Source organism: Lutibacter sp., assembly GCF_016342705.1.
Classification (GTDB): domain Bacteria; phylum Bacteroidota; class Bacteroidia; order Flavobacteriales; family Flavobacteriaceae; genus Lutibacter.
Genome location: NZ_JAEINV010000008.1, coordinates 57,672 through 115,342, shown reverse-complemented (window position 1 = coordinate 115,342; position 57,671 = coordinate 57,672). Strand labels below are relative to the sequence as shown.

The 57,671-nt window shown below is 31.7% G+C and carries 55 protein-coding genes (1 of these 55 only partly in view); 20 read left to right on the top strand and 35 right to left on the bottom strand.

Going from position 1 to position 57,671, the window contains the following annotated elements; translation table 11 throughout:
- The 4 genes in view from JEY78_RS09485 to JEY78_RS09470 are tightly spaced (at most 1 nt apart) and all read right to left on the bottom strand, a layout consistent with a single transcriptional unit that may run on beyond the window.
- Window positions 1–854: the beginning of a penicillin-binding protein gene (locus JEY78_RS09485; RefSeq protein ID WP_291850101.1), read on the bottom strand. Its footprint begins 1,135 nt before the window's first position; the window shows 854 of its 1,989 coding nt (coding positions 1–854); it begins with the start codon at window positions 852–854; its stop codon lies beyond the left edge, outside the window.
- The gene (locus tag JEY78_RS09480; RefSeq protein ID WP_291850098.1) at window positions 855–1,199 is read right to left on the bottom strand and encodes an FtsL-like putative cell division protein; all 345 of its coding nucleotides are present in this window, start codon (window positions 1,197–1,199) and stop codon (window positions 855–857) included. It abuts the gene before it with no gap.
- Window positions 1,200–2,096 (bottom strand): 16S rRNA (cytosine(1402)-N(4))-methyltransferase RsmH, encoded by an 897-nt coding sequence (rsmH, locus tag JEY78_RS09475; protein ID WP_291850096.1) that lies wholly within the window; start codon window positions 2,094–2,096, stop codon window positions 1,200–1,202.
- 1 nt (window position 2,097) lies between these two features.
- On the bottom strand, window positions 2,098–2,559 hold the full coding sequence (locus tag JEY78_RS09470; protein ID WP_291850093.1) for a division/cell wall cluster transcriptional repressor MraZ: 462 nt from the start codon (window positions 2,557–2,559) through the stop codon (window positions 2,098–2,100).
- Window positions 2,560–2,766: 207 nt separating this feature from the next.
- Here JEY78_RS09470 and JEY78_RS09465 point away from each other — a divergent pair, with 207 nt between their 5' ends.
- The 7 genes from JEY78_RS09465 (at window position 2,767) to JEY78_RS09435 (ending at window position 8,039) form a co-directional block, all read left to right on the top strand.
- Window positions 2,767–3,531, top strand: a complete 765-nt coding sequence (locus tag JEY78_RS09465; RefSeq protein WP_291850090.1) for an alpha/beta hydrolase — start codon at window positions 2,767–2,769, stop codon at window positions 3,529–3,531.
- A 3-nt stretch (window positions 3,532–3,534) separates the two neighbouring features.
- Window positions 3,535–4,146, top strand: coding sequence for a ribosome biogenesis GTP-binding protein YihA/YsxC (yihA, locus tag JEY78_RS09460; protein WP_291850087.1), 612 nt, complete (start codon window positions 3,535–3,537; stop codon window positions 4,144–4,146).
- 6 nt (window positions 4,147–4,152) lie between these two features.
- The gene (locus JEY78_RS09455; RefSeq protein WP_291850084.1) at window positions 4,153–4,839 is read left to right on the top strand and encodes an RluA family pseudouridine synthase; all 687 of its coding nucleotides are present in this window, start codon (window positions 4,153–4,155) and stop codon (window positions 4,837–4,839) included.
- A 112-nt stretch (window positions 4,840–4,951) separates the two neighbouring features.
- Window positions 4,952–5,386: a thioredoxin family protein gene (locus JEY78_RS09450; protein WP_291850081.1), complete on the top strand. Its 435-nt coding sequence runs from the start codon at window positions 4,952–4,954 to the stop codon at window positions 5,384–5,386.
- Window positions 5,386–6,369 (top strand): FAD:protein FMN transferase, encoded by a 984-nt coding sequence (locus JEY78_RS09445; protein ID WP_291850078.1) that lies wholly within the window; start codon window positions 5,386–5,388, stop codon window positions 6,367–6,369. Before JEY78_RS09450 ends, JEY78_RS09445 begins: the two co-directional genes overlap by 1 nt.
- Window positions 6,366–6,578 carry a DUF4266 domain-containing protein gene (locus JEY78_RS09440; protein ID WP_291850075.1) on the top strand — a complete coding sequence of 71 codons (213 nt, stop codon included), beginning with the start codon at window positions 6,366–6,368 and terminating at the stop codon, window positions 6,576–6,578. The genes JEY78_RS09445 and JEY78_RS09440 overlap by 4 nt, the downstream gene beginning before the upstream one ends.
- 9 nt (window positions 6,579–6,587) lie before the next feature.
- Window positions 6,588–8,039 carry a DUF3570 domain-containing protein gene (locus JEY78_RS09435; RefSeq protein WP_291850072.1) on the top strand — a complete coding sequence of 484 codons (1,452 nt, stop codon included), beginning with the start codon at window positions 6,588–6,590 and terminating at the stop codon, window positions 8,037–8,039.
- Between the two features lie 161 nt (window positions 8,040–8,200).
- Here the strand turns inward: JEY78_RS09435 and argH are convergent, their stop codons facing one another.
- The 17 genes from argH to JEY78_RS09350 all read right to left on the bottom strand — a co-directional run bounded on the left by argH (window position 8,201) and on the right by JEY78_RS09350 (window position 28,467).
- Entirely contained in the window at window positions 8,201–9,478 is a 1,278-nt protein-coding gene (argH, locus tag JEY78_RS09430; RefSeq protein WP_291850069.1) for an argininosuccinate lyase, read from the bottom strand.
- A 69-nt stretch (window positions 9,479–9,547) separates the two neighbouring features.
- Entirely contained in the window at window positions 9,548–10,606 is a 1,059-nt protein-coding gene (locus tag JEY78_RS09425; protein ID WP_291850066.1) for a M20 family metallo-hydrolase, read from the bottom strand.
- Between the two features lie 114 nt (window positions 10,607–10,720).
- Window positions 10,721–11,503 (bottom strand): acetylglutamate kinase, encoded by a 783-nt coding sequence (gene argB, locus JEY78_RS09420; protein ID WP_291850063.1) that lies wholly within the window; start codon window positions 11,501–11,503, stop codon window positions 10,721–10,723.
- Window positions 11,504–11,618: 115 nt separating this feature from the next.
- The gene (locus tag JEY78_RS09415; protein WP_291850060.1) at window positions 11,619–12,566 is read right to left on the bottom strand and encodes an N-acetylornithine carbamoyltransferase; all 948 of its coding nucleotides are present in this window, start codon (window positions 12,564–12,566) and stop codon (window positions 11,619–11,621) included.
- A 1-nt stretch (window position 12,567) separates the two neighbouring features.
- Complete coding sequence (gene proB, locus JEY78_RS09410) at window positions 12,568–13,344, bottom strand: glutamate 5-kinase (protein ID WP_291850058.1); 777 nt, start codon at window positions 13,342–13,344, stop codon at window positions 12,568–12,570.
- The gene (locus tag JEY78_RS09405; RefSeq protein ID WP_291850055.1) at window positions 13,328–14,521 is read right to left on the bottom strand and encodes a glutamate-5-semialdehyde dehydrogenase; all 1,194 of its coding nucleotides are present in this window, start codon (window positions 14,519–14,521) and stop codon (window positions 13,328–13,330) included. The genes proB and JEY78_RS09405 overlap by 17 nt, the downstream gene beginning before the upstream one ends.
- Window positions 14,518–15,648 (bottom strand): aminotransferase class III-fold pyridoxal phosphate-dependent enzyme, encoded by a 1,131-nt coding sequence (locus JEY78_RS09400; RefSeq protein ID WP_291850052.1) that lies wholly within the window; start codon window positions 15,646–15,648, stop codon window positions 14,518–14,520. The genes JEY78_RS09405 and JEY78_RS09400 overlap by 4 nt, the downstream gene beginning before the upstream one ends.
- 10 nt (window positions 15,649–15,658) lie before the next feature.
- Window positions 15,659–16,453: a pyrroline-5-carboxylate reductase gene (proC, locus tag JEY78_RS09395; protein WP_291850049.1), complete on the bottom strand. Its 795-nt coding sequence runs from the start codon at window positions 16,451–16,453 to the stop codon at window positions 15,659–15,661.
- A gap of 11 nt (window positions 16,454–16,464) precedes the next feature.
- Window positions 16,465–17,442, bottom strand: a complete 978-nt coding sequence (gene argC, locus JEY78_RS09390; RefSeq protein ID WP_291850046.1) for an N-acetyl-gamma-glutamyl-phosphate reductase — start codon at window positions 17,440–17,442, stop codon at window positions 16,465–16,467.
- Window positions 17,439–18,626, bottom strand: a complete 1,188-nt coding sequence (locus JEY78_RS09385; RefSeq protein WP_291850043.1) for an argininosuccinate synthase domain-containing protein — start codon at window positions 18,624–18,626, stop codon at window positions 17,439–17,441. Before JEY78_RS09385 ends, argC begins: the two co-directional genes overlap by 4 nt.
- 5 nt (window positions 18,627–18,631) lie before the next feature.
- Complete coding sequence (locus JEY78_RS09380; RefSeq protein ID WP_291850040.1) at window positions 18,632–19,249, bottom strand: GNAT family N-acetyltransferase; 618 nt, start codon at window positions 19,247–19,249, stop codon at window positions 18,632–18,634.
- 419 nt (window positions 19,250–19,668) lie between these two features.
- A complete protein-coding gene (ilvA, locus tag JEY78_RS09375) occupies window positions 19,669–20,931 on the bottom strand; it encodes a threonine ammonia-lyase IlvA (RefSeq protein ID WP_291850037.1) in 1,263 nt (420 codons plus the stop codon).
- Window positions 20,932–20,954: 23 nt separating this feature from the next.
- Entirely contained in the window at window positions 20,955–22,430 is a 1,476-nt protein-coding gene (gene ilvC, locus JEY78_RS09370; protein WP_291850034.1) for a ketol-acid reductoisomerase, read from the bottom strand.
- Between the two features lie 20 nt (window positions 22,431–22,450).
- Window positions 22,451–22,972 carry an acetolactate synthase small subunit gene (ilvN, locus tag JEY78_RS09365; RefSeq protein WP_291850032.1) on the bottom strand — a complete coding sequence of 174 codons (522 nt, stop codon included), beginning with the start codon at window positions 22,970–22,972 and terminating at the stop codon, window positions 22,451–22,453.
- A 1-nt stretch (window position 22,973) separates the two neighbouring features.
- The gene (gene ilvB / locus JEY78_RS09360) at window positions 22,974–24,707 is read right to left on the bottom strand and encodes a biosynthetic-type acetolactate synthase large subunit (RefSeq protein WP_291850029.1); all 1,734 of its coding nucleotides are present in this window, start codon (window positions 24,705–24,707) and stop codon (window positions 22,974–22,976) included.
- Between the two features lie 4 nt (window positions 24,708–24,711).
- Window positions 24,712–26,394, bottom strand: coding sequence for a dihydroxy-acid dehydratase (ilvD, locus tag JEY78_RS09355; RefSeq protein WP_291850026.1), 1,683 nt, complete (start codon window positions 26,392–26,394; stop codon window positions 24,712–24,714).
- A gap of 528 nt (window positions 26,395–26,922) precedes the next feature.
- The gene (locus JEY78_RS09350) at window positions 26,923–28,467 is read right to left on the bottom strand and encodes a hypothetical protein (RefSeq protein WP_291850023.1); all 1,545 of its coding nucleotides are present in this window, start codon (window positions 28,465–28,467) and stop codon (window positions 26,923–26,925) included.
- 151 nt (window positions 28,468–28,618) lie between these two features.
- Here JEY78_RS09350 and JEY78_RS09345 point away from each other — a divergent pair, with 151 nt between their 5' ends.
- The 7 genes from JEY78_RS09345 to galE all read left to right on the top strand — a co-directional run bounded on the left by JEY78_RS09345 (window position 28,619) and on the right by galE (window position 35,896).
- Window positions 28,619–29,794: a 2-isopropylmalate synthase gene (locus JEY78_RS09345; RefSeq protein WP_291850020.1), complete on the top strand. Its 1,176-nt coding sequence runs from the start codon at window positions 28,619–28,621 to the stop codon at window positions 29,792–29,794.
- A gap of 235 nt (window positions 29,795–30,029) precedes the next feature.
- Window positions 30,030–31,145 (top strand): 3-isopropylmalate dehydrogenase, encoded by a 1,116-nt coding sequence (leuB, locus tag JEY78_RS09340; protein ID WP_291850018.1) that lies wholly within the window; start codon window positions 30,030–30,032, stop codon window positions 31,143–31,145.
- Window positions 31,146–31,219: 74 nt separating this feature from the next.
- Window positions 31,220–31,954 (top strand): nitroreductase family protein, encoded by a 735-nt coding sequence (locus tag JEY78_RS09335; RefSeq protein WP_291850015.1) that lies wholly within the window; start codon window positions 31,220–31,222, stop codon window positions 31,952–31,954.
- A 27-nt stretch (window positions 31,955–31,981) separates the two neighbouring features.
- Window positions 31,982–32,767: a serine acetyltransferase gene (locus JEY78_RS09330; RefSeq protein ID WP_291850012.1), complete on the top strand. Its 786-nt coding sequence runs from the start codon at window positions 31,982–31,984 to the stop codon at window positions 32,765–32,767.
- Window positions 32,768–32,769: 2 nt separating this feature from the next.
- Window positions 32,770–33,657 (top strand): cysteine synthase CysM, encoded by an 888-nt coding sequence (cysM, locus tag JEY78_RS09325; protein WP_291850008.1) that lies wholly within the window; start codon window positions 32,770–32,772, stop codon window positions 33,655–33,657.
- A gap of 86 nt (window positions 33,658–33,743) precedes the next feature.
- The gene (locus JEY78_RS09320) at window positions 33,744–34,877 is read left to right on the top strand and encodes a DegT/DnrJ/EryC1/StrS aminotransferase family protein (protein ID WP_291850005.1); all 1,134 of its coding nucleotides are present in this window, start codon (window positions 33,744–33,746) and stop codon (window positions 34,875–34,877) included.
- 11 nt (window positions 34,878–34,888) lie between these two features.
- Window positions 34,889–35,896 (top strand): UDP-glucose 4-epimerase GalE, encoded by a 1,008-nt coding sequence (gene galE / locus JEY78_RS09315; RefSeq protein WP_291850002.1) that lies wholly within the window; start codon window positions 34,889–34,891, stop codon window positions 35,894–35,896.
- A gap of 61 nt (window positions 35,897–35,957) precedes the next feature.
- Here galE and fabD read toward each other — a convergent pair whose 3' ends face one another.
- Window positions 35,958–36,842, bottom strand: a complete 885-nt coding sequence (fabD, locus tag JEY78_RS09310) for an ACP S-malonyltransferase (RefSeq protein ID WP_291849999.1) — start codon at window positions 36,840–36,842, stop codon at window positions 35,958–35,960.
- 75 nt (window positions 36,843–36,917) lie between these two features.
- Here fabD and JEY78_RS09305 point away from each other — a divergent pair, with 75 nt between their 5' ends.
- Window positions 36,918–37,610, top strand: a complete 693-nt coding sequence (locus tag JEY78_RS09305; protein ID WP_291849996.1) for a queuosine precursor transporter — start codon at window positions 36,918–36,920, stop codon at window positions 37,608–37,610.
- A gap of 63 nt (window positions 37,611–37,673) precedes the next feature.
- Window positions 37,674–38,030, top strand: a complete 357-nt coding sequence (locus JEY78_RS09300; protein ID WP_291849993.1) for a hypothetical protein — start codon at window positions 37,674–37,676, stop codon at window positions 38,028–38,030.
- A gap of 3 nt (window positions 38,031–38,033) precedes the next feature.
- Here the strand turns inward: JEY78_RS09300 and JEY78_RS09295 are convergent, their stop codons facing one another.
- On the bottom strand, window positions 38,034–38,831 hold the full coding sequence (locus JEY78_RS09295; protein WP_291849989.1) for a DUF2797 domain-containing protein: 798 nt from the start codon (window positions 38,829–38,831) through the stop codon (window positions 38,034–38,036).
- A gap of 46 nt (window positions 38,832–38,877) precedes the next feature.
- On the opposite strand from JEY78_RS09295, the gene JEY78_RS09290 reads away from it, so the two are divergent.
- A complete protein-coding gene (locus JEY78_RS09290) occupies window positions 38,878–40,389 on the top strand; it encodes a GH3 auxin-responsive promoter family protein (RefSeq protein ID WP_291849987.1) in 1,512 nt (503 codons plus the stop codon).
- Here JEY78_RS09290 and JEY78_RS09285 read toward each other — a convergent pair whose 3' ends face one another.
- Complete coding sequence (locus JEY78_RS09285) at window positions 40,390–41,367, bottom strand: polyprenyl synthetase family protein (RefSeq protein WP_291849984.1); 978 nt, start codon at window positions 41,365–41,367, stop codon at window positions 40,390–40,392.
- 109 nt (window positions 41,368–41,476) lie between these two features.
- Between JEY78_RS09285 and JEY78_RS09280 the strand changes: the two genes are divergently transcribed.
- A complete protein-coding gene (locus JEY78_RS09280; RefSeq protein WP_291849982.1) occupies window positions 41,477–41,932 on the top strand; it encodes a hypothetical protein in 456 nt (151 codons plus the stop codon).
- A gap of 33 nt (window positions 41,933–41,965) precedes the next feature.
- Here the strand turns inward: JEY78_RS09280 and JEY78_RS09275 are convergent, their stop codons facing one another.
- The 4 genes from JEY78_RS09275 to JEY78_RS09260 are packed head-to-tail and all read right to left on the bottom strand — an operon-like array spanning window position 41,966 to window position 45,889.
- Window positions 41,966–43,042 carry a bifunctional 3-deoxy-7-phosphoheptulonate synthase/chorismate mutase type II gene (locus tag JEY78_RS09275; RefSeq protein ID WP_291849979.1) on the bottom strand — a complete coding sequence of 359 codons (1,077 nt, stop codon included), beginning with the start codon at window positions 43,040–43,042 and terminating at the stop codon, window positions 41,966–41,968.
- Window positions 43,043–43,063: 21 nt separating this feature from the next.
- Complete coding sequence (locus JEY78_RS09270; RefSeq protein WP_291849976.1) at window positions 43,064–43,912, bottom strand: prephenate dehydrogenase; 849 nt, start codon at window positions 43,910–43,912, stop codon at window positions 43,064–43,066.
- Window positions 43,913–43,922: 10 nt separating this feature from the next.
- A complete protein-coding gene (locus tag JEY78_RS09265) occupies window positions 43,923–45,071 on the bottom strand; it encodes an aminotransferase class I/II-fold pyridoxal phosphate-dependent enzyme (RefSeq protein WP_291849973.1) in 1,149 nt (382 codons plus the stop codon).
- The gene (locus JEY78_RS09260; protein WP_291849970.1) at window positions 45,071–45,889 is read right to left on the bottom strand and encodes a prephenate dehydratase; all 819 of its coding nucleotides are present in this window, start codon (window positions 45,887–45,889) and stop codon (window positions 45,071–45,073) included. The genes JEY78_RS09265 and JEY78_RS09260 overlap by 1 nt, the downstream gene beginning before the upstream one ends.
- 476 nt (window positions 45,890–46,365) lie before the next feature.
- Between JEY78_RS09260 and JEY78_RS09255 the strand changes: the two genes are divergently transcribed.
- Complete coding sequence (locus tag JEY78_RS09255) at window positions 46,366–47,745, top strand: capsule assembly Wzi family protein (RefSeq protein WP_291849967.1); 1,380 nt, start codon at window positions 46,366–46,368, stop codon at window positions 47,743–47,745.
- Between the two features lie 64 nt (window positions 47,746–47,809).
- A complete protein-coding gene (locus JEY78_RS09250) occupies window positions 47,810–48,556 on the top strand; it encodes a CpsB/CapC family capsule biosynthesis tyrosine phosphatase (RefSeq protein ID WP_291849964.1) in 747 nt (248 codons plus the stop codon).
- Here the strand turns inward: JEY78_RS09250 and JEY78_RS09245 are convergent.
- The 7 genes from JEY78_RS09245 to JEY78_RS09215 form a co-directional block, all read right to left on the bottom strand.
- Window positions 48,553–50,910, bottom strand: coding sequence for a polysaccharide biosynthesis tyrosine autokinase (locus JEY78_RS09245; protein WP_291849961.1), 2,358 nt, complete (start codon window positions 50,908–50,910; stop codon window positions 48,553–48,555). The genes JEY78_RS09250 and JEY78_RS09245 overlap by 4 nt on opposite strands.
- A 10-nt stretch (window positions 50,911–50,920) precedes the next feature.
- Window positions 50,921–51,676 (bottom strand): polysaccharide biosynthesis/export family protein, encoded by a 756-nt coding sequence (locus JEY78_RS09240; RefSeq protein WP_291849958.1) that lies wholly within the window; start codon window positions 51,674–51,676, stop codon window positions 50,921–50,923.
- A 36-nt stretch (window positions 51,677–51,712) separates the two neighbouring features.
- Window positions 51,713–53,599 carry a nucleoside-diphosphate sugar epimerase/dehydratase gene (locus JEY78_RS09235; RefSeq protein WP_291849955.1) on the bottom strand — a complete coding sequence of 629 codons (1,887 nt, stop codon included), beginning with the start codon at window positions 53,597–53,599 and terminating at the stop codon, window positions 51,713–51,715.
- Window position 53,600: 1 nt separating this feature from the next.
- On the bottom strand, window positions 53,601–54,713 hold the full coding sequence (locus JEY78_RS09230; RefSeq protein WP_291849952.1) for an aminotransferase class I/II-fold pyridoxal phosphate-dependent enzyme: 1,113 nt from the start codon (window positions 54,711–54,713) through the stop codon (window positions 53,601–53,603).
- Window positions 54,714–55,352: 639 nt separating this feature from the next.
- Window positions 55,353–55,907 (bottom strand): sugar transferase, encoded by a 555-nt coding sequence (locus JEY78_RS09225; RefSeq protein WP_291849949.1) that lies wholly within the window; start codon window positions 55,905–55,907, stop codon window positions 55,353–55,355.
- A gap of 1 nt (window position 55,908) precedes the next feature.
- The gene (locus JEY78_RS09220) at window positions 55,909–56,511 is read right to left on the bottom strand and encodes an acetyltransferase (RefSeq protein ID WP_291849946.1); all 603 of its coding nucleotides are present in this window, start codon (window positions 56,509–56,511) and stop codon (window positions 55,909–55,911) included.
- A 1-nt stretch (window position 56,512) separates the two neighbouring features.
- Window positions 56,513–57,115: a sugar transferase gene (locus tag JEY78_RS09215; RefSeq protein WP_291849944.1), complete on the bottom strand. Its 603-nt coding sequence runs from the start codon at window positions 57,113–57,115 to the stop codon at window positions 56,513–56,515.
- Window positions 57,116–57,671 lie beyond the last annotated feature (556 nt).

The following is a 57,671-nucleotide window of genomic DNA, read 5'->3' as shown; positions in this document are numbered from 1 at the left end:
TAATATTTACCGTTTGAACTTCTACCCAAATTTGAAATTGCTTTTATTTCGCCTGTTTTAGTCTCCATAACAACCACACAACCGTGATCTGCTTCATAAAATTCTAATTGTCTTAATAATGAATGATGTGCAATATCCTGTATATTTACATTAATTGTAGTAACAATATCATTCCCATTAACAGGTTCAATTTCATTATTATCATTAATTGGTCTCCATTGTCCTTTCGCAATTTTTTGCTTTAATCTATACCCATTTCTACCCACCAAATTAGACCTAAAAGCGCCTTCAATTCCGGGAGCTCCTCTATAGTCATCATAACCAATGGTTCTTTCCGCTACTCTACCAAGTGGATGTGCTCTAACGGTTGTTTGCTCTGCAATAAAACCACCTTTATACATTCCTAAATTGAAGATTGGAAAACTTTTTACCAACATATAATCATTATAACCAAGACCCTTTGTTATAAATAAATACCTATTTTTAGTATTTCTGGCTTTTCTAATTTTAGTTTCCCAATTACTGGCCGTTTTTCCGAATTTTTTAGATAATCTTTCTGATAGTGATCTAATGTTTTTTTCAAAAACTTCTTCTTCAACCGTAAAAGCATCCATTCTAATTTCATAACGAGACATAGATGTTGCTAATAAACTTCCATCATCAGAAAACACACTTCCTTTATTTGCAAAAATGGTATCATTTCTTAGCGTTAATTGCTCTGAAAGCGCTCTATATTTTTCACCATCAGTAAATTGAATATCCGTTAACCTTACCACAATAGCAATTAACAACAACGTGATTATAACAAACACGATGTACAATTTATTTAATATGCCTTTTTGGGTAGCTGCCAATTATTTACTTTTTTTTGATGTTACTTTTTTTGATACTACTTTTATTACTTGAGGTGGATTTTCACTTGGTTTTAAATCAAGACTCACCACTTTATTTCTAATGGTAGATTCTAGTTTCATTTCCATAAAAATTGTTCTAGTATCTACAAATTCTGCTCTTTTCTCGTTAATTTCTTTATTCAATCTTGCAATTTCCATTACTTTTTTATCAGCACTATGAGAACTTGCAATTATCAACAACATTAATCCAACCACAAACAATATAAATCTCCAATTTTTAAAGGAATCATCACTAACTAGAAATTTCCCTTTTAAAACATTATATATATTATCCTTAACTCCCATTTATTTTAAAGTTGCAATTCTTAGTTTCGCACTTCTCGCTCTATTGTTCATTTTCACTTCGTCAAATGATGGAATTATCATTTTACCAACTGTTTTTAAAGGCACCGTAAAATTTCCAAAGAAATCTTTTTCTGGCTCACCTTCAAAAAGGCCAGTTTTCATAAAACGCTTTACAAGTCTATCTTCTAAAGAATGATAGGATATTACACTTAACCTTCCTTCTACATTTAACAATTCAGGAATCTGCAATAAAAATTCTTTTAACACTTCTATCTCCTGATTTACTTCAATTCTAATCCCTTGAAATATTTGCGCTAAAATTTTATGCTCAACTGCTTTTGGAACAAATTCCGAAAGCACTTCTTTTAATTCAAAACTTGTTTTAATTTTATTTTCAATTCTTGCACTTACTATTTTTTTAGCAATAGCTTTTGCGTTTCTTAGCTCACTATACTGAAATAATACATTTGCTAATTTTTCTTCATCATATAAATTCACAACCTCATAGGCAGATAGTTCTCCTGTTTGATTCATTCGCATATCTAAATCTGCATCAAAACGAGTAGAAAATCCTCTTTCCGCTTCATCAAACTGATGTGATGAAACACCTAAATCTGCCAAAACACCATCTACTTTTTTAATATTATAAAAACGTAAATACCTTTTTATATGTCTAAAATTTTGAGGTATCAAAGTAAATCTCGGATCGTCAATCACATTTCTTTGCGCATCTTCATCTTGGTCAAAACCAAACAATTTCCCGTTTTCACTCAATCGATTTAATATCTCTTTTGAATGACCTCCACCTCCAAAAGTTACATCTACGTAAACACCATTAGGTTTAATTGCTAAACCATCTATACTTTCTTTTAATAATACAGGATTATGATATTCCATTTTATAGTTCTTTTTTAATTCCACCCATTACATCTTCAGTTAAAGCCGAAAATTGATCAGGAGCTATATTAATAGAAGCTTCATATTTATCTTTATCCCAAATTTCAATTACATTGCCAGATGCTGCTAACACAATCTCTTTAGTGATTCCAGCATATGCTTGTAAATCTTTTGATATAAGTAATCTGCCCGCGCTATCTAATTCAACAATTTTTATACCTGCTGTAAATATTCTAATAAAATCATTGTTCTTTTTTACAAATCTGTTAATGCTACTAATTTCATTCATTAACAAATTCCACTCATCCATGGCGTATAACTCCAAACATTGTTCATGTACTGAGCGTTTCATAACAAACCCATCTTGCATCACAGAAGCAAGTTGTTTTTTTAAAGGCGCTGGCAATAAAAGCCTTAGCTTTGCATCCGCTTTTCCTTCGTATGTGCCAATTAAATTTATCATGAGTTTGCTGAATTAATTCAAAAATATAAATTTTTTCCCACATTTTACCACTTTATCCCACTTTGTTGATAACTTTTACCACTTACCCCTATTATTACGCTATAATTTTGAATTTCAAACCATTAAATAATTAATTACGTGCATTTATAAAAAAGTCGTATTTTCGAAAAAATAGTTACCTTTGCATTTAGCTTAAAAACAATATTAATGAGCCATAATCTTATAAAAGAAGGGAAATTTAGTTATATCGAAGCTGGTGAAGGACAACCAATAATTGTGCTTCACGGGTTATTAGGGGCCTTAAGCAATTTTGACAGTGTTTATAACTATTTTTCACAAAATGGTTATAAAGTTTTAATTCCTGAACTACCAATATATTCGTTACCTATTTTAAAAACAAATGTTAAAAATCTTTCTAAATTTTTAAAAGATTTTATGAAACATAAGAATATAGATAGCGCTATTTTAGTTGGGAATTCTTTAGGTGGACATATTGCTTTGTATTTTGCAAAATTAAACCTACCAAATGTAAGCGCATTAGTGCTTGCAGGTAGCTCTGGTTTGTATGAAAAATCTTTAGGAGACACTTACCCTAAAAGAGGTGATTATGAATACATTAAGAAAAAAACAGAAGAAGTTTTTTTCGATCCAAAAATTGCAACAAAGGAGTCTGTAGATGAAATTTATGCATCTGTTAATGACCGCACAAAGGTTATTAGAACTTTAGCTATCGCAAAAAGTGCTATTCGTCATAATATGGCTAAAGATTTACCAAAATTAAACACTCCTGCTTGTGTAATTTGGGGAAGAAATGATAATGTTACGCCTCCAGAAGTGGCTGTTGATTTTCAAAGATTATTGCCAGATGCAGATTTATTTTGGATTGATGAATGTGGTCATGCACCAATGATGGAGCATCCCGATAGATTTAATGAAATTTTACATAAATGGCTTAAGGAACGTAAACTATAATAGATGATTATTAAAACAGCTGATTTTATTATTAGCAATACAGACGTAAAAAGATGCCCGAAAGAGCAATTACCCGAATATGCATTTATTGGTCGTTCAAACGTTGGTAAGTCATCTTTAATTAATATGTTAACAGGCCACAGTAAATTGGCTAAAACATCAGGAAAACCTGGAAAAACACAATTAATAAATCATTTTAAAATTAATACCAATTGGTTTTTAGTTGATTTACCTGGGTATGGATATGCCAAAGTTTCTAAATCTTTACGACAAGGTTTTCAAGAATTTATTAAAGATTATTTTCTGCAACGAGAACAGTTAATTTGCACTTTTGTTTTGGTAGATTCTAGATTAGAACCTCAAAAAATTGATCTTGAATTTATGGAGTTTTTAGGTGAAAACGGCATTGCTTTTTGTATTGTTTTTACAAAGTCTGACAAACTTAAACTTTCTCAATTAAATAGAAATGTGCAGATTTATAGCAAAACTATGACTAGTACCATTTGGGAAAGTATGCCTCCTTATTTTACTACTTCCGCTACAGATGCGTCAGGAAAAGAAGAATTACTTACTTTTATTGATGATTTAAATCAAAAAGTTTTAGAAAATTCTTAAAACACCATGGCTTCAACCAAAAGCACTTTAAATATTTTATTTGAAGACAACCACTTAATTATTGTTAATAAACAATCTGGTGATATTGTGCAAGGTGATAAAACCGGTGACACGCCGCTAAGCGAGATTGTTAAGGAATATATAAAAGAAACTTACAACAAACCCGGAAATGTTTTTTTAGGAGTTGTGCACAGATTAGACAGACCTACAACTGGCCTTGTTGTTTTTGCCAAAACTTCCAAAGCACTGGAACGTTTTAATAAAATGTTACGCAATAAAGAAGTGAATAAAACCTATTGGGCTGTTGTAAAAAATTTACCGAACAAATTAGAAGAAACTTTAACTGGGTTTTTAAGAAAAAATCCAAAAAACAATAAATCCACTTCCTATTCTTCTGAAATTGAAGGTAGTAAAAAAGCCATTCTTCATTATAAAGTTATCAAATCTTTAGACAATTATCACTTGCTAGAAGTTGATTTAGAAACTGGTCGCCATCATCAAATTAGGTGTCAACTTGCAGCTATTGGCTCACCAATTAAAGGCGATTTAAAATACGGTTTTGATAGAAGCAATAAAGATGCAAGTATTCATTTACATGCACGTAAAATTGAATTTATTCACCCTGTTACTAAAGAAAATATCTCATTAGTTGCGCAAACTCCAAATGATCCTATTTGGAATGTTTGTATTTGATTTTAAAATAAACCTATACTTAGTTCGTTAACGTTTAGCTAAACTTATAGTAGGGTTTAAACTCTTAAAAGTGTTATTTAATATATTCACCACAAATTTAACAATCAAAAAAATGAAAAAAATAATTTTAAGTGTTTTGCTTTTAATTTTAGTTTTTACAAGTTATGCGCAGGAATGGAATACGGATTTTAGTAAAGCAAAAAAAGAAGCTTCTGAAAAAAATAGAAATATTGTGTTGGTTTTTCAAGGATCAGACTGGTGTGCGCCTTGCATAAAACTAGATAGAGAAATTTGGAGTACACCAGAATTCATAAACTATTCAAAAGAGCATTTTATTATGCTAAAGGCAGATTTTCCAAGAAAAAGTAAAAATAAATTAACTGAAAGTCAGCAAAAACAAAACAACCAACTAATGGAAAAATACAACACACAAGGTTACTTTCCTTTTGTTGCAGTTTTAGATAAAAATGGAAAAATGCTAGGAAATACTGGCTACAAAAAAACAAGTCCATCAGAATACATAAAAACACTTACTTCATTTAAATAATGAAAAAACAACTATTTTTAATTGTAATTTTATTTTGTTCTACACAGCTATTTAGCCAACAAATACATAGAAAAACATTGAAATTAATGGGAAGCCGATTTGATATTTCGGTGGTAGCAAATGATACATTAAAAGCTTCTTATTACATTAACTTAGCTATTGAGGAAATTACCCGAATTGAAAAATTAATTTCATCGTGGGATCCAAATTCACAAACATCAGAAATAATTAGAAATGCAGGAATACAACCTGTAAAAGTTGATAAAGAATTGTTTGATTTAATTGAACGCGCTATAGCAATTTCAAAATTAACCGATGGTGCTTTTGATATTAGCTATGCTTCTATGGATAAAATTTGGAAGTTTGATGGCAGTATGAAAACAATGCCTTCTGAAAAAGAAATTAACGAATCGGTTTCAAAAGTAGGTTTTCAAAATATACTACTTGATAAAGAAAAACAAACCGTATTTCTAAAATTAAAAGGAATGAAAATTGGATTTGGCGCCATAGGAAAAGGGTATGCAGCCGACAAAGCTAAAGCGTTATTAATTTCTGAAGGAGTTGTTGCCGGAATTATAAATGCTTCTGGAGATATGAATACTTGGGGGAAACAACCAAATGGAGATGATTGGAAAGTTGCCATAACCAATCCGTTAAATAAAAATAATGCTTTTGCACTTTTACCAATTTCAAACAGTGCAGTAGTCACATCTGGTGATTATGAAAAATATGTAAGTTTTAATGGCAAACGCTATTCTCATATTATTGATCCAAGAACTGGTTACCCAGCTACCGAAATAATTAGTGTTTCGGTTTTTGCCCCAAAAGCAGAATTAGCCGATGCGTTGGCAACATCTATATTTGTAATGGGAACTGAAATTGGTTTAAACAGAATAAATCAATTAAAAAATATTGAATGTATAATCATCGATTCAAAAGGGGGAATTCACACTTCTAACAATATAAATATTAACAAAATATGATTAAAAAAACTTTTTTAGGGCTAGTAACTCTCGCTTTATGCAGCTCTTGTGTTGTTGTAAAAGAATACGAAAAAGTATACTTAAACGACCCAGATATGGTGTTAGCTGATAGAAAAATAAACAAATTTGAAACTAGTTTTCAAGTGTATAGAGAAGCTGCCTCTGGAGCAAACGGAGGAAAATCAGGCGGTGGTTGCGGATGTAATTAATATATAATTATGAAAAAATATATAAGTTTATTTATTTTATTTATTTCATTTTTTGGCTTTTCTCAAAATGAAACTAATACGTATAAAAAGCGTGTCCTTGAAAATACTGAAGTTGATTTAATTTCTAGTTTTTATGGGCAAGATGGAGATAATGCTGCAGTTACTGGTGGAATTGGAAGTGAAAAATTAACCGATTTAGCAACAACAATTACAGTATCAATTCCTTTAAATGATAATGATATTTTCACCATTGATGCAACAATATCTGCTTACAGTTCAGCTTCTTCTAGTAATTTAAATCCGTTTGATGCTTCTGGAGCATCACGTGGAGGAGATGATGAAGATGATGACAAAAGCGCTAAATTAGTTGCTTCTGGAGCAGTAACTGGAAGTCCTTGGGTAGAATCATCTGGAGCTTCTAAAAGCGATGTTTGGGTTAACGGAGATATTGGTTATAGCCATTCTTCAGAAGATAGAAATTCAATAATTGGAGCAAACCTATCTTTTGCTAAAGAATTTGATTATACTTCTATTGGTGTTGGTGGAAATTTTACCAAACTTTTTAATGAAAAAAATACAGAAATTGGTTTAAAAGCCAATATTTATATGGATAGTTGGCAGCCAGTGTATCCTACAGAAATTAAATCGTACAAAGAAGTAAATAAAAATTTAAACGATGGTTTTTTTGAAGGTGTTGATATTTTAGACCAAAACGGCTCAATTATAAATAAAACAGGCACAACCGTTTGGAGTCCATTTAATACAACGCTGGTTGAAAATAAATCTAGAAATACGTATTCTGCTTCCATCAGTTTTTCACAAATATTGAGCAAAAAGGCACAAATTTCCGTCTTTTTAGATGTTGTTCAACAAAATGGTTGGTTAGCAAACCCAATGCAACGTGTGTATTTTGGAGATAGAGCTAACTATTATATTGGTAATGCTTCCAGTATTGCTAATTATACTTCAAAAGAAAATACCGATGTTTTTCAATTGGCAGATGATATTGAACGTTTGCCCGATACCCGATTTAAACTACCTGTTGGAGCGCGTTTTAATTATTATTTAAATGAAATAATTTCTTTACGAACGTATTATAGGTATTATTATGATGATTGGGGAATTACATCACATACTGCCAACATAGAATTACCAATTAAAATTAGTGATAAGTTTACGTTATACCCAACATATAGATACTATACTCAAACGGCTGCGGATTATTTTGCGCCTTATGAGCAACTTTTATCAACGAATGAATTTTACACCTCAGACTATGATTTATCTGAATTCAACTCCAATCAGTTTGGTTTTGGAATTTCTTATACCGACATATTTACTTCTCGAAGAATCTGGAAACTTGGTTTAAAAAGTGTGGATTTAAAATACAGCAATTACAAAAGGAATACGGGTTTAACTGCCGGAATTATTTCAGCAGGATTTAAATTTGTAATGGATTAAAATCTCTTTTGAAGAAATAAAAAAGAGGCTGTTTTTAAATGCTAAGTGTCCGTCAACCTAAATTTGTTTCAGGTTCTCTAACTATTTTATGGTTACAGGATGAGATTCTGAAATAAATTCAGAATGACGAATAAAAAATTTTAAAACAGCCTCGTTGTATTTTATGCTTTATTTTTCTTGGCTACAATTTCATCTAAACATAAATTACCAACACTTCCTTTGTGCGTGTGATTTACACTTTTATCTGGATTAAAAGTACCATTCTTAATATCTTTTCCTACTTGTTTATAAGCATCTCTAAACGGTGTTCCGTTTTGAACTAGCTTATTAACTTCCTCAACACTAAATAAATACAAATATTTTTCTTCTTCAACAATATCAGTTCTAACTCTAATGTTTTTTAAAGAATAGGTTAACATTTCTAAACAAGCTTTTAACGTTGAAAATGATGGAATTAACCCTTCTTTTAACAATTGCAAATCTCTATGATAACCGCTAGGTAAATTATTTGTTATCAACGTAAACTCGTATGGTAACGCTTGTAATTTGTTGCATTTCCCACGAATCAACTCAAAAACATCTGGATTTTTTTTATGAGGCATAATACTAGAACCTGTAGTTAATTCATCAGGAAATGAGATAAAATTAAAATTCTGACTCATATACAAACAAATATCCATACTCATTTTAGCCAACGTACTTGCAACCGAACTTATGGCAAAAGAAACAGATTTTTCTAACTTTCCACGTCCCATTTGAGCTGCAACAGAGTTGAATTTTAACGTTTCAAAACCTAATAATTTGGTTGTTTCCTCTCTATCAATTGGAAAAGAACTTCCATAACCAGCCGCGGAACCTAACGGATTTTGATCTGCAACTTTATATGCCGCTTTTAAAAAGTAAATGTCATCTATCAATGTTTCAGCATACGCAGAAAACCACATTCCAAAAGAGGAAGGCATTGCCACTTGTAAATGCGTGTAACCAGGTAATAATACATTTTTATATTGTTCTGCCAACGAAATTAATAAATTAAATAAATCATCAACTTCTGCATTAATTTCATTTAAAGCATCTTTTAAATACAAATGTACATCCACTAAAACTTGATCGTTTCTAGAACGTGCTGTATGAATTTTTTTACCAGTATCGCCTAACTTTTCAGTTAACAAATATTCTACCTTAGAATGCACATCTTCAAAAGTATCTTCAATGGTGAAGTTTCCTTCTTCAATAGTTTTTAAAATTGAATTTAATTCAACTTCTATAGCTGCAATTTCTTCCGCCGTTAACAAACCTATTTTATGTAACATTTTAGCATGTGCCAAATTGCCAATCACATCGTATTTTGCTAAAATTAAATCGAGTTCTCTATCATTACCAACTGTAAATAAATCTATTTTTTTATCGGTTGAAAATCCTTTATCCCAAAGTTTCATAGTGTAAATGTTTAATTGTTGAACAGTTTAAAGGTTTAAACTTTTAAACTCATAAACTATTCAACATTTTTAAATAATTTCTTCTAATATTTTAATATACAAATCAATACCTTCTTCAATTTCTTCAACATAAATAAATTCATCGGCAGTATGAGATCGCAAACTTTGTCCAGGCCCTAATTTTAATGAAGGACAACTTAAAACAGCTTGATCTGATAGTGTTGGCGAACCATACGTTTCTCTTCCTAATTTAATTCCTGCTTGCACAATTGCATGCTCTTTAGGAATTGAAGATGAATTTAACCGCAATGATCTTGGACAAACTTCAGATTTTACATTTGCATCAATAATTTCAAACACTTCTTGGTTTGAATATGCATCTGTAACGCGCACATCAACCACATATTTACAATTGGAAGGAATTACATTGTGTTGATTTCCTGCTTCAATTTGTGTAACGGTCATTTTTACTTTCCCTAACGTTTCCGATACTTTTGGAAACTCAAAAGTCTGAAACCAATGAATATCTTCAATGGCATTGTAAATGGCATTATCACCTGTTCCGTGCGCTGCATGACCTGCAGTTCCTTTGGCATCGCAATTTAACACCATTAATCCTTTTTCAGCAATAGCTAATTGCATTAATGTTGGTTCTCCTACAATGGCAAAATCTATTTCAGGAATAATTTTCAACATTGAATTTAATCCGTTTGGACCTGAATTTTCTTCTTCGGCAGAAGCTACAATTACAAAATTGTATTTTAAATCTTCTCTGTTATAAAAATAGGTAAACGTTGCCAATAAAGAAACCAAACAACCTCCAGCATCATTACTCCCCAACCCATATAATTTTCCGTCTTCAATAGCTGGACTTAACGGATTACGTGTATATCCTTTGTTTGGTTTCACCGTATCGTGATGTGAATTTAATAAGATGTTTTTTTTAGAGGGATCAAAATGTTTGTTTTTTGCCCAAACATTATGTTTATCACTTTCAAATTGAATATTATGATGTGAAAACCATTGCATTATTAGTAAAGCAGTTTCGTTTTCTTCACCAGAAAAAGATTGCTTTGAAATTAAATTTTTTAATAACTCAATAGCTTCTTTAGTAAGTTGTTCTATCATTTTTGAATATTAAAATTTGAATTTTTATTCAATTATTATTATTTTCGTCACCCTGAACTTGCTTCAGGGTTTCATCGCATGCGATGCTGAATCAACTTCAGCATGACGTTTCTTTTATAGTGTTAATGTTGTATATAATATAGTATTAGTTTGCACTAACGATGCGTCTCCAATTTTTACTTTTCCAACCCCTTTATCTAACGCATTAAAACAATTATGTATTTTTGGAAGCATTCCATCTGCAATAATTCCTGCGTCAATCAGTTCTTTATAAGTTGCTGGATTAATATGTGAAATCACTGAATTTTTATCTTCAATTTTTTTTAAAACACCTTTTAATTCAAACACAAAATTTAATTCTGTATCGTATAATTTACTCATTCCAATAGCTACTTCTGAAACAATGGTGTCGGCATTTGTGTTTAACAGTTGCCCCTTTTTGTCGTGTGTTATGGCACAAAAAACGGGTGTTATATTATTTTGAAGTAACACATTAATAAAATCAGCATTGATAGCATCAACATCACCTGCAAAACCATAATCTACATCATTTACAATTCGTTTATGCGCTAAAATACAATTCGCATCAGCTCCTGACAATCCCAAAGCATTGCAATTAAATTGTTGTAATTGGGCCACTATTTTTTTATTCAACAAACCAGCATACACCATTGTTACCACCTCAACAGTGGCTTCATCAGTTACTCTTCTTCCATTAATCATTTTTGGTTGTAAACCCATGGCCGACGAAACTTCTGTCGCTTTTTTTCCACCGCCGTGCACTAATATTTTTGGACCTTCTAAAGCTGCAAAATCTTTTAAAAATGAAGTTAAAGCAATTTCATCATTAATTACATTTCCGCCAATTTTTACTATTTTTAAAAGCTCTTTTTTCATTGTTTTAAATTTAAATCGTCATTCTGAACTTATTTCAGAATCTTATCAACTAAAGTACAAATTCGTATGAAAACCTGAAACAAGTTCAGGTTGACGACTTTTAGTTGTATTTAAACTATATATTCTCCAATATTTTCTTCAATACAATTTGTGCTGAATAGGTTCTGTTATTTGCTTGCTGAATTACAATTGAATTTTCCGAATCAATTACTTCATCAGCAACAATTACGTTTCTTCTAACAGGCAAACAGTGCATAAACTTCCCATTATTTGTCAACTTCATTTTCTCAGCAGTTACCATCCAATGTGCATCTTTATTTACTACTTTCCCATAATTTTTAAAGTTACTCCAGTTCTTCACATACACAAAATCAGCATTTTCAAACGCTTTATTTTGATTGTATTCTATTTTAGAATTCTTTGTGATTTTTGGATCTAACTCATAACCTTCTGGATGCGTAATCACAAAATCTGCATCTTGCAATTGCATCATTTCAACAAAAGAATTGGCAACGGCATGCGGCAAGGCTTTTGGATGTGGCGCCCAAGACAATACAACCTTAGGTTTATGAGAAACTTTATATTCTTCCATGGTAATTGCATCTGCCAATGCTTGTAACGGATGCCCTGTAGCGCTTTCCATATTTACAACTGGAATTCTAGCATATTTTTTAAAGCTTTCAATTACAATTTCTGCACTGTCCTTTTCTTTATCAGTTAAAGAGGCAAAAGCTCTAATTGCCACAATATCGCAATATTGCGCAACTACTTGTGCAGCTTCAATAACGTGTTCAGATTTATCCTGATCCATTACAACACCATCTTCAAACTCTAGCTGCCAACCTTCACTACCAAAATTCATTACAACAGTATTCAAACCTAAATTTTGAGCTGCCTTTTGCGTACTTAAACGGGTACGTAAACTATTATTAAAAAACAATAAACAAATGGTTTTTCCTTCACCAAGAAATTTATATTTTAATTCACTTTTTTTTAATTCAATAGCTTCTTTTACTGTTTTTTGCAAGCTATCTAACTCGTTTATTTTGGTATAATGTTGCATGTTACTTTACTGTTATTTTTGTGAATTCACTTTTGTTTTTCATTGCGTTCACAACAAAATTATCTTTTAATCCATTTACTATCCACGTTTCAATATTTGCATTTTGTGCAATTTCTGACGCTTCAATTTTTGTTGACATTCCACCTGTTCCGTGCAAGGAAACCGATGCTTGAATTTGGTCTCTTAACAACTGAATATTATTAGTTTCTTTAATTGTTTTTACGCTATCAGCATCAATGGAGGCTTTGGTGTAAATTCCATTAGTATTGGTGGCAATAATTAACAAATCTACATTTAAAAGTGCTGCTGTTAATGCCGATAATTTATCGTTATCCCCAAATTTAATTTCATCCGTGGCAACCGTATCATTTTCATTAATGATTGGAATATAACTATTTTCAACCAACACATTTATGGTGTTTTTAATGTTGGTTCTAGATTCTTCTTTTTTGAAATCGGAATACGACAATAAACACTGAGAAGTTAATAAACCAAGTTCTCTAAAACTTTCTTGATAAATACGCATTAAATGTGGCTGACCAATGGATGCTAATGCTTGTTTTACATTAATTTCCTTTCCATTACTCTCTAACTGAACAAATTGTTTTGCTACTGCAATAGCGCCTGAAGTTACAATTACAAATTCATAATCGTCTCTTAAATCTGCTATTTGACAGGCAATATCTTCAATTTTTCCACGAGAAATATGATTGGTCTCTTTTGTTAATACATTAGATCCAATTTTTAATAAAATTCTCTTTTTACCTAATTTGCCCATTTCCGTACACGTACCATTTGTTAGTAACTAAATGCTGTAATCCCATTGGTCCTCTATGATGCAATTTATCGGTGCTTATTGCTAATTCTCCACCTAAACCAAACTGACCGCCGTCTGTAAAACGTGTGGATGCATTTTGATAGACAGCAGCAGAATCCACCAATTCCATAAAATATTGAGCCGTTTCCTTATTTTCGGTTAATATCACTGCTGAATGTCCTCCTCCGTAAATATTTATTTTTAAAATAGCTTCATCAATGTTTTTAACACTTCCTAACACAATTTTATAATCTAAAAACTCTTCATACCAAATAGCTTCATCTTCAAATGCAGCAATATTTTCAAATTTAGAGATTTCATCATCACCCAAAATTTCAACTTTATGCTTTAGCAGTTTATGAATCAATGTTTTAACAAAGGATTCTTTATTTATTAAATTTGTATTTACCAACACTTTATCCAACGCATTGCACGCAGATATTTTTGATGCTTTTGCATTTAAAATTACTGATAAAGCCATTTCCACATCGGCTTCCGTATCTACATACACAAAATTATTTCCTCTACCGCTAACAATTACTGGGCAAGTTGCATATTGTTTAACAAAGGCAATTAATTTTTCACCACCACGTGGCACAATTAAATCTACTTTTTGAGTTGGATGTTCTAAAAAAGCCTGTGTTTCAGTTCTGTTATAATTTAAATATTCTACCCAATTTGTTGAAATATTATTTTCAGCCAATGCTTTATGCCACAATTCAACAATTTTTAAATTTGAATTGAGCGACTCTTTTCCGCCTTTTAGCAAAATTTTATTCCCCGATTTAAACGCAATTCCTCCGGCTTCAACTGTGACATCTGGTCTAGATTCATAAATGATTAAAACAGTTCCGAAAGGCGCTGTTTTATTGGTCATTTTCAATCCATTTTCGTGGGTGAAATTGTATAATTCTTTTCCTACTGGATCAATAGCTGCAATTAATTGTTGTAATGAAACAATCATTCCATCAACCTTGGCATCATCAACTTTTAGTCGATCGTACATGGCAATATCTTCACCTGAATAATTTTCAACATCCATTTTATTTGCTTTCAATATTGCACCTCTTTCCGATGCAATTAATTCGGCCATTGATGTTAAAACACTATTTTTTTGGTTTGAAGTTAATCCTTTCATTGTGATAATACTTCTTTCAAAGCTTTTATAAATTCATCTATTTGAGCTTTCGTAATTGTTAAAGGAGGTAAAATTCTTAACAAATTTTTATTGTTAGAACCTCCAGTAAAAATATGTTTATCAAAAATTAATTTTTTTCGAAGTTCACCTACTTCAAAATCAAATTCCACACCCAACATTAAACCTCTTCCTTTCACTTTTTTCACTTCAGGAATCTGCTTAATTTCCTCCATAAAATAGTTTGAAACCTCATTTACATTGGCAATTAACTTTTCTTCTTCAATAATATCTAATACTGAAATTGCAGCAGTACATGCTAAATGATTTCCACCAAAAGTAGTTCCTAAACTACCATATTTAGCTTTAAAAACATCCGAAATTAAAACACCTCCAATTGGAAACCCATTTGCCATTCCCTTAGCTGTTGTTATAATATCTGGTTGAATATGATGGTATTGAAATGCAAAGAATTTTCCGCTTCTTCCATAACCCGATTGTATTTCATCTAAAATTAGCAATACACAATTTTTGTTACACACCTTTTGAACCTCTTGAAAAAACTCAGTAGTTCCTTCGTCCAAACCTCCAACTCCTTGAATTCCTTCAATAATTACAGCGGCAACATCGCCTTTACCTATTTCATGAATAACCAATTCAATATCATTCAACGGTAAAAAAGTCACTTTTTGTTGTAAATTAATAGGCGCGTTAATGCTTTTATTATCAGTTACAGCCACAGCTGCCGATGTTCTTCCGTGAAAGGAATTTGTAAAGGCTAGCACCCTACTTTTTCCAGTAATAAATGAAGCTAATTTTAAGGCATTTTCATTAGCTTCCGCACCAGAATTACATAAAAACAAATTGTAATTTTCGCTACCTGAAAGTTTTCCTAATTTTTCGGCCAACTCCACCTGTAAAGGCATTTGAACTGAATTGGAATAAAATCCTATTTTTTGAAGTTGATTGGTTAAATCAGCAACATATTTTGGATGCGTATGTCCCACAGAAATTACGCCGTGACCACCATATAAATCTAAATATTTTATATTATTCTCATCCCAAACATAACATCCTTCAGCTTTTACTGGAGTTACATTGTATAACGGATAAACATCAAATAATTTCATAATAAAAATGTTAAATCTGATTAATTTTTTCGAAAGAAGTTACCAAACCTTTTATTAAAGAAGAACTTAATCCTTGGTGCTCCATTTCATTTAAACCTTCAATTGTACAACCACTTGGCGTTGTAACTTTATCAATTTCTTGCTCAGGATGACTTCCTGAATGAATTAACAAACTAGCAGCACCCAAACAGGTTTGCATAGATAATTCTTGCGCTTCTTTTGAATCGAATCCTAGTTGAATAGCTCCTTGGGTTGTGGCGCGAATTAAACGCATCCAAAAAGCAATTCCGCTGGCACAAATAACAGTGGCAGCTTGCATTAACTTTTCTTCAATACACATGGTTTTCCCTAAGGAATTGAAAATTGTTTTGGCAAATTCTATATTTTCTTTTCCTCTTTCATTTGCGCTTAAACAAGTCATAGATTGCCCAACAGAAATTGCCGTATTTGGCATACTTCTAATAATTGGAACGTCACTTCCTAATACACTTTCAATTTCATCCGTTTTTCTACCTGTAACTACTGAAATAATCGTATGTTTTTTAGGATTTACCACCTCTTTTATTTCTTCTAAAACGGTATGTAATTGTTTTGGTTGCACGGCAATTATAACAATATCTGAATAACGAACAGCTTTTTTATTGTCGGTTGAAATTTTAACATTGGGCAATTTTTCCCAAGAACTTAAAGATTCCGTATCACGCTTGGTTAAATACAAATTTTTAAATTTAAAATTCTTTTGAGTTAGAATTCCAATGGCTATTGAATACCCTAAATTTCCTACTCCAATAATGGCTATTTTCATATTGTATTTTTTTAAAATAAATTGGCTTTTAACTGCAATCCTTCTTTTTGATTTAATTTAAACATTAAATTCATATTTTGAATGGCTTGTCCCGACGCTCCCTTTAACAAATTATCAATTGCCGATGTAATTAATAACGTGTTTTTATATTTTTCTAAATGAATAAAACAATTGTTTGTATTCACTACTTGCTTTAAATGAATTGGTTTTTTTGACACTTTTGTAAAAACGGCGTCTTTATAAAAATCTTCAAATAATTCATAGGCTTTTTCTATAGCTTCATCAAAACTTAAGTAGATAGATGCAAAAATCCCCCTACTAAAATTCCCTCTATTTGGAATGAAAAATAGTTCTTCGGAAAAATTTGGTTGCAACAATCCTAAACTTTCAGAAATTTCACCTAAATGTTGGTGTGTAAATGCTTTATACACTGAAAAATTATTATCTCTCCAACTAAAATGCGTGGTTTCACTTGGTGAAACGCCTGCTCCTGTAGAACCTGTGGTTGCATTTATATGGACCGAATTATTTAATAAATTAGCTTTTGCTAATGGTAATAATGCCAATTGAATGGCTGTTGCAAAGCAACCTGGATTGGCTATATAATTCGCTTTTTCAATTTTTTGTTGTTGTAATTCTGGCAAACCATATACATATTCGTTTCCTTGAAAAACAGCGTCTTTTATCAATCTAAAATCGTTGCTTAAATCTATAATCTTCGTTCCTTCAGAAAATTGATGTTGTTCTAAAAACTTTTTTGAATTTCCGTGTCCTAAACACAAAAACAACACATCTACATTGTTATTTACTTGGTCAGTAAATTTTAAATCTAATGCTCCCAATAAATCCTGATGTACATCATAAATATAATTTCCAGCATTCGAGGTGCTATACACAAAATCTATTTCAATATGTGCATGATGTATTAATAATCTAACTAACTCACCTGCTGTATATCCTGCTCCACCAATTATTCCTGCTTTAATCATAATTCTGAATTTACACTGTGAAATATTTTATTAGGTGTTCCTAAAATTTTAATAAATCCTTTGGCATCATCTGCAGACCATGCTTTATTGGTTTCTCCATATTCACCAAATTTAGATTTCATTAAATCGTGATCCGATTCAATACCATTTAAACTAAAATGATAAGGCTTTAATGTTAAGAAAACTTCACCGGTAACTGTCTTTTGAGAATCTTCTAGAAAAGCTTCAATATTTCGCATCACTGGCTCAAAATATTGTCCGTCATGAAATAACATTCCATACCAACTTGCAAATTGTTCTTTCAAATTTTGTTGCCATTTTGAAAGGACATGTTTTTCTAATAAATGATGTGCTTTTATAGTTACAACCGCTGCTGCAGCTTCAAAACCAACTCTTCCTTTAATACCAACAATAGTATCTCCCACGTGAATATCACGCCCAATAGCATACTTTGATGCTATAGCTTCTAATTTTAAAATGGTATTAACAGATGTATCAAACTCATCATTCAACCCAACTAATTCACCCTTTTTAAAATGCAATTTAATATTGGTTGGTTCTGTTTTTTCTAACTGACTTGGATACGCACTTTCTGGTAACCCTTGGTTTGATGTTAATGTTTCTACACCGCCAACGCTGGTTCCCCAAATTCCTTTATTAATAGAATATTTTGCTTTTGACCAAGGATAATCTACACCATGTTTTTTCAAGTATTCAATTTCTTCCTGACGTGATAATTTTAAATCACGAATTGGAGTTATTATTTCAATAGTTGGTGCCAAAGTTTGAAAAATCATATCAAAACGAACCTGGTCATTTCCAGCTCCAGTACTTCCGTGTGCAATATATTTCGCATCTATCTTTTTTGCGTATTCAACTACTTCAATAGCTTGAAAAACACGTTCAGCACTTACTGATAATGGATAGGTATTATTTTTTAACACATTTCCATACACCATAAACCTAATGGCTTTTTGATAATATGTTTCTAAAATATTACAATTGGTATGAGATTTTACACCCATTTCATAAGCTTTCGCTTCAACCACTTTTAATTCTTCGGTTGAAAAACCTCCGGTATTTACCAAAACACTGTGTACTTCAAGGTTTAATTCATTTTGTAAATATTTTACACAATATGATGTATCTAAACCTCCACTATATGCAACTACAACTTTTTCCATACTCTTTATTTTTTTTCTTTTTTAAGGAATAATGCTTGTTTTATTTTTTTTAATCGGCTTAACACTTTTGAATTGTATTCGTGCTTTTTAATATTTTTTTCATGTTTAGGATCATACAACATTCCAGTACACAAACACATTTTTCTGTTAGTACGCATTAAAATATCGTAATTTTTACATGTTTGACATCCATTCCAAAAAGCTTCATCGGTTGTTAACTCAGAAAAAGTAACTGGCTGATAACCCAACTCGTAGTTAATTTTCATAACGGCCAAACCGGTTGTAATACCAAATATTTTAGCTTCTGGATATTTTTCTTTTGAATGTTCTAATATTTTCTGTTTTATTTTTTTTGCTAAACCTTGATTTCTATAATCAGGATGCACTATCAACCCTGAGTTTACTACAAACTTTAAATTATCCCATAATTCTATGTAGCAAAAACCAGCAAATTGATCTTCGTGAATAGCAATTACTGCATTTCCATTCACTATTTTTTTAGTAATATATTCTGGCGTTCGTTGTGCTATACCTGTTCCTCTCACTTTTGCAGACTCTTCTATAGTCTCACAAATTAATTGAGCGTATTTCACATGCGATTCGTTAGCTATTACAACCTTCATTGGCTTAATTTATTAAATTGAAAATTAAAATTTTTATGAATTACTGAGCTTACGGAAAAACCGTACTTAAAAAAATAACACGCCCAAATTGGACGCAAAAAATGATATAAAATTTCAATAAAAATTATTGAAAAAATTATAAAATTGATATTAAATAGTATGTTAAAAGAATGATACAAAATAAAATTGAAAATGAAATTAATAAACTGTTTTTTTTGGATACGTAAAATTAACGCACAATGCGGCGCATCCTAAAAGTAGGCGGGGGAGTTAAAACAGTTATATTTAATTTATATATTTTCATTGGTACAATATTACATAAATTTGTAATACAATTTAATTTTTGTTTAATAATTAACAAAATCACAATTTACACTATTAAAAATTAACAAATCAGATTGTTAAAAACACTTTAATTACTAAATTAAAAATTGAAAGAGCTCTGGTTTTTCATTTAAGTACTCTCCTAAAAATCCTTTTTCCTTCATTCTATTAACTAAAGGCTCAAAATCTTCTTTTGAATCTAATTCAATTCCAACAACCGCCGGACCTTTATCTCTGTTATGCTTTTTGGTATATTCAAAATAAGCAATATCATCATTCGGACCTAAAACATCTACCACAAATTCTTTTAAAGCGCCTGCTCTTTGCGGAAATTTAATGATAAAATAATGTTTTAAACCTTCATAAAACAAGGCACGTTCTTTCATTTCTTCCATTCGGGTAATATCGTTATTACCTCCGCTCACAATACAAACTACATTTTTTCCTTTAATCTGTTCTTTATGATTTTCTAAAGCTGCTATTGATAAGGCACCGGCCGGTTCAACAACCAATGCATTTTCATTATACACCTTTAAAATGGTAGAACAAATTAATCCTTCATCAATTAAATCTACTTCGTATAATACTTCTTTACAAAACTCAAAAGTGATGTCACCCATGCGTTTAACTGCAGCTCCATCAACAAACTTTTCAATTTCTGTTAATGTGGTATTTTCCCCATTTTTTAATGAAGTTGTTAATGATGGTGCACCTTTAGGTTCTACTCCAATAATTTTTGTTGAAGGACTTAATGCTTTAAATACACTTCCTACTCCAGAAGCCAAACCTCCACCACCAACAGGCAAAAACAAATAATCAATAGGAACTTCAGCATCATTTAAAATTTCTAATCCAACAGTTCCTTGTCCAGCAATTACATCAACATCATCAAAAGGATGTACAAAAGTGCTTTTTTGGGCTTTGCAAAATTCATCTGCTGCTTTTTGACTGTCATCAAAACTATCTCCAAATAATTTGATTTCAATAAAATCTCCACCAAACATTTTCACCTGATCAATTTTTTGATGCGGTGTAGTAAACGGCATAAAAATTACACCTTTTACTTGTAATTTCTGACAAGCATACGCCACACCTTGCGCGTGATTTCCTGCACTTGCACAAACAATTCCATTGGCTAATTGCGCTTCTGTTAACCCTTGAATTTTATTGTAAGCACCTCTAATTTTATAGGAACGAACTACCTGTAAATCTTCTCTTTTAAAATAAATATTAGCTTGATAGCGTTCAGAGAAGTTTTTCATAAAAACCAAAGGAGTTGCCAAAACAACTCCTTTGATATTCTGTTGCGCTTTGTAAATTTTCTCTAATGAAATACTATTTTGAGAAGTTACATCCATTCGCTTTTTATAAGTTTTTATTTTTATGATACAATTTTAGTCATTGCAGTCATTGATTCTCTTAAATACGCTCCAATATCTTCTACCGGATGATTTCTAATTGCTGCGTTTACTTCAATTAATTCTTTATTATCAACCCCATTTGCGCCATTATTAAACGGTTTTCCAATTAAATTACTTGGTGCATTTTTAACATAATCAGCAATTAATGGTTTACAAGCGTGGTCAAATAAATAACAACCATATTCTGCAGTATCAGAAATTACGCGGTTCATTTCAAATAATTTTTTACGTGCAATGGTGTTTGCAATTAATGGCGTTTCATGTAAAGACTCGTAATATGCAGATTCTTCAATAATTCCAGATTCTGTCATAGCTTCAAAAGCTAATTCAACACCTGCTTTTACCATTGCCACCATTAATACGCCATTGTCAAAATATTCTTGTTCAGAAATTTTCACATCAGCAGCTGGTGTTTTTTCAAAAGCAGTTTCTCCTGTTGCTGCTCTCCAAGTTAATAAATTAACATCATCATTTGCCCAATCTTCCATCATAGTTTTAGAAAAATGACCAGAAATAATATCATCCATATGTTTTTGGAATAACGGACGCATAATATCTTTTAATTCTTCTGAAACTTTAAAAGCTGCAATTTTTGCTGGATTTGATAAACGATCCATCATATTGGTAATTCCACCATATTTTAAGGCTTCTGTTACTGTTTCCCATCCGTACTGAATTAATTTTGAAGCATAACCAGCATCTACACCTTCAGCAACCATTTTATCGAAACATAAAATAGATCCTGTTTGTAACAATCCACAAAGAATTGTTTGCTCACCCATTAAATCTGATTTTACCTCAGCAACAAATGAAGATCGTAACACTCCTGCAGTATGACCTCCTGTTCCAACCGCATATGCTTTTGCATAATCCCATCCTTTTTCTTCAGGATCATTTTCTGGATGCACAGCAATTAATGTTGGCACACCAAATCCTCTTTTAAATTCTTCTCTTACCTCAGAGCCTGGCGACTTTGGCGCTACCATAATTACAGTAATATCTTTTCTAACTTGCATTCCTTCTTCAACAATATTGAATCCGTGAGAATAAGAAAGTGTTGATCCTTTTTTCATTAAAGGCATAACTGCAGTTACAACAGCAGTATGCTGTTTATCTGGAGTTAAATTAATTAACAAATCTGCTGTTGGAATCATTTCTTCATAGGTTCCAACTTTAAAATTGTTTTCAGAAGCGTTTAAAAACGATTGTCTTTTTTGAGCAATAGCTTCAGCTCTTAAAGTATAAGAAACATCTAACCCAGAGTCTCTCATATTTAAACCTTGGTTTAACCCTTGAGCTCCACAACCAATAATTACAATTTTCTTTCCTTTTAATGCTGCTACTCCATCATTAAATTCAGATCTATCCATAAATTCGCATTGACCCAATTGCTCTAATTGTAAACGTAATGGAAGTGTGTTAAAATAATTTGCCATTTTTTTATTCTTTATTCTTTTTAGTTAAATTCTTTTAATAATTCTGATATTGCCATTTTAGGCTTTGTAATTGCAATGCGCCCTGAACGCACAAATTGCAACAAACCATACGGCTTTAATTTTTCGTACATATTATCAATATCATCTTTTAATCCAGATGCTTCAATTACAAAATAACGCTCTGTTATTGCAATAATATGCGCTCTTCTAAACTTCATTTTTTCTTGAATTTCTTCATCATATAAATGCTCGGAAGAAATTTTAAACAATGCTGTTTCATTGTAAATTATTTCATCTTCCGTATGATAAAAAGCACCTATAACTTCTATTTGCTTTTCTAATTGCCCAACCACTTTTCTAGCTTGAATTTCTGAAATATTTACTACAAAAGTAAAACGATGTACGTTATCAATTTCCGATTTTGAAACAGTCATACTTTCTATATTAATATGACGTTTTAAAAATATTGCCGAAAGGCGATTTAATATTCCTACGTTGTTTTCAGTATATACTGAAAATGTAAAATTTTTAATTTCTTCCATCTTAACTTAATCTTATATCTGAAACACTTGCTCCTGTTGGAATCATTGGAAATACATTGTCTTCTTGCTCAATTACTACTTCCAAGAAAAAAGCATCTTTTGAAGCTATCATTGTTTTAATTGCACCCGCTAAATCTTCGCGTTTTGAAACCTTAACAGCCTTAATATCATAAGCTTCTGCTAGTTTCACGAAATTTGGACTTACCATCTCTGTGGAAGCATAACGCTTATCAAAAAATAACTCTTGCCATTGACGTACCATTCCCAAATAACTATTATTTAAAACCACAATCTTTACTGCAGCTTTTGTTTGAAGAATAGTTCCTAGTTCATTACATGTCATTTGATAACCTCCATCACCTATAATAGCAACAACTTCTCTTTCAGGCGCTCCCATTTTAGCTCCAATAGCAGCTGGCAATGCAAAACCCATAGTTCCTAAACCTCCTGAAGTTACATTACTTCTTGTTTTATTAAAATTAGCATAACGCCAAGCAAACATTTGGTGCTGGCCAACATCTGAAACTATAACAGCATCACCGTTGGTTTCTTTGTTTATACTTCCTAAAACTTCACCCATTGTTAATCCTTCTTTTGTAGGATTTAACTGATAGTTAATTACCGCATCTTTTTCAATTTGATATAATTTATCAAATTCTTGCATCCATTCTTTATGGTCTGCTTCATTTACATATTGCATGATTTCAACTAAGGTTTCTTTCACATCAGCAATTACTGCAACATCCGTTTTTACATTTTTATCAACTTCCGCTGGATCAATTTCAAAATGAATTACTTTGGCTTGTTTTGCATACGTTGCTAAATTTCCAGTCACACGATCATCAAAACGCATTCCAATAGCAATTAAAACATCACAAGAGTTGGTTAATACATTTGGTGCATAATTTCCGTGCATACCAACCATACCTACATGTAATGGATGTGACGTTTCTAATGCAGACAATCCTAACCCTGTACAAGCTGAAGGAATATTTGTTTTTTCAATAAATTTTTTAAACTCTTGCTCAGCTCTACCAAGAATAACACCTTGTCCCCAAACTATAAATGGTTTTTTTGCATTATTAATTAAATTGGCAGCTTCTTGAAGCTTTTCAATATTTAATTTTGGAAGGGCTTTATAACTTCTAACTTTCTCACATTTTTTATAGGAGAAATCTAATTCTCCAAATTGCGCATCTTTGGTGATATCAATTAAAACCGGACCTGGACGACCTGATTTTGCAATATAAAACGCTTTGGCAATTACTTCAGGAATTTCTGAAGCTTTGGTGATTTGATAATTCCATTTGGTTACTGGTGTTGAAATACCAATTATATCTGTTTCCTGAAATGCATCAGAACCTAATAAGTGTGAACCAACCTGACCAGTAATACAAACTAATGGTGTAGAATCTATTTGTGCATCTGCAATTCCCGTTACTAAATTAGTTGCTCCCGGACCTGAAGTAGCAAAAACCATCCCCACTTTTCCTGTTACACGTGCAAAACCTTGCGCCGCATGTATGGCACCTTGTTCATGACGTGTTAACACATGATGAAATTGATCTTGATATTTATAAATCTCATCATACACAGGCATAATTGCACCACCAGGGTATCCGTAAGCCAAATCCACTCCTTCAGCCAATAAACATTTAATAACTGCTTCGGCTCCTGATATTTTAACAGTTTCTGAAGAGGTTGCTTCGTGCTTTTCTTTTTTTAATGTCTCCATAAAATTAAAATTTATCCGTTACACAACCTTCTGAAGCAGAAGAAACGGTTTTAGCATATTTGTATAGTATTCCTTTTGTATGTTTTAAAGCAGGTTCTACCCATTTCGCCTTTCTTTCAGCTAATTCAGCATCAGATAACTTTACATTAATTTTCTTATTCACAGCATCAATTACAATAGTATCTCCATCTTTAACTAATGCAATTCCACCGCCACTTTGTGCTTCTGGTGTAATATGCCCAACTACAAATCCGTGCGTTCCACCTGAAAAACGTCCATCAGTAATTAAGGCAACCGATTTTCCTAAACCAGCCCCCATTATCATAGACGTTGGTTTTAACATTTCTGGCATTCCCGGACCTCCTTTTGGACCTACATAACGAATCACTACAACATCACCTCTTGAAACTTTTCCAGCTCCAATTCCATCATTGGCTTCTTGCTCACTATTGAAAACAACCGCTTTTCCTTCGAATAAATTACCTTCATTTCCACTAATTTTTGCTACTGAACCTCCTGTTGCCAAGTTTCCATATAAAATTTGAAGATTTCCAGAAGATTTTAACGCTTTTTCAGTGGTATGAATTACTTTTTGATCGTCTTCAAAAGACAATGCTTTTACATTGGCTAAATTTTCAGCTAATGTTTTTCCCGTAACGGTCATGCAATCTCCGTGCAAAAACCCTTGTTCTAACAAATATTTCATAACTGCTGGCGTACCACCAACACCGTGAACGTCTTCCATTAAGTATTCACCACTCGGTTTTAAATCTGCAATTAAAGGTGTTCTATCACTTACACGTTGAAAATCTTCTAAAGTAAATTCAATCCCTGCAGCATGTGCAATTGCTAAATAATGTAAAACTGCATTTGTTGAACCACCTAAAGCATTTACCAAAGCCACCGCATTTTCTAGCGATTTTTTAGTAATAATATCTAAAGGCTTTAAATCTAACTCTAATAAATTTTTAATAGCTGCAGCAATGCGCTCACTTTCATTTTCTTTATGAGGATTTTCAGCTGGAATTGATGAATTATAAGGTAATGCAAAACCCAAAGCTTCTATTGAAGAAGCCATTGTATTTGCCGTATACATACCTCCACAAGCACCTGCTCCCGGAATAGCATTTTTAATAATTTCTCTGTATTCTTCCTCTGTAATATCACCGGCTATTTTTTGACCTAAGGCCTCAAAAGCCGAAACTATATTTAATTTTTTTCCTTTATAATTTCCTGACGCAATAGTACCACCATATACCATTAATGATGGACGATTTAAACGCAACATAGCCATAATAGCTCCTGGCATATTTTTATCACAACCCACAACCGTAACCAATGCATCATAACTTTGAGCATTCATTACTATTTCAATAGAATCGGCAATGACATCACGAGAAGGTAATGAATAATTCATACCTAAGGTTCCCATTGAAATACCGTCACTTACACCAATTGTATTAAATATTAAACCAACTTGGTTGAATTTATTGACCTCTGTTTTTATTTTTGAAGCGATTCCATTCAAATGCATATTACAAGGATTTCCATCATATCCGGTACTTGCAATTGCTACCTGAGGTTTTTTCATATCCTCATCGGTTAAACCAACAGCGTATAACATTGCTTGTGCTGCTGGTTGAGTTGGGTCTTGAGTTACCCTTTTACTGTGCTTATTTAATTGCATTTATTTTATTCTTTTTTTAATTCTATTGAATTATATTTAAAATAATTTATTTTTCACTACTTATTTTACAACAAGCTACAAATTTAAATTAGGTATTTGTTTTTTACATTTTTTTATTGCTTTTATTACAATATTCACTTTCTGTTTATTCCATATATTCAACTGTTTTTCTGATAGTTACGCAATATTTTTTTACAATGATAATTGAATAAAAAAACCTGTAACAATTTTTAGTTGATACAGGCTTTAAATTTTATTCCAATTAAAAACACATCAACTTATTAGTAAACGAATACTAACACCTTTTAAAATGACGATATTTCTAATTATTATTTTCATTTGATATTTATAAAAAAACCTTTCTAAAAAATTAGGAAGGTTTTAATTATTTAAAATATAATACAATCCAGCCGCTAACTGTAACTAATTACAACGACTTGATTAAATAGTATATTTATAATTGAATTTTTCATTATATATTGACAAATATGTGAATTTTAATTGAAAAAAAATACAAAATTTTCATTTTTATTTTAATAATTTTTGTGCCTTTTTCTGAATGATAGATTCCACGGTTTCATTTTGAATTTTACTTTCAAGCCACGACAGAATGTCTAAATATAAAAAGGATCTTTTTTCATATGGATGGTTTTCAAATATTAATAATTCCCCATGCAGATTTTTAAATTCCTTTTTTAAATCTTGTGGATAAATATTGCTTAAATTCTTCAAAAATGCGATCATTTTGCGTTGTACTTGGTGCAAATCATTCATTTTTAATAAAAACTTATAGGTTGAAACTATCAGCTTTTCAATATTATAGTCAATTCCAGCTTCGTAATGCGTTACTAAATTTAAAACACGTGCATAACATAATAAGTCTTCACGCATTTTTAAATCTTTATTATTTATAATCTTTTCAAGATAAAAAATGCAATCTTCATTTTTACCAGCTCCAAAATACATACAAGCTATTTTATAATAAAATACCATAATATGATGTTCATCTATTTGATTTTCATATGCTTCTAGTTTGGCAAGTAATTTAACTACAAATGGAAGACCTTGTGTAAATTTTCCTTCTAGAAAATGAAGATTTAATTTATTTTGGTTAAAATATAAAAATATAAGCGTTTTGGTATTTTCATTAATCGCAACTTTTTCATTTTTAATATCGTTACTTAAGGTTTTTAAAACACTATTAAACTTTGTTATATGCTTGCTTAAAAATAACGATTCTAATAAATAATTTGCACCTTTTAAATAAAACACAGGATTTTGAATTTTCATTTCCGGGTTTTCATCAAATAAATCTACCCATTTTTGTGAGTATTTATAGCTTGATAAAAAATCTTGCATAATTAAACTATGCCACAAATATGCCTTGTATAAAAAAAGTTTCTCCTTAAAGCCTAATTCTGAAATTTCATATTTTGGCAAACGTTTTTGAAAATAAGTATTTACCTTTTTTATATCAGCATTGTCTTTTGCATACCCTTCTTTTAACAATAAACTATACAATTGTAATGATAAGTTGGAAAGCTTACTAGTGCGAACATTTATTAAACTCAATTTTTTGGCCTGCTCAGAAAGCTCATCGGCCCTATTACTCAAACTTCTGGTAATATATTGCGACTCAATTACTTTTTCAAACTCTACAATTTCATACGCTAAATTATTTTCTTCATTTACTAAAGCTAATTCTTTTGCTTTATCTAAAATTTTCAAACTTTGTTTGTACAACCCTTTATTATACAAAATGGCCGAAAAATCAAACTGTTCTCTAATTTGCGCCCTTACATTATGATGTACTGGGTTAAAACGCAAACTCACTAATATTTGCTTATATAAATGTGCTTTTGTATTTGAAATTTGCTGTTTTTTTATGTTCGTTTTTTTTAAAATCAGCTCATCATCATAAGATACAACTTTGTCTAATAAATTAAACAACGCCATAAAATTTGCATCGGCATTTCCTCCTAATCTACCTACATACAACTTAAATTGTCTCTTTTCTGATTTAGAAAGCGATTTTACTAACGTAAAAAGTGCATCTTTTTGGTCAATAGCCATTGTATCTAAATTATTTTTTTAATGTTGATTTTCAGTAATTTACAAAATTTTTTATTCATTTGAATATAGTAAACAATAAAAATAAGTGGTAAAATCAATAATCCTTTCCCGCTATTTTTGGTACATCAAATGTGATAAAAAAAAATCAGAAATGAGTAAAAATAAAGTCCAAATTTTTGACACAACCTTAAGAGATGGTGAGCAAGTGCCAGGTTGCAAGTTAAATACACAACAAAAATTGGTAATTGCAGAAAGATTAGATACCCTAGGAGTTGACGTGATTGAAGCTGGTTTTCCAATATCTAGCCCTGGAGATTTTACTTCAGTTGAAGCCATTTCTAAATTAGTTAAAAACGCAACAGTTTGTGGTCTTACCAGAGCAAATGAAAAAGATATTCAAGTTGCTGCTGACGCTTTAAAATACGCTAAAAGACCCAGAATACATACAGGAATTGGAACTTCTGATTCTCATATTTTATACAAATTTAACTCCACACAAGATAAAATTATAGAACGTGCGGTACAAGCTGTTACTTATGCCAAAACTTTTGTTGAAGATGTTGAATTTTATGCTGAAGATGCTGGTAGGACAGATAATGTTTATTTAGCTAGAGTACTAGAACGTGTTATAAAAGCAGGCGCTACGGTTTTAAACATCCCAGATACTACAGGTTATTGTTTACCCGATGAATATGGTGCAAAAATTAAATTTTTAAAAGAAAATGTCAAAGGAATTGATAATGTTATTCTTTCTTGTCATTGCCATAACGATTTAGGTTTGGCAACTGCCAATGCTATTGCAGGAGTTCAAAATGGTGCACGTCAAATAGAATGTACTATTAACGGTATTGGAGAAAGAGCCGGAAACACCGCTTTGGAGGAAGTCGTCATGATTTTAAAACAACATCCTTATTTAAACTTAGACACCAACATTAATACCAAATTATTATATAGCACAAGCCAATTAGTGCAGCAAAGTATGGGAATGGTAGTACAACCAAACAAGGCAATTATTGGTGAAAATGCGTTTGCCCACAGTTCTGGAATTCACCAAGATGGTGTTATTAAAAACAGAGAAACTTACGAAATTATTGATCCAGCGGATGTTGGAGTTACAGAATCTTCTATTGTATTAACTGCCCGAAGCGGAAGAGCTGCCTTAGCCTATAGAGCAAAAAATGTTGGATATGAATTGACTAAAATTCAATTAGATGACATTTACCCACAATTTTTAAAATTTGCCGATCATCATAAAGAAGTTAACGATGAAGACATTCATCATTTAATGGAACTAAACCACATTTCTAAAAGTAAAATAGCGGTATAAATATTACTTCTTTTAAGCTATTTTTAATATATCTTTCTAGTTGCATTCAAACTTTTTGAATGCAACTATTTTAATAAATGCAAAAAAACAATACAAGTCCTTTATAAAAAAACGGTATAGTTTAAAACTTAAAATTGCATCTTCAAAAAAAAGTACTTAACTTTAAATTTATAAGCTCTAAATATTTGTAGTTTAGTAGTATATTTGTCGTTACCTTTTATTTAAAATTTATAGAATGGAATTAAGAATCGCTTTGCTTCCCGGTGATGGAATTGGTCCGGAAGTTACCCAACAAGCCGTAAAAGTATTAGATGCTATTGCTGAAAAATATGGGCACACTTTTATTTTTGAAAAAGCTCATGTAGGCGCAATTGCTATTGAAAAAACAGGAAACCCTTTACCTGAAGATACCTTACAAATATGCAAAAAATCAGATGCTGTTTTGTTTGGTGCAATTGGCGATCCAAAATATGACAATAATCCGGAAGCTACCATAAGACCAGAGCAAGGCTTACTTAAATTAAGAAAAAGTTTGGGGTTATTCGCTAATATTCGTCCATTAACAACCTATCCAGCCTTAATTCATAAATCTAACTTAAAAAAGGATGTTATTAAAGGAACTGACTTTGTAATTTATAGAGAATTAACTAGTGGTATTTATTTTGGAGAGCACAAGATTAGCGAAGATGGCAAAACGGCATCAGATAGTTGTACCTATACTAGTGAAGAAATTGACAGAATTGCTCATTTAGCATTTAATGCCGCACAAGTTAGACGGAAAAAATTAACATTGGTAGATAAAGCGAATGTTTTAGAAACCTCTCGATTATGGAGAAAAAGAGTTACAGAAATTGCACAACAATATCCTGATATCAAATTAGAATTTTTATTTGTTGATACTGCTGCTATGCAACTAATTTTAAAGCCAACACAATTTGATGTTATATTAACAGAAAATTTATTTGGGGATATTTTATCTGATGAAGCTAGTGTAATTGCTGGCTCTATTGGCCTATTAGCATCTGCTTCCATAGGTGAAAAAACAGCTTTATTTGAACCTATACACGGATCTTACCCAGAAGCAAAAGGAAAAAACATTGCAAATCCGCTGGCATCTGTATTATCAGCGGCTATGTTATTAGATCATTTTTCACTGCATGATGAAGCCGAAGATATTAGAATTGCCGTTCAAAAATCTATTGAATTAAACATTTCAACACCCGATTTAAATTCAACAAACCATTTTTCAACCACTAATGTTGGAAGTTTTTTAAGTGACTTTATTTTAGATGATGAAAATACATTTTACAATAAAAACAATATAGATTTAGGCCAATCAACTATTATATAAAATTTAACACTAATTTAAAATACACCCAAGATACCTTATGTTTTTGGGTGTATTTTTTTTGTAGTTTTACCCCTATGAAAACACAAACAAGTTTTTTAAACGCCCTTAACTTTAGACGTTCTGTAAGAGTTTACAATGAAATGCAGAATATTGACACTGAGATAGTTAAAAGCTGCCTTCAACAAGCTACCTTAGCACCAAATAGCAGTAACATGCAATTATGGGAGTTCCATCATATCAATTCAGAAGATATTCTAGAACAATTAACAACTGCTTGTTTAGATCAAAGTGCTGCAAAAACTGCCAAAGAAATGGTGGTTATTGTGGTGAGGAAAGATTTATGGAAAAAAAGAGCCCAAGCAAATCTAGCACATTTAAAAAGTAGTTTTGGAGAAAAAGATGTTGCAACCTATACAAAGCGTGAAAAATTTGCCATTAATTATTACAGTAAACTAATTCCTTTTGTATATGCAGACTTTTTGGGGGTTTTTGGACTTTTAAAATATTTAATTTCTTGGTTCACAGGTATTTTTAAACCAAGCTACAGACAACTCAGAAAATCCGATATGCGTATTGTAGCGCACAAAAGCGCTGGTTTAGCAGCACAAACTTTTATGTTAAGTATGGCGGCTGAAGGATATGATACCTGTCCAATGGAAGGTGCCGATACACTTCGCATTAAAAAAATATTAAATTTGCCATTAAGTGCTGAAATCAATATGGTTATTTCATGTGGAATTAGAAAACCTGAAGGCGTTTATGGAGAACGTTTCAGAATTCCATTTGAAGAAGTGTATAAAAAATGGTAGCTTAAACTTTATTAGAAATTGATTATTATGACGAAAGAAACAATTATTCAAAAAATTATAGCCAATAAAAACAGGCCTCATTTAGATTTCAGCCTAAAAGATAAAACTGAAATATTTACAACTAATTTATTTTATACGTTGTTTGATGCCAATGCGTGTGTTGCAAAAAATATTGAGCAATTAGAACTAGATTTTAAAGAAATTTACAATTTAGCCTGCATTCTAAAAGATGGTAGATGTACAGAGATTTGGGGGAAATTTTTATTAAAACTACCTGAAATTTTAGAAAATTTAAATTTAGATGCGCAAGAATTGGTAGATAACGATCCAGCTTCTAATAATATTGAAGAAGTATATTTGGCCTATCCAGGTTTTTATGCCATTGCTATTTATCGTTTTAGTCATGAGCTTTTTAAATTAAACACACCAGTTATCCCAAGGTTAATGAGTGAGTTTGCACACAGCAAAACCGGTACAGATATCCACCCAGGAGCAACCATTGGAAATTCCTTTTTTATTGATCACGCAACGGGTACTGTAATAGGTGAAACTTGCCTAATTAAAAACCATGTGAAAATTTATCAAGGTGTTACTTTAGGAGCTTTACAAGTGGAAAAAAGCCTTAAAAACACCAAGCGTCACCCAACTGTTGAAGACAATGTTACCATTTATGCCAACGCAACCATTTTAGGGGGAAATACAATTATTGGAGAAAATACAATTATTGGAGGGAACGTTTGGATTACAGAATCCATTCCTAAAAATTCATTAGTATATCATAAAGCAGAAATAAAATTAAAAACAAAAATATAACCATGCAAAATCGTAGTTTATTTGATTTTATTGGGAATACACCCTTGGTAAAAGCACAACATATTTTAGTAAAAGAAGGTGTGTCATTATATCTTAAATTAGAAGGAAATAATCCGGGAGGAAGTGTAAAAGATAGAGCTGCTTTCAATATGATATCTTCAGCAATAGAAAGAAAAGACATAAAAAAAGGAGATTATTTAATTGAAGCTACTAGTGGAAATACAGGAATTGCTTTAGCTATGATTGCGCAACAATTTGAGATTCATATAGAATTGGTAATGCCTGAAAATTCCACAAAAGAACGGATTCAAACTATGGAAGCTTATGGTGCAAAAGTAACCTTAACACCTTCTGCAGTTGGTATAGAAGGTTCACGCGAATACGCTGAAAACCAAGTAAAAGAAAAAGGATATTTCATGCTAAATCAATTTGCAAATAATGATAATTGGAAAGCACATTACAAAACTACAGGTCCTGAAATTTGGAGAGATACCAACGGTGAAATTACCCATTTTATCTCTGCAATGGGAACAACAGGTACCATCATGGGCACTTCAACCTATTTAAAAGAGAAAAACAGCAACATTCAAATTATTGGGGCACAGCCAACAGATAATTCTAAAATTCCTGGAATTAGAAAATGGTCACCTGAGTTTTTACCGAAAATTTTCAATCCAAAAAAAGTAGATCAAGTACTAGAAGTAAGTGAAGAAGAAGCGAGAATTATGACCAAAAGACTCGCAAAAGAAGAAGGTATTTTTGCTGGAATGAGCAGTGGCGGAGCTGTTGCTGCAGCTTTAAAACTAGCAAAAACAATACACTCAGGAGTGTTAGTAGCCATTATCTGCGACCGAGGAGATCGCTATTTATCATCCGATTTATTTGAATAAAACGTTGTAGTATTTATCGCTGTTTATGATTGGAATCTAGCTGGTTTTATTGTAAATTTGTTAGTTAGAATTCATATAATCTACACATGAAAAAAATTCAAATGGTTGACTTACAAAGTCAATATGCAAAAATCCAAGATACAGTTGATGCTCGAATTTCTGAAGTTTTAAAGTCAGCTACATTTATAAACGGTCCGGAAGTCCACAATTTCCAAAAAGAATTAGAAAATTATTTAGGTGTAAAACACGTTATTCCTTGTGCAAATGGAACTGATGCCCTTCAAATAGCAATGATGGGATTAGATTTGCAACCTGGCGATGAAGTAATCACTGCTGATTTTACATTTGCTGCTACAGTAGAAGTTATTGCTTTATTGCATTTAACTCCGGTTTTAGTAGATGTTGATCCAATAGATTTTAATATTTCTATTGAAGCAATTAAAAAGGCTATTACACCTAAAACCAAAGCTATTGTTCCTGTTCATTTATTTGGAAGAACTGCCAATATGGAAGCTATTATGGAAATTGCTGCAGAACATAACTTATTTGTTATTGAAGACAATGCGCAAGCAATTGGAGCTAGTTACACCTACAAAGATGGCTCTAAAAAGAAAGCAGGAACTATTGGGCACGCTGCTTCAACATCTTTCTTTCCTTCAAAAAATTTAGGTTGCTATGGTGATGGAGGTGCAATTTTTACGAATGATGATGCTTTAGCTCATAAAATTAGAGGTATCGTAAACCACGGAATGTATGTGCGTTATCATCATGATGTTGTTGGTGTTAACTCAAGGTTAGACAGTATTCAAGCCGCTGTATTAAGCACTAAACTAGTGCATTTAGATTCATATAATAAAGCAAGACAAGAAGCTGCTAAAAAATACAATGCTGCTTTTGCTAATGAAAAAAATATTATTACTCCAGTTATTTGTGATAATTGTGATTGCCACGTATTTCATCAATACACTTTAAAAGTATTGAACGTTGATAGAGATCAGTTAGCGGCATTTTTAAATGAAAATGGTATTCCTTGTGGTGTGTATTATCCAATACCATTGCACAGTCAAAAAGCTTATACAGATACACGCTATAACGAGGCCGATTTCCCTGTAACTAATCAATTAGTAAAAGAAGTGATTTCATTACCTATGCATACTGAATTAGATGATGAGCAAATTACTTTTATTACTTCAAAAGTGATTGAATTTATTAATAAATAAAAACAAATATTATGAAAATTTTAGTAACTGGTGGACTTGGTTTTATTGGCTCACACACTGTTGTTGAATTACAAAACGAAGGATTTGAAGTCATTATAATTGATAATTTATCAAACTCAAGTATTGATGTTTTAGATAAAATCACCTCAATTACTGGCATTAAACCTGAATATCATAATATTGATTTAAAAGATAAACTTGCTGTAAAAATATTTTTTGAACACCATAAAGTTGATGGAGTAATTCATTTTGCGGCTTTTAAAGCTGTTGGTGAAAGCGTACAAATACCATTAGAATATTATGAAAACAATATTGGTTCTTTGGTGTACATTTTACAAGAAATGAAAGCAAACAATTTAAATAATTTTATTTTCAGCTCATCGTGTACAGTATATGGGCAAGCTGATGAATTACCAATTACTGAGAATGCACCCATTAAACCAGCAGAATCTCCGTACGGAAATACCAAGCAAATTGGCGAAGAAATTATTAAGGACATCTCTAAAATTTCTGATTTAAAAGCCATTGCATTGCGTTATTTCAACCCAATTGGCGCACATCCATCAGCAATAATTGGAGAATTACCTATTGGTGTTCCTCAAAATCTAATTCCTTATGTTGTGCAAACTGCAGCTGGAATTAGAAAAGAATTATCTGTTTTTGGAAGTGATTATGATACCCCAGACGGAACGGCCGTTCGTGATTATATTCATGTGGTAGATGTTGCAAAAGCACATATTGTTGCTTTAAAACGTTTAATTGAAAATAAAAACAAATCTCAATATGAAGTTTTTAACTTAGGAACTGGAAAAGGAAATTCCGTTTTAGAAGTTATCAATTCATTTGAAAAAGTAACTGGAAAAAAAGTGAATTATAAATTAGTTGATAAACGATCTGGTGACGTTACCGCTGCCTATGCAGATACCAATTTTGCAAATACGGAATTAGGTTGGAAAACAGAATTATCATTAGATGAAGCCCTACTTTCTGCTTGGAAATGGCAGGAGACTTTTAAGTAAAATCAATTTAAAAATAAAAAAAACCTTTGTGAGTTCACAAAGGTTTTTTTATTTTTTGGTATTATAACAACACTGCTGATCCCGCAACAGCATCTCTATTTATTTTCTTTACTAAACCTTGTAAAACCTTCCCCGGTCCTACTTCAATGAATTCTGAAGCGCCATCTGCAATCATGGCTTGAACAGATTGTGTCCAACGCACTGGCGCAGTTAATTGTGCAATTAAATTTACTTTAATTTCATTTGGGTCTGTCACGGCTTTTGCAACCACATTTTGATAAATAGGACACGTTGGTGCGCTAAAAGTTGTTGCTTCAATTGCTGCAGCTAATTCTTCTCGTGCAGGTTCCATTAAAGGCGAATGGAACGCTCCACCAACAGGTAATTTTAATGCGCGTTTTGCGCCTCTTTCCAATAATGTAGCACAAGCTTTATCAATAGCATCTATTTCACCTGAAATAACTAATTGACCTGGACAATTATAATTTGCAGCGACAACAACTCCTGCTGTACTTTCACAAACCTCTTCAACAATAGCATCGTCTAAATTTAAAACTGCTGCCATTGTAGATTGTTGCATTTCACACGCTTTTTGCATGGCTAAAGCTCTTTTTGAAACCAATTTCAATCCATCTTCAAAAGTTAAAACCCCATTAGCTACTAAAGCAGAAAGTTCTCCTAAAGAATGTCCGGCAACCATTTCTGGTTTAAAACTATCTCCTAAGGTTTTAGCTAAAATTACTGAATGTAAAAAAATTGCTGGTTGGGTTACTTTCGTTTCTTTTAATTCTTCAGCGGTTCCTTCAAACATAACGTCCGTTATTGAAAAACCTAAAATTTCATTTGCTTGTTCAAAAAGAGTTTGTGCAATTGGAGAATTATTGTATAAATCTAAACCCATCCCTGTAAATTGTGCTCCTTGTCCTGGAAAAATATATGCTTTCATTTGTTCTATTTTCAATATTTATTTAAAAATGCAAAAATACGAAATATTTACTATATTCGGACAAATTCACTCCTTATGAAAATTGAACAAAGATCTGAAGCTTTTACAATATTCTTAATTTTGGCAGCTATGTTTATTGCTGCTTTAGTAGCTTCTAACCTTATTTTTCAAAAATTCTTTTACTGGAATCCTTTTGGTTGGTTTAATTTTGAATTATCCGTTGGTATTTTACCGTATCCAATCACATTTTTAATAACCGATGTTATTTCTGAAATTTATGGTAAAAAAAGAGCCAATCAAGTGGTAATTGCTGGAATTTTTGCATCACTTTTTTCAATGACAATTATTCTATTAGCAAATTATGCCCCAGCTATTAGTAATTCTCCTATTGATAATGAAACTTTTTCAAAAGTATTTGGTTTGTCACCCATTGCTGTATTGGCATCTATGTTAGCATATTTGTTTGCCCAATTTATTGATATTAAAATTTATCATTATTGGAAACAAAAAACAAATGGCAAGCATTTATGGATTCGAAATAATTTTTCAACATTTTCTTCTCAATTTATTGATACGTTAACAGTTATTACACTCCTTTGTTTGTTTGAAGTACTCCCATGGAATTTATTTAGCACTTTGCTAATTAGTGGCTTTTTATTTAAAATTATCATTGCAATTTTAGACACACCCGTTTTATATTTTATCGTTTATTTATTTAAAACTCGCTTTCATTTAAAAATGGGTGAAGAAATAAAATTAATTGAATAACAAACTGTTATACACAACTTTTGTTTTGTAAAATATTTATATTTGACTGATATTTAACGATATATGATACGATATTTAAAATTCACTTTAGCTTCGTTTTTTTTAATAACAGTTCTAACTGGATGCCCAACGGATGAAACATCGGAAGAAATTCCAGTGTGCATAAAAAATAAAATAGCTGAAATATTAACTACTGAAGTTACAAATCCGCCCACCAAAATTTGGAAATGGGAAGTTGATGCAAAAACGTATTTTTATATAACCTCTGATTGTTGCGACCAATACAACTATTTATATACTAATAAATGTGAACTAGTTTGTGCTCCTGATGGCGGATTTACCGGAAATGGAGATGGAAATTGTCCCTCTTTTAAAGGCGAAATTAAAAAAACGATGGTTTGGGAAGATTCCCGAAAGTGATACTTAATTGATGGTAATAATCACTTTATAACCTTCACTATTTCTCACATTAAAAACAGTAAAATCATCAAAAATTAAATATTGCCCTTTTATACCAACTAATTTTCCTAAAAATAATGGTGTTTTCTCTAAGTTTAGAGAACTTATCTTCGTTGGATATTGGAGAACAGGATAGTTAATTTCCACCACTTTTCCATTATTAGCTAAAAAATAAGGCTGCGCTTCTTCTGGAATAAAAGCTTTTAATTTTTCACGTTCTTCAATTAAATCAGCCTCTAAAACATCATTTTTCAACATTTTTTGCCAACTCGTTTTGTCAGAAACATGGTTTTTTAACGCAACTTCAGTAATCCCTGCTAAATATCTATTTGGTACTTCAACAATTTCAATAGCTTTGGAAGCTCCTTGATCTATCCATCTGGTTGGAATTTGTGTTTTTCTGGTAACACCAACTTTTACATCACTTGATAACGCTAAATATACCACGTGAGGTTGTAATTGCACACTTTTTTCATAAGCTAAATTACGATCTTCAATATCTAAATGTGCCGTACTTAATTCCGGTTTCATAATCCAGTCACCCACTTGCGCGCTCGAATAAAAACAATCGTAACAAAAGCCTTGACGAAATATTTTTTTATTTAACCCACAACACAAACACTCGTACCCTTCAAAACTAATTTCAATTTGTTTATTTAATAATTGATTTAAATTTAAAAAGTCATTTTCTACCTCTAAGTAGTAATGAACCTCTTCATTTAACTCTGTCATCATTTTTTTTAAAACAGTTTGATATTGCATAGCAAATTTTTCTTAAATTTAACTCGCTAAAGATACTTAATAAAACATGCCATTCCCAATTGTAAATTCAATAATTTCATGGTTTTTAAAAAAACGTAAACATCAAATGGAGTTATTTATAAAGTACCCAATTGATGTTCAAAATGAATTATTGTTTAAATTATTGTACAAAGCAAAGGATACTGAAGTTGGACTTCAATATAAATTTGACGCTATCAATAGCTATAAAGAATTTACAAGAAAGGTACCTATTCAAACCTATGAATCTATTGAGCATTTAATTGACAGAACTAGAAAAGGAGAACAAAATGTTTTTTGGCCAACGCCTATTAAATGGTTTGCTAAATCTAGTGGAACAACAAATTCTAAAAGTAAATTTATACCTGTAAGTGAAGAAGCGCTAGAAGGTTGCCACTTTAAAGCAGGAAAAGATATGTTGGGATTGTATATAAACAACAACCCTGAAGCACAACTGTTTACCGGAAAAGGATTACGATTGGGAGGAAGTAGCGCTGTGTATGAAGACAACAACACTTATTTTGGCGATTTATCGGCTATTATTATTGAAAATTTGCCCTTTTGGGCAGATTTTAGTAGTGCTCCAAAACAAGAAACCGCTTTAATGAGCGAATGGGAAACAAAAATGGCTGCCATTGTTGATGAAACTATTAATGAAGATATTACCAGTTTGGTTGGTGTTCCATCATGGATGTTGGTTTTATTAAACCGAGTTTTAGAAAAAACAGGAAAAAATAACATTTTAGAAGTTTGGCCAAACCTTGAAGTCTATTTTCACGGTGGTGTAAATTTCAATCCTTACAGAGAACAGTTTAAAAGAATTATTCCTAAAAAAGGGTTTAAATATTTTGAAACGTACAATGCTTCAGAAGGATTTTTCGCCATACAAGATGTTAACCATTCATTAGATTTATTGCTAATGTTAGATTATGGGATTTTTTATGAATTTATTCCAATGGATGAATTCAATGATGAAAACTCTAAAGCTATCCCACTTTCTGAAGTAAAATTAAAAGTTAATTACGCTATGGTAATTACCACTAATGGTGGTTTATGGCGTTACTTAATTGGCGATACCGTAAAATTTACATGTTTAGATCCTTATAGAATTAGAATTACTGGCAGAACCAAACATTTTATAAATGTTTTTGGCGAAGAATTGATTATTGAAAATGCAGAAAATGCTTTAAAACAAGCATGTTTAAAAACAAAAGCACAAGTTTCGGAATATACTGTTGCACCCATTTTTATGAATGGAAAAAAATCTGGCGGACATGAATGGTTGATTGAATTTAAAAAACTACCAGAAAACATCAATTATTTTACAGAACTTTTAGACAATGCTTTAAAATCCGCTAATTCAGATTATGAAGCCAAACGCTATAACAACTTAACATTAGAAATACCAAAAATAAATATTGCAAGAACGGGTTTATTTTATGATTGGTTAAAACAACAAGGTAAATTAGGCGGGCAACATAAAGTGCCAAGATTATCTAATTCCAGAACCCATTTAGAAGAACTTTTAATACTGAACTAATTATATTTTTCGTTCTATAACATAATTAACCATTGTTAAAAGCGACTCTTTATACTCTGAGTTTGGGTAAGTTTCTAAAATATCTAAGGCTTTAGAGTGGTATTCTTTCATTTTTTGAACTGTATATTGCATGCCTCCTTTTTCCTTTACAAAAGCAATCACCTCTTTTACCCGCTTTTTATCTTTATTATGTTTTTTTACAGAGTTAATGAGCCATTTTTTTTCTTCTGAACTACAATTGTTTAATGTGTAAATTAAAGGCAACGTCATTTTTTGTTCTTTAATATCTATCCCAGTTGGTTTTCCAATTTTATCTTCCGTATAATCAAATAAATCATCTTTTATTTGAAAGGCAATGCCAATAAGTTCGCCAAACAATCGCATTTTCTCAATTTCTTCTTTTGAACTTCCAACAGATGCTGCGCCAATTCCACAACAAGCCGCAATTAATGTAGCCGTTTTTTGCCTAATAATTTCAAAGTAAATTTCTTCAGTAATATCTAACCGTCTTGCTTTTTCAATTTGAAGTAATTCACCTTCACTCATTTCTCTAACCGCCACAGAAATCAGCTTTAAAATATCAAAATCATCATTATCAATAGATAACAATAAACCTTTCGATAATAAAAAATCGCCAACAAGCACCGCAATCTTATTTTTCCAAAGTGCATTTACTGAGAAAAACCCTCTTCTTCTATTACTTTCGTCAACCACATCATCGTGTACCAATGTTGCCGTATGAATTAATTCAATAATAGATGCTCCTCGGTAAGTACGCTCTTCAAAATTTCCATTAGAAACCATTTTAGCTACCAAAAAAACAAACATTGGACGCATTTGTTTTCCTTTTCTTCTTACTATGTACTGTGTAATTCTATTTAATAAAGGCACGTTTGAAACCATAGACTCTCTGAATTTACTTTCAAAAAGCTCCATTTCTTCAAGAATTGGTTGTTTTATAATTTCTATTGGCTTCATAAGACTCACAAAAATAACAGATTATTTTTTATCAATCTAAATTATTTTATTTCATTCGTAAAATAATAGTCTTAATTTTGATAAATACATGAATTTAAATTTAAAAACAATGAAAAGATTTTTATTTACAACTGTAATTTTATTTTTGGCAGTATTTGAAATTCAAGCTCAAAATTATGAATACAAAGTAATTACTAGTATTGAATCTATTGTGCCAATGGGTTTAGGAAGATCCCGAATTATTTCATCTTCGGAGGAACAAAACTATCAAGATTTTACATCTGAAAGAACTGCTGAAAATGACAAACAAAACAAATCAAAACGTTCTGACGTTAAAATTGACGATTTCGAGGAAACTAAACTATTGAATTTTTATAGTATTGCAGGTATTAATTTTAAAAATATTGCTTCTAACGATGCTATTATTAGCTCAAAAATTAACACCATGGTTAGTGAAAGTTGGGATTTAGCTTTTGTAGTTAGCGGTGTAGAAAGTGATGCTGGCAAAGGAGATGGCAACGGTATTTATATTACTCGTTTTATCTTTAAGAGATTAATACAATAAAAAAAAGGGAAGCAAATGCTTCCCTTTTTTTTATTATTTTACATTGTGTTGAATGTTGATAGATTCAACGTGAATGGCTTTGAAAATTTCTTCTACAAATTCGCGACTTAACCCTTTATCTGCGCCAGCTTGAATCATTGTTTGTAAAATATCTGCCCATCTTCCACTTTGAAGAATTGCCACATTTTCTTTATGTTTTAATCGCCCAATAGCTTCTGCAATAGTCATTCTATCTGCTAAAATATCTATAATAGCATTATCTATTAAGTCCAATTCCTTTCTATGCATATTTAGTTTACGCTGAAATTCTTGTCCAGTACTACTTTTTTGACGAATTTTTAAATCTAGCGTCATTTGGTGTAATTGTGCTGGTGTAATTTGTTGCGCTGCATCGCTCCAAGCTTTGTCTGGATCAATATGAGTTTCTACCATTAAACCATCATAATTTAAGTCTAAAGCAGTTTGAGAAACATCTAATAATGTATCTCTACGCCCACAAATATGAGAAGGATCTAAAATTAAAGGTAAATCTGGAAATTCCTTTTTTAATTCAATTGCTAAATGCCATTTTGGTTTATTTCTGTAATGAAGCGAATTATAGGTTGAAAAACCTCTGTGAATAACTCCTAATTGAGAAATTCCAGCCGCCTGAAAACGTTCTACTCCACCTAGCCACAACGCTAAATCTGGATTTACAGGGTTTTTAACTAATACTGGTTTATTCACACCTTTTAAAGCATCTGCAATTTCTTGTACCGCAAATGGGTTTACTGTTGTTCTTGCCCCAATCCAAAGAATATCAATATCATATTTTAAAGCCAATTCCACATGTTGCGCATTCCCAACTTCTGTAGTCACCAACATTCCTGTTTCTTCTTTTACTTTTTGCAACCATGGTAATCCTATTTCTCCAACGCCTTCAAAACCTCCTGGTCGTGTTCTTGGTTTCCAAATACCTGCTCTAAAAACATTGGCATCTGTATCTTTTAACAAATGTGCCGTTTTTAACACTTGATCTTCTGTTTCAGCGCTACAAGGTCCTGCAATTACAATTGGATGAGACAACCCCATTGCATCTAACCACTTTCTATTCTCTTTAGTAATTTCCATTTTAATACTTCTTTTAGTTGTTTATTTTATTCCGTTTAATATTGTTTTTATATAATTGGTACTTTTCATAGTTTCAGTCAACCCTTCTCTATTATCAGTTTCAATCATTTCTTTAAATTCATTTAAATTTTTGATGTATTCTTCCAAAGAACGAATTAAATTTTCTTTATTTTGAAGAAATATAGGAGTCCACGTGGTTGCAGAACTTTTTGCTAAACGCACTGTGGAAGCAAAACCTGTACTTGCCATATCAAAAATTGCTTGTTCATTTTTTTCAATTTCCAATACTGTTTTCCCCAGCATAAAAGAACTTACATGCGATAGATGTGAAACATACGCAATATGTCTATCGTGTTCCACAGGGTTCATCATTTTAATGCGCATATTTAATTTTTTAAACAAGCTTAAGGCTTTATCTAAAATTTTCCAGTCGCATTTATCCGATTCACACAAGATGTTCACTTTATTGTCGAACAAATTTAATATCGCCGCTTCTGGTCCAGAAAATTCCGTTCCAGCCAAAGGGTGCGCTGCTACATAATTTTTACGTTTCGGATGGTTTTCAATAGCCACACAAATATTATTTTTCACAGAACCTACATCAAAAACTAAGGTGTTTTCAGAAACTATATCTAATACTTTAACAGCAACCTGTGGAATAATATCTACCGGCACTGCAATAATAACCACTGAAGCGTTTTTAATTTCAGAAAAATCAATTTCATCATCAATAATCCCTAATGCTTTTGCTTTTTCAATGTGTTCAGGGTTTTGGTCAATTCCATACACTTTACATGCAATGCGTTGCTTTAAATCCAATGCTAATGAACCACCAATTAAACCCAAACCAATAACAACTACTTTTTCCATGTTACAATTTTTAAGCTGTTATTCTATTTAAAACTACATTTAAAGTAGCTACATCTACACATAAAGAGGCTCTTATATAACCTTCTCCGTTCGTTCCAAAAATAGTTCCAGGCGTAATAAATACATCTTTTTCATACAATAACTTATCTGTTAATGCTTCTGAATTTTCGCCTGCTGGAATTTTAGCCCAAACAAATAAACCTCCTATTGTTTTATCATATGTACAATTTAAAGCGTCAAATATTTTCCAAACCATCGCTCTTCTTTCCTGATAAATTTCATTTTGCTTGTGAAACCAATCATTGGATAATTTAAAGGCTTCTACTGCTCCTTTTTGAATTCCTAAAAACATTCCAGAATCCATATTACTTTTAACCTCTAAAATAGTTTTAATAATTTCCGCATCACCCACAACCATTCCTACACGCCAACCCGCCATATTAAACGTTTTACTCAACGAATTTAATTCAATAGACACTTCTTTTGCGCCTTCAACCGCTAAAATACTTAACGGATGATCGTTTAAAATAAAACTATACGGATTATCATTTACAATTAAAATAGCGTGTTTTTTAGCAAATGCAATTAACTGTTTAAAATCTTCTTTTGAAGCCACTGCACCCGTGGGCATATGTGGATAATTCACCCACATTATTTTTACTTTTGAAAGGTCATTCTTTTCAATTTCCTCAAAATTTGGCAACCAATTATCTTCAGCATTCAAATTGTAAAAAATGGTGTCAGCCTCTACTAAATTAGTAACTGATGCATAAGTTGGATACCCTGGATTTGGAATTAAAACCTTATCTCCTTTATTTAAAAAAGCCAATGAAATAAGCATAATTCCTTCTTTTGAACCCATTAAAGGCAATATTTCTGTTGCAGGATTTAAGGTAACATTATATTTTTCATTGTAAAATTGCGCCATTCCTTCACGTAACTCAGGAATCCCTTGGTAACTTTGGTATTGATGTGCATTTGGCAATGTTACTGCTTGTTGAATAGCTTCAATTACAGTTGAAGAAGGATGCAAATCTGGGCTTCCAATAGCTATATTTATCACAGGTTTCCCTGCAGTTCTTAAAGCAGCTACTTCTCTCAATTTCTTTGAAAAGTAGTATTCTTTTACATCGTTTAATCTATCTGCTTTTTGTATCATTATCTTTTACTTTTGTTGTATTCACCTAAAACCGTTAATGCCTCCACTTCTTTTTTTACTGCTACAATTGCATTGTAATAATCTGCATAACTGTCGAAAATAAAATCTGCAAAAAATGCATATTTCCAAGGTGTATCTATTACTGGCATTGATTGTATTTTAGATAAGTTTAAATTATGCTTCGCTAAAATTGTAAGTACAGTTGCCAAACTACCCGTATCATCACTTGTTATAAATTTTATAGAGGCTTTATTGGAAGAAACATTGGTTCTTTTTTCAGTCCCAGTTAAAATAAAAAACCGCGTGGCATTGTCTTTTATAGTTTGAATTTCTGGCGCTATAATAGTTAAATTATAAATATCTGCAGCTAAATTACTGGCAATAGCTGCTACTCCTTTTAACTGTTGGTCGTGAATTCTTTTAGCAACAGAAGCCGTATCCTTATCTTCAATTAATTTAATATGAGGATAATTTTTAAAGAAACTATGGCATTGCAATAAAGCCATTGGATGTGAATATACTTCCGTAATATCTTCAATAGTTTGACCTTGCAACCCCATTAAATTATGACAAATGGATAAATAATATTCTCCGCTAATTGCTAAATTGTTGTCATCAATTAAGGCGTAATTTGGTAAAATTGCACCAGCTATAGAGTTTTCAATAGCCATAATAAGTACTTCAACTTTTTTATCTAGCAATAAATTTGGCATTTCACCGAATGATAAACACTCCACCAAATCTATATTTTCACCAAAATATTGCTCAGCAACTATATGGTGAAAAGATCCTTTAATTCCTTGTATTGCTACCTTCATTTTTGTTTACATCAAAAAAAAGGTCCCGAAAATTTTTCGAGACCTTATTATATATTTTAATTGTTAAATATCACGTATAAAGCCTCACCTCTTATTGCTAAAATAAAAGTAAAAATAGAAGCTATTCCAAGTGTTATTTGTTATCATTTTCTTTAATTATGACAGCAAATCTATACATTAATTTTATAAATACACTATTTTTTTTAACAAAAAAGAAATTCTTGTATTTTTAATAAAAATTTAAAATATAAATGTTTTATTCGTAAAAAAACTTTCATCTTTTTGAATTTATTCTTCTTTTACAAGATTGATTTATCTTATTTTTAGCCGAATTCACTCAGGAAAGCTGTTTATTTAAATGAAATATCTTAAATTTAAGCTACAATAGTTAGCTCGCATTTCAATCACAAGGACATTTTTTGACCATACATATTCATTTCAAAAATTAATTACCTTTACAAAAATATCATTCGTTTATGAAATGTTCCCAATTCAAATTTTATATTGTTCCTATTTTAATTATCAGTTTAATACAGCTATCCTACGCTCAAAAAAACTCTACACTCTATGAATTTGAACTAAATAGTGCTATAGCTTCGGAAAATAATTTGCCTTTTTGGCTTGTTTCAAATAGGAATGGTGCTATTCCAAATGACAACAATATCCGCTTAAAAAGTACCCTGTTTTCAGACTTTCAGAAAATAAATAGTGATTTTTCCTTTTCTTTTAAAGCAAGTTTAACAGGATATACAGCTACAGAAAATGATGTTTTTATAAATGAATTGTACGGAAGCGTTTCTTATAAAAAATGGGTGTTAACTTTAGGTGCAAAAGATGATGCCGTTCTTTTTGAAGGACTGTCTTTATCTAATGGAAATCTTATAAACTCTTTAAACACCAGAGCATTTCCTGGTATTGAGCTACAAACAGATGGTTTTATTTCAGCTCCATTTGCTAAAAATTGGCTGTCTTTTAAACTAAATTACGCGGAATATCTACTAAACGACCCGCGCATTTCTGACAATACCCATGTACATCATAAAAGTTTATTTATGAAATCTAAAATGTCTTCAACCTTAAATTTAACTATTGGGCTCGATCATTTTGTGCAATGGGGAGGAACCACTGAAGAATTTGGGAAACATCCAGCATCTTTTAAAGATTATTTAAAAATAATTACAGGCACTGCCGGCGGCTCAAACGCTTATGAAGGTGAACAAGTAAATGCTTTAGGAAATCACGTTGGCAGTTATTTAGTACAATTAGATCATACCGGAATGAATACCCACTGGAGCTTGTATTATTCACATCCATTTGAAGACCGCTCTGGTAGAGAATTTATGAATTATCCCGATGGTTTGCTTGGCCTTTTTATAGATTTTAAAAATCCTAAAAATTGGTTAACACATCTTGTAACAGAACTTATCAATACTAAAAACCAAAGTGGTACAAGTGGTGTTAGCGGCTATGATAATTATTTTAACAATAAAATTTACGGAAGTGGCTGGACGTATTTTGGGCGTACCATTGGGGCTCCCTTATTTTTAACCCGACCAACTGTTGACGGAATAACTCCCGGTATTGGTGAAAGCAGATTTACCGCCGTTCATATTGGGTTAAAAGGATATGTGTTTGAAAACATTTTTTATAAAAGTAATATTACATACACCAATTACCCTGGGTGGTTTAATACGCCAAACTCTGAGAAAAATCAATTTTCAACAAGTTTTGAATGTTCATTACCTGAAAAACAGCTTCCTTTTGATATTTCAATAGGTATTGCAGCAGATTTTGGCAATTACAGTCCGTCAAATATTGGTGGATTTATCTCACTAAGCAAAAAGGGAATCTTTTAGTAAAAACTATTTTTAAGAACCCGTCATTTGTTATTTTTGCATAATAAAAACCAATTTAATACCTATGTTTTCCCTTTTTAAACCTAAAAATCCATTAGTTAACAACTTCCCATCAAATTATATGGATTTACATTCGCATCTATTGCCTGGTGTAGATGATGGTTCTAAAAGTTTTGAGGAATCATTAGACTTATTAAAAAAGTTGGAAGATTACGGTATTCAAAAAATAGTTTTAACACCTCATATTATGGAAGGCGTTTGGGAAAATAGCCGAACGTATTTAGAACAGCGATTTCAGGAATTACAAGCGTATTTAAAAAAAGAGAAATTTAATGCTATCACCTTGTATTTAGCGGCAGAATATATGTTGGATAGTAATTTTAGTACTTTATTAAAAGAGCAGCAACTGCTAACGGTAAAAGCTAATTATATTTTGGTTGAACTCTCCTACATGAGCGCTCCTGTTAATTTGTATGAACTATTATTTGAAATACAACTCGCAGGTTACAAACCTATTTTAGCACATCCGGAACGGTATGCTTTTTTTCACCAAAACTTTAAAGAATACCATAAATTAAAAGAAGTTGGTTGTTTGTTTCAACTCAATTTACTATCCTTATCAAATTATTATGGAATTGATGTACAAGCAATTTCAAAAAAATTATTAAAAGAAAATTTGATAGATTTCACGGGCATTGATGTGCACCATAGGAAGCATTTAAACTATCTTGAAAAAATCAACAATCCATCAATAGTGAAACTCATTCAACCTATTTTAGAAAACAATGCACGCTTTGCACAAGAGGGCTAAGACCTAAAACTTAATCCCTTTTTCCACCAAGGTTTCTTTTGCTCACTATCTGAATAGCCATAACCATAGCCGTATCCATAACCATAGCCTCTTTCAAAATCGGTATCATTTACTAAAACCGCCATGTTCGGCAACCTTTTTTCCGCAAATAACAACTTAGGGACATCCAACAATCGTTTATCTAAGAAATTAGCACGAACCACATAAATAAACATATCTGCTTGGTTGCTTAACAATAAGGTATCAGTTACAATGTTTACTGGCGCTGTATCCACAATTACATAATCATAATGTTGTCTACCATAAGCTAATACTTCTTCAAAACGACCATTCATTAATAATTCAGATGGATTTGGAGGAATGATTCCTGAATGTAATAAGTCAAATTTAGATTCAGAAATAGTAGTAATTACGTCTTGCACTTTCATCTGATCATCCATTAAGAAATGTGTCAATCCTTTTTCTAACGGCGTATTTAGGTATTCCGAGATTTTAGGTTTTCTAATATCTGCACCAATCAATAATACTTTTTTATTAGACAAGGCCAAAACAGAAGCTATATTTATGGCTATAAACGTTTTCCCTTCCCCACTTAAGGTAGAAGTTATAAATATGGTTTTACCACCATCTTTTACTTTAGACAACATAAAGTTGATGTTTGTTCGCAACAATCTGAAGGATTCTGCAGCACTATTCCGTTCATTTTCACCCACTACCACTTTTTTATCAGATATAGATTTAGGAATATCTCCTAAAATAGGCACTTTTAAAACTGCTTCTACGTCTTTGCGAGAATGCACCTTATTATCTAACAACAATAAGATATAAATAATACCTAACGGAATTAAAATTCCGGCAACCAGCGCTGCTAAATAATACATTCTTCGCTGCGGCGCCACAGGAATATCACTTCCAAAAGCGGTATCAATTATTTTAGCATTTGGTAATGTAACGGCTAAAGAAATTGCATTTTCCTCTCTTTTTTGAAGTAGATATAAATACAATGCTTCAATAATTTGTTGTTCACGCTGAATGCTTCTGTACTCGCGTTCTTGTTTAGGTACTTCAGCAATTTTAGCATTAAATAATCCTTCCTGCCTTTTAATATCTTGTAATGAAATATTTAAAGAAGACTTTAAACTCGTTAATCCTTGCTGAATTCCAGCTCGTAATTGAGAAATTTGTTTGTTTATATTTACCACTACAGGATTCTGTTGTGTAGCACTTCTTAAAATTCTATTTCTTTCTAATATTAACTGGTTATATTTAGCAGTACTTTCATTAATGCCACTTTCATTAAAACCTAAGTTTTCAGGCAATATTTCGCCTTCATTTTTGGCTACAAAATCAGCTACGTAATTCACTAATTTAATTTGAGTGCTGATAGCAATGGCTTTTTTTGAAATTTCAGTTTTGTTTTGCAACACCAATCCGGCCTCTGAACTAATATCAGTTAATCTATTAGTTGTTTTAAATTGTTCTGCACCAATTTCAACTTCCGATAAATCTTCATTAATAATTTCAATACGTTCATTAATAAACTTATTGGTATTGTTAGCTATTAAATTTTTATCGGCAACAGCATCTTTATTGTATTGTGCCACTAAATTATTTAAAATTTCTTCCGCTTTTACTTTTACCTCATCTACCAAACTAATTTTAAGAACACTCGAATTTTTTAAAATTTGAATTTGAATTTTATTTCTGTAATTTTCTACAATACCTTTTAACGGATTTATTTTTACAATAATTTCCTTATCAAAATCATGTGTATCTACCATAAAAGGAGTTACAATAATTGCTCCAAAACTAGTGGTTATTTTTTCTCCAAAAGTATACCGTGTTGTTGTATTGTTTTCAATAAATTCAAACGTGGTAGCTGATTTTACAATGATAGAAAAAGAAGTTGTTAATTTATTTAGCAAAACATCATCCTCTAAAAAATTAATTTTAATAGGTAATGTTTTAAAGAACATTTCCGATTCAATAACGCGCCCTTGATTAAAATACTGCACATTTAGCTGTAAATCTTTCGCCACCCTTTCCATTAAACTTCTAGATTTTAGCAACTCAATTTCATTGTCTAATGATGCCTTGGTATTGCCTAATAATCCTAAATTTTCTAAAGCAGAAAGCTCTGTTACACCCCCTTTTTCGCTATCATCAATTAATAGCGTTGTAGAAACCTCGTACAAATTTGGCATATAACGTACATAAAAAAAAGTAGCAACTACACATAAAACAGCTCCTAACACTAACCACTTCCAGTAAAACAAATACTTTTCAAGCTCTTCTCTTAAATTAATGGTATTTTCGTTAAAATGGATTGGGTTTAATTGATTTTCTTGTTGCATACTATATTTTTTAACGTGTTAAAATTAACACTAAAGAAAGAACAGCAGTTGCTATTGAAATTAATGAAGACGTAGTACCAATGGCCGATGAATTTACTTTTGCTCTATTTGGTTCAATATACAAAATATCATTTTGAGCTAAATAATAATAAGGCGAAGCAAATAATGACTCATTCGTTAAATCCAATCTTGTTTTTTCAATGGTACCATTATTGTTTCTAATGAGCAGCACATTTTTTCGTTTTCCTTGTATGGTTAAATCACCCGCCAAACCAATAGCTTCAGGAATTGAAATACGTTCACTAGTTACATTAAATGCTCCGGGACTTTTAACCTCACCAAGTACTGTAATTCTAAAGTTTTCTAATCGTATAGTTACTACTGGATCTTTTAAATGACTTTCTAATTTACCCGTTACATACGTTTTAAGTTCGTTGGTTGTTAATCCCACTACTTTTAATTGCCCCAATACTGGAAAGGTAATTTCACCTTGAATATCTACTAAATAGGTAATTGGTTTGTTTGCATTGGCTTGACTTCCACCTTGAAATAAATTGAAAGGTGCGGCTGCCTCCGTATCTTGGGCGCTCACAAAAATTGATACAATATCGTCTGTTTGAATTTTAGGCGCGTAGTTTTTTAAAACTTCATTTTGAATGGTTTCTTCATTTTGAAAATACACCATATCTTTTTTTGAAACACACGACGTAATTGCAATGCACCCCAACAGTAACAGTATATTTTTATATATGTAGCTTTTTTTCATATGTCCTTTTTTACAAATATATTTAATAATTACCAGTTAACTATCTAATAATTCATACTTTGAATTATTAGAGATAAATTCTGGCACTATTTTTTTCATTTTTAAAACCGTTTCTTCAAAATTTAAATTTCCATTAAGAGCCACTAATTGTTCAATTTTACGGGTAGTTTTATCAAAATCTAATTTTTTTACTTTGGCAATCATAATTTTCTCGTTGTACGTGGTGGTTGTATTTTCACCCGAAGCTAATAATTCTTCATAAATTTTTTCACCTGGACGTAAACCCGTAATTTTTATATCAATTTCGGAAGGGTATTTGAGTCCCGATAATCGAATCATATTCAACGCTAAATCAAATATTTTAATGGAATCGCCCATATCAAATACAAAAATTTCACCACCATTCCCCATACAACCCGCTTCTAAAACCAATTGACACGCCTCAGGAATGGTCATAAAATATCGTGTAATATCCTTGTGGGTTACCGTAATTGGTCCTCCTCTTTTTATTTGAGATTGAAAAAGTGGAATTACAGATCCATTAGAACCCAACACATTTCCAAACCTTGTGGTAATAAATTTGGTAATACCCTTTGCATTGGAACAATTAATATACATTTCAGCAATTCGCTTGGTGGCACCCATTATATTTGTTGGGTTTACAGCTTTATCTGTAGAAATGAACACAAATTTCTCTACCTGATACTGAATGGCTAAATCTACCATAATTTTAGTGCCAACAACATTTGTATTTACGGCCTCATTTGGATTTTCCTCCATAAAAGGCACATGCTTATAAGCTGCTGCGTGAAAAATAATGGCTGGCTGATACTTTTTTATCAATCCCTCCATTCTATTTTTATTGCGTACATCTGCAACAATTGCTTTTACATTGCTAAACTGTTTATGCACTAAATATTGTTGTAAGTTGTATAAATCAGATTCTGCCTGATCTACCAATATCAAATTTTTAACATTGAATTTTGAAATTTGACGGGTAATTTCACTACCAATAGAACCTGCTGCTCCTGTGACTAATATCACCTTATGATCAAACTCTTTTTGAAGCGTTGGGTTATTTAATGAAATAGGTGCTCTCCCTAACAAATCTTCTATTTTAACCGCTTTAATTTGTTTCGGATTTAAGGTTCCATCAATCCAAGATTGTACAGGAGGTACAATTTTCACTTTTGAAGGTAATTTCGAAAGCCTATCAACCAATTCTAATAATTTAGAAGGGCGTATATTTTGAATGGAAATAATAATTTCATGTACTTCTTTATCACTAATAAATTCTTCATCAATTTTAGAAGACTCATACACGCTTATTCCATTAATTTTTTTTCCTATTTTACTCTTATCGTCATCAATAAATGCAATCACATTTGTTTTATTCTTTTTGTCTTCAGATAAAATAGAGTACACCAACATCCCTGCTTCTCCTGCACCATAAATGATTACTTTTTTTTGGACTCCAAAGCCAGACATTACATAATTATACACCTCTTTAAATAAATAACGGCTAGAAATTAACGCAAGCACATTTAATAAAAAATGGATCGCTAAAATAGATATAGGAATAGTAAAATTTGATTGAATTGCAGAATACCTATTTATTATAACTATGACACCTAGCATTGCTAATATTAAAAAACTAGCAATTGTTACATTCATAGAGTCTTTAAAACCTGTATGTCTAATAATCCCTTTGTAGGAACCCACCAACAAAAATGCAACGAGAGCAGCTAGAATTACTAAAGGTATTTGGATGAGTAACTTTGAGGTATCAAAAGTAAAAATAAAGTTAAAACGCACCAAATATGATAATATAAAGGTATTTATAACAATATAAATATCAATCAGTAACACTATCCAACGTGGAATGTTCCTTTTAACAATTTTTTTAAATAATTTTATAATCATACTAAAACCCTTTTAGAACCCCAACAATACTGTCTAATTCATTTTCAGTATTATTAGATCCACTTGGTAAACACAATCCTATTTCAAATAATTTTTCTGAAACGCCATTTACATAACGGGGATATTTCAAAAATATTGGCTGTGTATGCATCGGTTTCCATAAAGGTCTGGATTCAATATCTAAGGTTTGTAAATGTACTCTAATTTTTTCTCTCATTTGAAAAGAAGGTGTCAAAATACACGTTAACCACCTATTTGAAAAATACCCAGCAGGCTCTTCTAAAAATTGAAAATTTTGCGCTTTTAAATGTAGTTTATAGTACTCAAAATTTGCTCGGCGCGCATCAATTCTATCCTGAAGCACTTCTAACTGACCTCTACCTATTCCAGCCAACACATTGCTAAGTCTATAGTTATACCCCAACTGAGAATGCTGGTAATGTGGCGCTTCATCTCTTGCCTGTGTAGCTAAAAAAACAGCTTGTTGTTTTGTTGCGGCATCATTACAAACTAAAGCACCTCCACCTGATGTTGTAATTATTTTATTTCCATTGAAAGAAAAAATTCCAAGATCTCCAAAAGTTCCACATTGTTGTCCGTTTACCTTACTACCCAAAGCCTCGGCACTGTCTTCAATAACTGGTATATTATATTTTATACTTAGCTCCTTAACTTTGATTACATTATACGGCATTCCATACAAATGCACCGCAATAATTGCTTTCGGTTTTTTTCCTTTTTTAATACGGTCTTTAATCGCTATTTCTAGTTGTTGCGGACAAATATTCCACGTTTCTAATTCACTATCCACAAAAACTGGTGTTGCTCCCTGGTACAAAATTGGATTTACTGAAGCTGAAAACGTAAAACTCTGACAAATTACTTCGTCGCCTATGGTGACTCCTAACAAAATTAAAGCCAAATGTATGGCTGCAGTTCCTGAACTTAACGCTGCAATTTCCTTTTTTTCTCCTACATACGCCTGCAACGCCGCTTCAAATGCATTTACATTAGGACCTAATGGCGCTATCCAATTGGTATTGAAAGCTTCATGTATGTATTTTAATTCTCCTCCCCCCATATGAGGAGATGACAACCATATTTTAGTGCTCATTCTTTGCTAAATTCACTATGAAACGCAAAATTACTATAATTTATTTTGATTTTGAGAGGTGAGATGTGAAAAGTGGGGAGTTGAAGGTTAAAAGGATTCCGCAATTGTTCTCGATACACCTCCGTTTCACTTCGGCACTCGAACTGACGATTTTTTGATGCGTAACTTTGAATGGTTTTTTGAAATGAAATTAAAAAAAGTTGTATCGAGAAGTATTCCGTAATAGTTCTCGACTTCAGCCCGTCCTGAGCGATAGCCCAAGGGCTCGAACTGACAAATCAACTTCAGCCTGTCCTGAACCATAACCGAAGCCCTTCAACTCACGTTTTTTTTGATGCGTAACTTTGAATGGTTTTTTGAAATGAAATTAAAAAAAGTTGTATCGAGAAGTATTCCGTAATAGTTCTCGACTTCAGCCCGTCCTGAGCGATAGCCCAAGGGCTCGAACTGACAAATCAACTTCAGCCTGTCCTGAACCATAACCGAAGCGCTTCAAATCACGTTTTTTTTGATGCGTCACTTCGAGTGGTTTTTTGAAATGAAATTGAAAAAAATTGTATCGAGAAGTGTTCCGTAATAGTTCTCGACTTCAGCCTGTCCTGAGCGATAGCCCATGGTCTCGTACTGACGAAATTCTTTTTATTGAAACACCAACCAAATGGTTTTCCATAAAATTTTTACATCACCTAAAAAGGAACGGTTATAATAATACGCTAAATTCAAACGCACCTTATCAGGAAAAATAACAGTATCATTATACGTTAATGGATCAACTTGTTGTTCTAAAATTTCATCTTCATTGCCATATTTTAAAGCTGCTTCACTCGTTAACCCCGGTTTTAATTCCAATATTTTTCTTTCTTCACCCATTAAAACATCATAATAGCCTGCAACATCAGGTCGTGGACCTACCAAACTCATATCACCTTTCAATACATTTATTAATTGTGGCAATTCATCCATTTTATATTTTCGAACAAACTTTCCCCAAGCAGAAATGGTATTGTTGGAGGCGTGTATAGTTCTTAATTTAAAAATTATAAAAGGCTTCCCAAACTGCCCAATACGCTGTTGTAAAAACAAGCCCGAAGATTTTGTATCTATTGCGCATAGTAGAATAAAAATTAACAAAAATGGAAACACTATAAAATAAGCAAGCAACGCACCAATAGAATCAACGCTTCTTTTTATCATTTTAAATTTGATTTACCTTTATAATTTTACCCGGCACGCCAACTACCACTGCTCCATCTGGCACATTTTTAGTCACTACTGCTCCAGCTCCAATAATTGCCCATTTTCCAATGGTCATACCCGGAATAACACTTGCTCCAATACCAATATGTGTTCCTTCACCCACCGAAACATTTCCTGCTAAAGCCACATTTGGTGAAATATGCACAAAATCTGAAATTGCACAATCATGTTCTATAATGGCTCCCGTATTTATAATGCAATGTTTGCCAATACATGCATCTACATTTACCACCACATTGGGCATCATCACTGTTCCCTCTTCTAATTTAACTGAGGCATGTACAATAGCTGATGGATGCTTTACAGATATATAGTTCGCGGCATATTTTAAGGCACACTTTTTTCTAGCAGCATTATCACCAATCCCAATTATTAATTTTGAAACTTCTAAATTTTTATATTTTTCTGAATTAAACACGGGCAAATTAAAAAATGTAGCTTCTTTTGGAGCATCATCAATAAAACCTTTTACCGCAACATTTATGTCTTTTAACATACTTGCTATCACCTTTCCGTGTCCGCTAGCTCCAAATATATACATGTTAATTCCCTTTAAATTTTTCCATTGTAGCAGTGTTTTCAGCTGAAATCCCTTCTCTTTTCAGTATTTTTTGAATGGTTAAAAATACAATTTTTATATCTAGTTGTGCGCTTACATTTTGAACATACCACACATCATATTCAAATTTCTGTTGCCAGCTAATTGCATTTCTACCATTTACTTGCGCCCAGCCTGTAATTCCGGGACGAACTTCATGTCGCTTTTTTTGAATAGCAGTGTATAATGGTACATATTCAGGCAACAAGGGTCGTGGACCTACAATACTCATTTCGCCTTTTAAAACGTTGATGAGTTGTGGAATTTCATCTAACGATGTTTTTCTAATAAAACTTCCAGTTGCGGTCATCCTTTCGGCATCGGATAATAATTTTCCTTGTTCATTAACAGCATCGGTCATGGTTTTAAACTTCATTATTTTAAACAATTTTTCGTTTAAACCTGGTCGCACCTGAAAAAAGAATGGTTTCCCATGGTTTACAATTGTTAATACTACCGTAATTAAACATCCAAAAGGCAGGAAAATAAGCAACACAAGGACTGAAATAACAATATCTAGGCTTCTTTTTACAAATTTCTGGTACAATATTGGTGTGTTTTTATTTTTTATTAACAAAACTACTACTAAAAATAGAAAAATTACTCCTTTTTTCTAGTAAAAAAAAGCGTAAATCAGGTTTTTTAGAAATAACAAAATACCCCCAATTGCCCTCATTTGTTATACAAAAGTTACAGTAAGTTTATGTAAATTTTACCCGTTTTATGCCATTTTGGCTGTAAATGATACGCTTTGACAGTCATTTAAAATATTGTCTATAAAGTGTTTACTACAAAATATTTAATAATTAATTGCATTTTTAATCATTTACTTTTCAACGCAATTCTGCACAAATCAGCATTAAATGTTAATAAAAGTCTTTTTATGGAACTACAATTTTTTGTTACTTTGTAATGGAACTGCAAGTGCTATGCAAAAAGTTTAAAAACCATTCTATTTTGAATTCCTATCCTTGGTTTTGCACTTGTTATTTTGAAGGCTACTGGTTGTAAAACTACAGTACCTATTAAAAAAACAAAAAGTCTTAAAGTTACAGCTTTAAGACTTGATTGAGTTGGTAACGCTAAAAGAAGCGTTAGATTTT

Coding starts and splice junctions, on each gene's coding strand:
- JEY78_RS09480 (WP_291850098.1), bottom strand. CDS start 1,199: ATGGGAGTTAAGGATAATATATATAATGTTTTAAAAGGGAAATTTCTA.
- rsmH (WP_291850096.1), bottom strand. CDS start 2,096: ATGGAATATCATAATCCTGTATTATTAAAAGAAAGTATAGATGGTTTA.
- JEY78_RS09470 (WP_291850093.1), bottom strand. CDS start 2,559: ATGATAAATTTAATTGGCACATACGAAGGAAAAGCGGATGCAAAGCTA.
- JEY78_RS09465 (WP_291850090.1), top strand. CDS start 2,767: ATGAGCCATAATCTTATAAAAGAAGGGAAATTTAGTTATATCGAAGCT.
- yihA (WP_291850087.1), top strand. CDS start 3,535: ATGATTATTAAAACAGCTGATTTTATTATTAGCAATACAGACGTAAAA.
- JEY78_RS09455 (WP_291850084.1), top strand. CDS start 4,153: ATGGCTTCAACCAAAAGCACTTTAAATATTTTATTTGAAGACAACCAC.
- JEY78_RS09450 (WP_291850081.1), top strand. CDS start 4,952: ATGAAAAAAATAATTTTAAGTGTTTTGCTTTTAATTTTAGTTTTTACA.
- JEY78_RS09445 (WP_291850078.1), top strand. CDS start 5,386: ATGAAAAAACAACTATTTTTAATTGTAATTTTATTTTGTTCTACACAG.
- JEY78_RS09440 (WP_291850075.1), top strand. CDS start 6,366: ATGATTAAAAAAACTTTTTTAGGGCTAGTAACTCTCGCTTTATGCAGC.
- JEY78_RS09435 (WP_291850072.1), top strand. CDS start 6,588: ATGAAAAAATATATAAGTTTATTTATTTTATTTATTTCATTTTTTGGC.
- argH (WP_291850069.1), bottom strand. CDS start 9,478: ATGAAACTTTGGGATAAAGGATTTTCAACCGATAAAAAAATAGATTTA.
- JEY78_RS09425 (WP_291850066.1), bottom strand. CDS start 10,606: ATGATAGAACAACTTACTAAAGAAGCTATTGAGTTATTAAAAAATTTA.
- argB (WP_291850063.1), bottom strand. CDS start 11,503: ATGAAAAAAGAGCTTTTAAAAATAGTAAAAATTGGCGGAAATGTAATT.
- JEY78_RS09415 (WP_291850060.1), bottom strand. CDS start 12,566: ATGCAACATTATACCAAAATAAACGAGTTAGATAGCTTGCAAAAAACA.
- proB (WP_291850058.1), bottom strand. CDS start 13,344: ATGGGCAAATTAGGTAAAAAGAGAATTTTATTAAAAATTGGATCTAAT.
- JEY78_RS09405 (WP_291850055.1), bottom strand. CDS start 14,521: ATGAAAGGATTAACTTCAAACCAAAAAAATAGTGTTTTAACATCAATG.
- JEY78_RS09400 (WP_291850052.1), bottom strand. CDS start 15,648: ATGAAATTATTTGATGTTTATCCGTTATACAATGTAACTCCAGTAAAA.
- proC (WP_291850049.1), bottom strand. CDS start 16,453: ATGAAAATAGCCATTATTGGAGTAGGAAATTTAGGGTATTCAATAGCC.
- argC (WP_291850046.1), bottom strand. CDS start 17,442: ATGATTAAAGCAGGAATAATTGGTGGAGCAGGATATACAGCAGGTGAG.
- JEY78_RS09385 (WP_291850043.1), bottom strand. CDS start 18,626: ATGGAAAAAGTTGTAGTTGCATATAGTGGAGGTTTAGATACATCATAT.
- JEY78_RS09380 (WP_291850040.1), bottom strand. CDS start 19,249: ATGAAGGTTGTAATAGCTAACGAATCGCATGTGAAATACGCTCAATTA.
- ilvA (WP_291850037.1), bottom strand. CDS start 20,931: ATGGATGTAACTTCTCAAAATAGTATTTCATTAGAGAAAATTTACAAA.
- ilvC (WP_291850034.1), bottom strand. CDS start 22,430: ATGGCAAATTATTTTAACACACTTCCATTACGTTTACAATTAGAGCAA.
- ilvN (WP_291850032.1), bottom strand. CDS start 22,972: ATGGAAGAAATTAAAAATTTTACATTTTCAGTATATACTGAAAACAAC.
- ilvB (WP_291850029.1), bottom strand. CDS start 24,707: ATGGAGACATTAAAAAAAGAAAAGCACGAAGCAACCTCTTCAGAAACT.
- ilvD (WP_291850026.1), bottom strand. CDS start 26,394: ATGCAATTAAATAAGCACAGTAAAAGGGTAACTCAAGACCCAACTCAA.
- JEY78_RS09350 (WP_291850023.1), bottom strand. CDS start 28,467: ATGGCTATTGACCAAAAAGATGCACTTTTTACGTTAGTAAAATCGCTT.
- JEY78_RS09345 (WP_291850020.1), top strand. CDS start 28,619: ATGAGTAAAAATAAAGTCCAAATTTTTGACACAACCTTAAGAGATGGT.
- leuB (WP_291850018.1), top strand. CDS start 30,030: ATGGAATTAAGAATCGCTTTGCTTCCCGGTGATGGAATTGGTCCGGAA.
- JEY78_RS09335 (WP_291850015.1), top strand. CDS start 31,220: ATGAAAACACAAACAAGTTTTTTAAACGCCCTTAACTTTAGACGTTCT.
- JEY78_RS09330 (WP_291850012.1), top strand. CDS start 31,982: ATGACGAAAGAAACAATTATTCAAAAAATTATAGCCAATAAAAACAGG.
- cysM (WP_291850008.1), top strand. CDS start 32,770: ATGCAAAATCGTAGTTTATTTGATTTTATTGGGAATACACCCTTGGTA.
- JEY78_RS09320 (WP_291850005.1), top strand. CDS start 33,744: ATGAAAAAAATTCAAATGGTTGACTTACAAAGTCAATATGCAAAAATC.
- galE (WP_291850002.1), top strand. CDS start 34,889: ATGAAAATTTTAGTAACTGGTGGACTTGGTTTTATTGGCTCACACACT.
- fabD (WP_291849999.1), bottom strand. CDS start 36,842: ATGAAAGCATATATTTTTCCAGGACAAGGAGCACAATTTACAGGGATG.
- JEY78_RS09305 (WP_291849996.1), top strand. CDS start 36,918: ATGAAAATTGAACAAAGATCTGAAGCTTTTACAATATTCTTAATTTTG.
- JEY78_RS09300 (WP_291849993.1), top strand. CDS start 37,674: ATGATACGATATTTAAAATTCACTTTAGCTTCGTTTTTTTTAATAACA.
- JEY78_RS09295 (WP_291849989.1), bottom strand. CDS start 38,831: ATGCAATATCAAACTGTTTTAAAAAAAATGATGACAGAGTTAAATGAA.
- JEY78_RS09290 (WP_291849987.1), top strand. CDS start 38,878: ATGCCATTCCCAATTGTAAATTCAATAATTTCATGGTTTTTAAAAAAA.
- JEY78_RS09285 (WP_291849984.1), bottom strand. CDS start 41,367: ATGAAGCCAATAGAAATTATAAAACAACCAATTCTTGAAGAAATGGAG.
- JEY78_RS09280 (WP_291849982.1), top strand. CDS start 41,477: ATGAAAAGATTTTTATTTACAACTGTAATTTTATTTTTGGCAGTATTT.
- JEY78_RS09275 (WP_291849979.1), bottom strand. CDS start 43,042: ATGGAAATTACTAAAGAGAATAGAAAGTGGTTAGATGCAATGGGGTTG.
- JEY78_RS09270 (WP_291849976.1), bottom strand. CDS start 43,912: ATGGAAAAAGTAGTTGTTATTGGTTTGGGTTTAATTGGTGGTTCATTA.
- JEY78_RS09265 (WP_291849973.1), bottom strand. CDS start 45,071: ATGATACAAAAAGCAGATAGATTAAACGATGTAAAAGAATACTACTTT.
- JEY78_RS09260 (WP_291849970.1), bottom strand. CDS start 45,889: ATGAAGGTAGCAATACAAGGAATTAAAGGATCTTTTCACCATATAGTT.
- JEY78_RS09255 (WP_291849967.1), top strand. CDS start 46,366: ATGAAATGTTCCCAATTCAAATTTTATATTGTTCCTATTTTAATTATC.
- JEY78_RS09250 (WP_291849964.1), top strand. CDS start 47,810: ATGTTTTCCCTTTTTAAACCTAAAAATCCATTAGTTAACAACTTCCCA.
- JEY78_RS09245 (WP_291849961.1), bottom strand. CDS start 50,910: ATGCAACAAGAAAATCAATTAAACCCAATCCATTTTAACGAAAATACC.
- JEY78_RS09240 (WP_291849958.1), bottom strand. CDS start 51,676: ATGAAAAAAAGCTACATATATAAAAATATACTGTTACTGTTGGGGTGC.
- JEY78_RS09235 (WP_291849955.1), bottom strand. CDS start 53,599: ATGATTATAAAATTATTTAAAAAAATTGTTAAAAGGAACATTCCACGT.
- JEY78_RS09230 (WP_291849952.1), bottom strand. CDS start 54,713: ATGAGCACTAAAATATGGTTGTCATCTCCTCATATGGGGGGAGGAGAA.
- JEY78_RS09225 (WP_291849949.1), bottom strand. CDS start 55,907: ATGATAAAAAGAAGCGTTGATTCTATTGGTGCGTTGCTTGCTTATTTT.
- JEY78_RS09220 (WP_291849946.1), bottom strand. CDS start 56,511: ATGTATATATTTGGAGCTAGCGGACACGGAAAGGTGATAGCAAGTATG.